Source organism: Fusobacterium perfoetens (genome assembly GCF_021531475.1).
In the GTDB taxonomy this organism is placed as follows: domain Bacteria; phylum Fusobacteriota; class Fusobacteriia; order Fusobacteriales; family Fusobacteriaceae; genus Fusobacterium_B.
The window spans coordinates 1-57,671 of record NZ_JADYTX010000007.1 but is presented as its reverse complement, the minus strand read 5'-3'; the positions used below and the strand labels follow the sequence as shown (position 1 = coordinate 57,671).

Genomic DNA, 57,671 nt, shown 5'->3' with positions numbered 1-57,671 from the left:
GAAAATGCTTTAAGATTAACAATCGCTTTTGGAATTAGTAATGAAAAAATTGATTACGATTCTATGGACGGAGAAGGAGTAAAAATATTTTTTGTTTTTGCATCACCTATGAAAGATACTCAGATTTATTTAAAAGTTTTGGCAAGAATTTCAAGACTTATAAGAAGCGAAGGATTTAGAAATAAACTTCTTAATGCCAAAACTCCTAAAGACATTATTGATTGTATAGCCCAAGAAGAAAGCTGTTAAAAAAAGGAGTAGGATAGTATGAGATGTCCGTTTTGTAATAGTAGTGATACAAAAGTTGTTGATAGTAGAGAGTTTGTAAATGGAAATTCTATCAAAAGAAGAAGAGAATGTTTAGAGTGTAAAAAAAGATTTACTACTTATGAAAAGATTGAAGAAAGAGCTCTTTACGTAATCAAAAAAGATAAAAGTAGAGAAAAATTTGATAGAAATAAAATAATCAGAGGTCTTACTATTGCAACTAGTAAAAGAAATATCAGTAGAGATACAATAGAAGAGTTTGTTTTAAAAATCGAAAGAAAACTACAAAATTCTTTAGAAAGTGAAATAAGTACAAAATATGTAGGGGAGCTTGTTATGGAGGAATTAAAAAATCTTGATGAAGTAGCCTATGTTAGATTTGTATCTGTTTACAAAGAGTTTAACAATATAAAAGATTTTATAGAGATTGTTGAAAATATAAAAGGAAAAAAGTAAGGGAGAATTTTAGATGAGAATACTATTTATGGGTACTCCAGATTTTGCTGTACCATGTTTAGAAATTTTAGATAAAAAACATGAAATTATCGGTGTTTTTACTAAAGTAGATAAGATAAATAAAAGAGGTAAAAAAATAGAATATTTGCCAGTAAAACAATATGCTATTGATAAAAATATTCCTATTTATCAACCTAATTCATTAAAAGATGAAGAAACAAAAAATATAATAAAAGAATTAAATCCAGATTTAATCGTTGTAGTAGCTTATGGAAAAATAATTCCAAAAGATATTATCGACATGCCAAAATTTGGAATTATAAATGTTCACTCATCTCTTTTACCAAGATTTAGAGGAGCTGCTCCAATAAATGCTGCTCTTATGGCTGGAGATGAAAAATCTGGAGTTACTATAATGTATGTGGCTGAAGGGTTAGATACTGGAAATATAATTTTAGCAAAAGAAACTCCTATCACTGAAGAGGATAACTTTGAAACTCTTCACGATAGACTTAAATTTTTAGGAGCAGAAGCTCTTGATGAAGCAGTTACCTTAATTGAAAAAGGAGAAAATGAAAGTATTCCTCAAGATGAAACTCTTGCTACCTTCGTAAAACCATTCAAAAAAGAAGATTTAAAAATAGATTGGAATAAATCTAAAGAGGAAATTTTTAACTTTGTAAGAGGTATTTCTCCAGTGCCTTGTGCTTGGACAATAGACGAAGATAAGCTTTTAAAAGTTTATGAAGTTAAAAAATATGATAAAGTTTATGAAAATGGAGTAAACGGAGAGATTGTTGATAAGATTAAAGGAAAAGGTCCTGTTGTAAAAGTTATTGGTGGTTCTTTAATCATAACAAGTGCTAAGCCCGAAAGTAAAAAAATTCTTTCTGGAGCAGATCTACTTAATGGAAACTTCATAAAAGTTGGAAATATTTTAAAATAAAGGGGTAACTAATGAATATACTAGACGGAAAAAAATGCTCCCAAGAGATTTTAGATAAAATAAAAGAAAAAGTTGATAACTTAAAAAACTCTAATAAAAGAGTTCCAGGATTAGCAGTTATCATTGTAGGAAATAATCCTGCATCAAAAATCTATGTTAATTCAAAAGTAAAAGCTTGTGAAAAAGTTGGATTTTACAGCAAGGCAATTTTTCTTGATGAAAATATCTCTCAAGCTGAACTTTTAGAAAATATACAAGCTTTAAATAATGATAAAAATATAGATGGAATTTTAGTCCAACTACCACTTCCAAAACATCTAAATGAAGATGAAATCTGTAATACAATAGACACTTCAAAAGATGTTGATGGATTTAAAGCTGAAAATCTTGGAAAAGTTATGCTTGGAAAAGAAGATGGAATGGTGCCTTGTACTCCACAAGGGATAATGTATCTTTTAGATTCTATAAAAGATTTAGATTTGTATGGAATGAACGGTGTGGTTATAGGTAGAAGTAATATTGTTGGAAAACCAATCTCTTCACTTTTAATAAATAGAGGAGTTACTACTACAGTTTGTAACAGTAGAACAAAAAATATAGAAGATATTTTAAAAAATGCTGATATAATTATCGCTGCCCTTGGAAAACCAAAATTTTTAAAAGAAAGTATGGTTAAAGAGGGAGCTATAATTATAGATGTAGGGATAAACAGAGTTGATGGAAAATTATGTGGAGATGTAGATTTTGAAAATGTTTCAAAACTAGCATCTTTCATAACACCTGTTCCGGGAGGAGTAGGACCAATGACAATAGCTATGCTTTTAAATAATACTTTAAGAGCTTATGAAAAAAGGGGGGAGTAATAGAAAATGGCTAGACCAGGAAGACCTAAAAAAAATTCTGACAATATAGAAAATTCTTTAGAAACTAAAGTTACAAAAAAATCAAAAGTAAAAAAAGATGACAAAAGTATAGATGCAAAGATAAAAGAAGCTCAAAATTCTGAAAAAAAAGAGTATTTTATCGTTGATAAAAGAATACTTCCAAGTTCTATAAAAAATGTTCTTTTGGTAAATGATTTAGTACAAAATGAAAAATTATCAAAATATGAAGCTATCAAAAAAGTTGGACTTAGTAGAAGTACATATTACAAATATAAAGATTATATAAAACCATTCTTTGAAGGAGGACAAGAAAAAGTATTTAGTATTCATTTGGCTTTAAAAGATGAACCAGGAATACTTGCAAGAATTTTAGATGTTATAGCTAGCCACGATATGAATATTTTAACTATTATTCAAAATATTTCAATTGATGGTATTGGTAGAGCAACTATTTCTGTCCAAACAACTCAAAATACTCTAAGAAAAGTTGAAGGAGTACTAGAGCTTATAAGTGAAATAGAAGGCGTAAAAGAATTAAGAATAATAGGAAGTAATTAACAAGGAGTAATAATGGAAAATATAAGTTTAGAATTAATAGAAGAACTAGCAAAAAAAATTAATGAAAACTCATTAAATGAAATTACCTTAGAAAAAGGTGATGAAAAAATAACTCTAAAAAAAGAAGTAAAAAGAGAAGTTATAAATACAGCTACTTACATTCCACAAGCTGTTAATAGTGTAGCTCCAAAAACTGCTCCTACTTCTAAAAAAGAGGATAAAATAAAAGGAAATATAATTATAGCTCCTATGGCAGGAACTTTCTACAGATCACCAGCTCCAGGAGAACCTCACTTTGTTCAAGAGGGAGATTCGATAAATAAAGGAGATACTGTTTGTATCATCGAAGCTATGAAGATGATGAACGATGTTGTTTCAAATTTTTCTGGAACTGTTACAAAAATTTTAGTTGAAAATGGAGAAATTGTGCAAAAGGGAGATAGACTTTTTATAGTTGAATAATTAGGGGGAAGGTGTATTATTAATTGGACACGTATCGGGATTTGATTTTACTAGTAATTTTAATTTTGTTATCTGGATTTTTTTCAGCAGCAGAAACAGCCCTTACAGCTTTTAGCAGTATTCATTTAGAAGAAATAGCAGAGAAAAGTCCTAAAAAGGGAGAGCTATTAAAACAGTGGCTTAAAAAACCAACAGAGATATTAACAGGACTTTTACTTGGAAATAATATTGTTAATATTTTCTCTACATCACTTGCTACTGCTCTTATTACAAAATTTTTATCTCAAAGAGGAATAGAATCACAAAATCAATCTGTTTTAATATCAACACTTATTATGACTGTTATCATTTTAATTTTTGGTGAAATTACTCCAAAAATAATAGCTAAAAGTCATTCTACTGAGATATCTAAAAAAGTTATTTTACCAATATATCTACTGACAAAATTAACTAAACCATTTATATTTGTTCTTACTATGATTTCAAAATTAATAAGTAGAATAATTGGAATAGATATAAGTGATAATGTTATGAAAATAACAGAGCAAGATATTATCTCCTATGTAAATGTTGGAAAAGCAGAGGGAGTAATAGAAGCTGAAGAAAAAAATATGATTGAATCAATCGTTACTTTTGGAGATACTCTAGCTAGAGAAGTAATGACTCCTAGAACTTCTGTTTATGCAGTAAATGGTGATGAAAAAGTTGGAGAGATTATCGACCAAGTTATCTCTTATGGATTTTCAAGAATACCAGTTTATAACGAAGGGATTGATGATATTATAGGTATACTATATGTAAAAGATTTATTAGTAGCTGTAAAAGAGGGAAAAATAAATTCTCCTGTAAAGGATTTTATTAGAAAAGCTTTCTTTATACCAGAAACTAAATCTGTACTTAGTATATTAGAAGATTTTAAAAAAGAACATATTCATATGGCAATAGCTGTTGATGAATATGGTGGAACTGTTGGAGTTGTTACTATTGAAGATGTCATCGAAGAAATTTTTGGAGATATTAGAGATGAATATGACTCTGACGAAAAAGATAATATAAAACAAATATCTGAAAATGTTTATGAAGTTGATTGTATGATAGATGTAGAAGAACTTAACAAAACTCTTAATATTCATCTACCAGAATCAGATGATTATGATAGTCTAGGTGGACTTATTTTAAATGAGTTAAATGAGATGGCAGAGATAGGAGACGTCATCAATATTGAAAATGTAGAATTAAAAGTTTTGGAGATTGATAAAATTAGAGTGTCAAAAGTTCTTTTAACTAAAAAGGAAAGTGAAGAGGACATATGCCAAGAGGAATAAGAAATCATTTTTATGCAGGAATGATAGTAGTTCTACCAATTTTTTTAACAATTTTTATACTGAATTGGATTATAAATCTTGTTATTTCATTGACTACAAATTCATTTTTAGTTAAAATTATAAATAAATTTATATATTATTTTGGATTTCAAGAAAATGAAAAAGTTGTATATATAGTATATGGAGTATATTTACTTATTATTTTGCTTTCAATTGTTTTTGTAGGAGTGATAACAAAAAATATTGTTGGTAAAAAGATAAGAAAAGGTATAGATAACCTTATATGTAAACTACCAATCATCAAACAAATCTATACCACTATGAAACAAATAGTAAAACTTATTTCTTCTCAAAAAAATCCTGGATATAAAAAGGTTATCGTTGTTGAATATCCAAGAAAAGGAATTTATAGTATCGGTTTTTTAACTGCAGAAGACAATTTTATTTTAAAAGATGCTTATGGTAAAGAGTTTCATAATATCTTTATACCTACTTCTCCAAATCCAACTTCTGGTATGTTTATCTGTGTACCAAAAGAAGATGTCAAAGAGTTGGATATGAGTATCGAAGAAGCTATCAAACTTATTGTTTCTGGTGGAGTTATTACTCCGGGAGTAAATTATGATGAAGATGATGAACTTGAAGAAAATAACTCTACTGAAGAAAAAGAACTTATTGAAGCCAATAAAAAATAGTTTTATTTTTATATTTTCACTTTTCATTTTAGGGTGTTCTAGTGTAGAGAAAAATAGTTATGAAACTATAAAACCAGAATACCTTATTATAAAGGGAATAAATTTAAAAAAGATTGGAGAATATTCCAAAGCTTTGGCTCTTTATAAGGAAGCTCTAAAAAAAGATAAAAAATCCGCTATCCTTTATGAAGAAATTGGAGAAACCTACACAAAACTTGGAGATTACTCCAATGGGATTAAATATTATAAAAAAGCCCTTAAAGAAACAGAATATTCAACAGATATAAATAGAAATATAAGTTATATCTATTATCTAAAAGGGGATTATAAAAATTCACTTAAATACTTAAATAAACTTTATGATAATGAATTAGATTTAGAATCTAAAAAATTAAAAGTTTTTCTTTTGATAAAAACTAACAAAAAAGAAGAAGCTAGAAATTATTTAAAAAATTTAGAAAACAATATTCAATCTTTTGATAAAACTTACTACGAAACATATCTGAATTTTCTTTTAAAAGAAAAAGATTATCAAGAGTTATCAAAAGTTTTATATAACATTTCAAATAAATATTATAGTGATTCCAATGCTATGACATTATATTTTACTTTTAAAGAAAAAATATCTAAAGATTTAGAGAGTCTTGAAAAAGAATTAAAAAGATATATTGTCACACAAAATGGAAACGATGAACTTTATATTCTTTTAGCAACCCTTGAGCAAAAACTAAAAAAATATAAAGAGAGAGATTCAGTTTTAAGATTTGTTTCTCCACAGGGGAAACTAGATAAAAAATATATTAAATTATTAGGAGAAAAAGATGAATAAAATAGATTATAAAAAATATATAACTTCAATAAAAGATTTTCCAATCGAAGGTGTAACTTTTAGAGACATCACTTCATTTATTCAAAATGGAGAGGCTTTTAAAAGTGCCATTGATGAATTTTCTAATTTTGCAAAAGAAAAAGGAGCTGATGTTATAGTTGGACCTGAATCAAGAGGATTTATATTTGGAAGTCCTGTGGCATATAACTTAGGAATTGGATTTGTTCCAGTTAGAAAACCTGGAAAATTACCAAGAGAAGTTATATCTTTTGACTACGATTTAGAATATGGAAAAAATACTTTAGAAATACATAAAGATTCTATAAAAGCTGGACAAAAAGTTGTTATCATTGATGACCTTTTAGCTACTGGAGGAACTACTCAAGCTGTTATAAAACTTATAGAAGAACTTGGTGGTGAAGTTGTAGGAATCTGTTTCTTAATAGATTTAAAAGAGGAATTTGATAGCACTAAAAAATTCGAAGGATATGATATCTTTACACTGATGGAGTATTAGAGAGCTTTTAGAAAGAGGGGAAATATGGATTATTTAAACGGAATTTTAGAGGAAATTAAAAAGAAAAATCTTGATGTTGATATAGAAAAAATAAAACTAGCTTTTTCTTTTGCTGAAGAAGCTCATGTTGGTCAGTTTAGACAATCAGGAGATAATTATATTTTACATCCAGTCCAAGTTGCAAAAATAATAATTGATATGGGAATGGATACTGATTCTATAATAGCTGGGATTTTACATGATATTGTTGAAGATACTTTTATAACTATTGCTGATATAAAATATAATTTTGGAGAATCTGTTGCTAACTTAGTAGATGGGGTTACAAAATTAAAAAAATTACCTAATGGTACTAAACAACAAGATGAAAGCATTAGAAAAATGATGCTTGCTATGTCAAAAGATATAAGAGTTATCATAATAAAATTAGCTGATAGACTTCACAATATGAAAACTCTAAATTTTGTACCAGAAGAAAAACAACTTAGAGTTTCAAAAGAAACTTTAGCTATATACGCTCCTCTTGCTCATAGACTTGGAATGGCAAAAATCAAATCTGAATTGGAAGATTTATGTTTTATGTATATCTATCCAGAAAAATATGTTGAAGTAAGAGATTTTGTCAATTCCAAAAAAGAAGAAAGAGATGAATATATAAAAGATGTAGAAAATATTATATCTGGGCTTTTGAAAAAAGCTGAAATCGAAGGAAATATAAAAGGAAGATTTAAGCATTATTATAGTATTTATAAAAAAGTTTATGAAAAACATAGAAGTTATGATGACCTTTATGACCTTATGGGAATTAGAATTATTGTTAAAGATGTGACAACTTGTTATCACACTCTTGGAGTTATCCACGAACAATTTAGTCCTGTTCCTGGAAGATTTAAAGACTATATCGCTGTGCCAAAATCTAATAACTATCAATCTATCCACACTACAATAGTTGGACCTGAAGGAAAATTTGTAGAAATTCAAATAAGAACTGAAGAGATGGATAGGATAGCTGAAGAAGGGGTTGCAGCTCACTGGAGTTATAAAGAAAAAGTAAAAGTTGGTAAAAAAGATAAAGTTTATTCTTGGCTTAGAGATATTATAGAGCTTAATAAAGAAGCTGACAGTGCAAAAGATTTTGTTACCTCTATAACTGGAGATATAATCGAGGAAACAATATTTGCCTTTTCTCCAAGAGGAGATATCTTAGAATTAAAAACTGGAGCCACTCCTATTGACTTTGCTTTTGCTATCCACTCTGAAGTAGGTTGCAAATGTATCGGAGCTAAGGTAAATGGAGATATTGTTCCACTTGATTATAAATTAAAAAGTGGTGACAGAGTTGAAATTATAACTTCTAAAAGTGCCAAAGGACCTGGTAATGACTGGCTTGATATAGTTGTTACTCAAGGGGCAAAAAGTAAAATTAGAAAATGGTTGAAAGAAAAGAAATGGGAAGAAAATATAAGACTTGGTAAAGATTCTCTTGAAAAAGAGATAGAAAAATTAACTATCCCAATGACTTTAAAAGATTTAGAAGAATCTCCTGTAATAAAAAAACATATGGAAAAACATCATATTCCTACTTTAGATGAATTTTATTTTATTATGGGTGAAAAAAGAAGTAAAGTTGAAATTATTGTTGATAAACTAAGAGATTATCAAGAAAGTATCAGAGAAAAAGATATTCCTCAAAAAACTGTTATAGCTCCTACTCAAAAAAGTTCAAGAAAGAAAAATGATTATGGAATAATAGTTGAAGGAATAGACAATACTTTAATAAGATTTGCAAAATGTTGTACCCCTCTTCCAGGTGATGAAATCGGTGGATATATTACAAAACTTACAGGGATTGCAATCCACAGAAAAGATTGTAAAAACTTCCAAAATATGATAGAACACGAACCTGAAAGACAAATAAATGTTAAATGGGATTTAGATGTTGTTAATAAAAAACTTAATAAATATCAATTTAAATTCTCTATCATCGCTGAAGATAATAAAAGTCTTGTTATGGAGATTGTAGCTTTAATTGCAAATCATAAAATTTTCTTAACAGATATCAACTCAAATACAATTACAAAAAATGGTAAAAAATATCTAAAAATAAAAGTGGCTGTTGAAATTTCTAATAAGAGAGATTACAGTTTACTTATTGAAAATATCAAAAAAATTAAATATGTAATAGAGATAGAAAGGTAAGAGGTTGGAAATAAAATAATGAAAAAATTACCAGTAACATATGAATTAATAAAAAAACAGGGTAATGCTAGAGCTGGAGTTATAACAACTCCTCACGGAAAAATAGAAACTCCTGTATTTATGCCTGTCGGAACTCAAGGTTCTGTAAAAGGAATGACTAAAGAAGAACTTTTAGAACTTGGAACAGAGATTATCCTTGGAAATACTTATCACTTACATTTAAGACCATCTGATGAGCTTATTGCAAGATTTGGTGGACTTCATGAGTTTAGTAATTGGGACAGACCAATTCTTACAGATAGTGGTGGTTTCCAAGTATTTAGCTTAGGACATCTTAGAAAAATAACTGAAGAGGGAGTTGCTTTTTCATCTCATCTTGATGGATCAAAAAGATTTTTATCTCCTGAAAAATCAATAGAAATTCAAAATAATCTTGGATCTGATATAGTTATGCTTTTTGATGAATGCCCACCAGGAGCATCTTCAAGAGAATATCTTATCCCATCTATTGAAAGAACTACAAGATGGGCAAAAAGATGTGTAACTTATCATAAAAGACCTACTGAACAAGGACTTTTTGCAATTGTTCAAGGGGGAATTTATGAAGATCTAAGAGAGAAAAGTTTAAATGAATTAAAAGTTCTTGATGAAGATATATCTGGTTATGCAATGGGAGGACTTGCTGTTGGAGAGAAAAAAGAGGACATGTATAGAATCCTTAAAAATGTAACTCCACTTTTCCCTGAAGAAAAACCGAGATATTTAATGGGAGTTGGAGAACCTCTTGATATGTTAGAGGCTGTAGAACATGGAATTGATATGATGGACTGTGTTCACCCAACAAGAATCGGAAGACATGGAACTGTGTTTACTAAATATGGAAGACTTGTTATAAAAAATGCTATCTACGCTGAAGATGATAGACCACTAGATGAAGACTGCGACTGTTATGTTTGTAGAAATTATAAAAGAGGTTATATAAGACATCTTTTAAAAGCTGGAGAGATTTTAGGACAAAGACTTACTACTTATCATAATTTATATTTCTTAGTAAATCTTATGAAAAAAGCAAGAACTGCTATTTTAGAAGATAGATACTTAGAATTTAAAGAGGAATTTATTAAAAATTATTCTATGGGAAATTCTTCCCCTTGGATTCAAGAAAAGAAAAAATAATTTTATAAATGGCTGTTAAAAATAACAGCCATTTACTTATTTTTAATTTTAATAAGGAGCATCTATGAAAAAATTAATACTTGGAATTTTTCTTATATTTTCTATTTTTTCTTTTGCAAAAGAGGAATATGTCACTGGAAAAATAATAAAAAAAGTTGGAAGTTATGTTGAAAATTCTATAAAAACAGAGATTAAACCAGATGGTGAGGAGATAAAAGACGTTGAAGTATTTTATATAGAAATCCAAAATAAAATACATAGAATAGAATTTCCTATCTACACTGTCGACGCCTTTAATCTTACTCTAAAAAAAGGAGATAAAGTCGTTCTTTGTAGAGAAGATGAAAATAGTAACTATTATATAACTGATGTAGATAGAAGAGATGATTATATTTTAATGGGAGTAATCTTTTCTCTACTTACTTTAGCTCTTGCTAAGAAAAAAGGAGCTAAATCATTGATTGCTCTTTTAATAACAGTATGGCTTATTTTTTATTTCTTTATTCCTTGCACTATGAAAGGATATTCTCCAATACTTATCTCCGTTATAACTGCTCTTTTATCATCAATTATAACTATTTTATTTGTAGCTGGATTTACTCATAAAGGAGTCGTTGCAATAATTGGAAGTGTTGGTGGAACTATTTTTTCAGGAGTTTTATCCTATTTACTGATAAAAAAAATGAATTTTAGTGGTTATCCAACTCTTGATTCTATAACTTATATAGATATGTTACAAGGAATAAAAATAAAAGAACTTGTACCTGCTGGGATAATTTTAGGAAGTATGGGAGCTATTATGGACGTTTCCATGTCTATCTCCTCTGCTCTTACTGAGATAAGAGAAAAAAATCCAAGTCTTGGTTCAAAAGATATATATAATTCTGGTTTAAATATTGGAAAAGATATGGTTGGAACTATGATAAATACTCTTATTTTGGCCTATATTGGAAGTTCTCTTTTTGATATGATAGTTATAAATAAAAATTTAGAAAGTCTTCCATTTATAAGACTTTTAAATTATGAATTTATTGGTGTTGAGATTTTAAAATCTTTTGCTGGAAGTATTGGAATTTTAGTCTCTATTCCACTTACAGCTTATTTTGGAGCTCATCTTCATAGAAGATATAGAGATTTAAAAAATCTAAAATCTAAATTTTTTAAATAAATAGAATGGAACTATTTTGCTATTTAATTGACAGATTGGAAAAAAAATAGTATAATATTGTTCTAGAAAAATTTAATACTGGGGATGCAAAGGTTTCGACAGGGCCATAAGGTCATAGGTAGCAGGTCAGGATGATCGCTGTGAGAGATCAACTCATCGTTTAGATGGAAACAACGAATACGCTTTAGCTGCTTAATTAGTCAGCTCACCTCCGTTTTTTCATTCTGTGGGAGAAAACTTACGAGGTGTTACCAATTACACAGATTACCTTTTGCGATTTCTCTAAGCAATTAGGGACACTTTAGAGGATAGCTTTAATCAGCCCTGTCTGTGGGAGTGGTTATTGTGAAATCTAATAACAGACTAAACTTGTAGAAGCTTATGGTGCTTATTGTTTTGGACACGGGTTCAATTCCCGTCATCTCCACCAAAAAATAAATATTATAGAACTGTTTAATCTAGCAGTTCTATTTTTTTACAAAAAAAGAAAAAAGCTACCTAAACTTGGTAGCCTTCTTCCAGTTTGATACTAGGAATATATTTTATTAGATTTTATTTGCTGATTATTTTTTATTTTTATATAATTTTCATAGATTTTTTTCTCTAACTTTTTATCTTGTAGTCCTGTTATTTCATAAAAAGCATTTTCAAAATTATTTTCATTTAATTTTCTATCTAATTCAACTGCTTGAGTGTCGTTACTATTTTTATAATTTAGAGCAGCGTCTATTCCTAAAATTAAATTTTCATTATTAGTATTATATTCAATAGTTCCTCTTAATGGTTTTATCAATCTATCATTATAACTTAATTTTCTAAGTGGTTCTCTTCCAACTCTTACAACTTCATCTACTAAATAAGGATTTTTAAATCTTCCTAAAATCTTTTCGATATATTTATAGTGACTTTCTCTATCAAAGTTATATCTATTGATTAAAACTTCTCCACTTTCTTTCATAGCACCTAAAACTATGTTTTTTATTTCTGGATCTTCAATACTTTCTTTTATTGTTTTATATCCTTTTAAAACTCCTAAGTAAGCTGTTATTGCATGACCAGTATTTAAAGTAAATAGTTTTCTTTCTATGAAAGCCATTAGATTTTTTGTTAAAGTCATTCCTTCAATTTTAGGAACTTCTCCTTTAAATAAAGTTTCATCTACTATCCATTCTTTAAATTCTTCAACTCTAACTCTTAAAATATCTTCTGTTTTTTCCATTGGTGGTACTATTCTATCAACAGCTGAATCTGGGAAACCAACATATTGATTTACATATTCTTTCGCATCTTCTGATAGGTATTTAAAAGTTTCTTCTTTTAGTGTTGATGAACCTTTTATCATATTTTCACAAGCTATTATATTTAAGTTTTCTTTTATACCACTGTTCATTCTTTCTTCTATACCTTTTGCTATTGTTTTAGCTATTATTTTAAGAACTCCAGGTCCAACAGCAGTTGTTATTATCTCAGCCTCTTTTATTTTTTCAAAAATTTCTTCTCCATTAGATAATACACCACAAACATTTTTTATAATTATTTCTTCACATTTTTGTCCTACAACTTCAACCACATACTCTTTTTTATTGTTTAATTCTGATATTACATTTTCATTTATATCAGCAAAACAAACTTCATAACCATTTTCAGATAAAATAGCTCCTATAAATCCTCTTCCAATATTTCCAGCTCCAAATTGTATCGCTTTTTTCATTTTTTCTCCTCCTTAAAAAGAAAATATTTCATATAATTTTTCAGAATTTTTTTCATCTTTTAGTTTTAAAACTTCATCTTCATCTTCTATAACATCTGAAAGATGAGAGATAATATCTATATGTTCATTATTTCTTGCTGCTATTCCTATCAAGAAATAAGCTATATTTCCATTTCCAAAATCAATACCATTTGGATATTGGAAGATAACTATTCCTGTTTTTAAAATTTCTTTTTTTCCTTCAACAGTTCCGTGAGGTATAGCTACATAATTTCCTATATAAGTTGTTGATTCTTTTTCACGTTGTAAAATGTAGTCTTTATATCCAGATTTCACATAACCTAACTCTGCCATATAATCTCCAACTTCTTTTAAAGCATCTTCTTTTTGAATAGTTTCTTTATTTAAAACTATTGCCCTTTTCTCCAGAGTAAATAATTTTTCACTATCTTTCTCAATTTCTCCTTCAAATGTTTTGCTTTCCCCATAAGAACTATCCCCCTCTTTTAATTTTTTTACCAATTCATCATAAAATTCCCCGTCCATAAAATTATTTATTGATAGATGTAAAGGTTGCTTAACTGTTTTTTTAGCTCTTGGTGTTAAATCTTTGTGAGTTATAACAATATCTATATCCTCTGTTAAGTTTGATATTGAACGATTTGTAACTTCTATATTTAATCCAGCCTCTTTAACTTTTTTTCTAAGTACACTTGCCCCCATTGCACTTGAACCCATTCCAGCATCACAAGCTACTACTATTTTTGAAACTCCAGATTTTACATTAGCCATCTCATTTTTAGATGCTGCCTTCATATCTTTTACTTTATTTTGAGCATCTTTTAAATCTAAATCGCTTTTTGAATTTTTTATAATGACAGATGAAACTACAAATGAAACTACTGTTGCAACTAATATACTGATTAAAACTTTTGTTAATCCCCCTTTTGGTGCAAGAGCCATTATCGCAAATACACTTCCTGGAGATGGTGGAGCAATAAGTCCTGAACCTAAAACTACATTTGTAAATACTCCTGATATTCCACCTAAAATAACGGCTACTATTAAAAATGGTTTCATTAGTATGTAAGGAAAATATATTTCATGGATTCCACCAAAGAAATGTATAAGTGCTGCCCCTGATGCTGATTGCTTTGAACTTCCCTTACCAAAGAATACATAAGCTAATAAAACTCCTAAACCTGGTCCTGGATTAGCTTCTATTAAGAAGAAGATTGATTTTCCTACTTCTGAAACTTGTTGTATTCCCAATGGTGAAAATACTCCATGATTTATTGCATTATTTAAGAATAATATTTTTGCTGGCTCAACAAGTAGAGAAGTTATTGGTAATAATCCAAGTTGAACTAATTTATTAACTCCATTTCCTAAAACTCCATTTGCTGTTTCTACTAAAGGTCCAACAGCCTCATAAAATATTATTGCTAAAATTATTCCTAAAATCCCTATTGAAAAGTTATTGATAAGCATTTCAAATCCAGATTTTACTTTTCCATTTATTGTCTTATCAAATTTTTTAATTATAATTCCACCTATTGGTCCAGCTATCATCGCCCCTATAAACATTGGAATTGTTGTTCCTGCTATAACTCCTGCTGTAGTGATAGCTCCCATAACTCCTCCACGCTCTCCTGCGATTAATTTTCCTCCACTATATCCAATCAATAATGGTAGAAGATAATTTAGCATCGGAGAAATTAATTTCGCTAGCTCCTCATTAGGTATCCATCCTGTTGGAATAAATAATGCTGTTGCTATCCCCCAAGCAATGAATGCTCCTATATTTGGCATTACCATTCCACTTAAAAATCTTCCAAAATTTTGAACAAAAATTTTAACATCATTTTTATTTTCCATTTTCAAAACCTCCTTGTTTTTATATTTTAATTATACTTTTTTAAAACGAATTATTCAAAGTCTAACCATTTCAATAAAAAGTGATAAGTTTTATTTCTCTAAAAATGGAAATATTTTTTTTCTTATATTTTGGAAAAAAATTATCAAAAAAAGACCAGTAAATTTACTGGTCTTTGGTAAATTCCTGGTCTTTGATTAATATTCAATTTTTATTCATTATCTATAATTCTTTTTATTTCTACATCACCTAATTTTTTTATTTTATTTATAAAATCTCCCTCTTCCAAAATAGTTACAAATTTACTTAAAGCGTCAATATGCTCTTTTTGATCATAACTTGAAAAAGTTAAAAGAATTTTCACTCTTTTTTCTCCTGGAAAAGTAACTTCATCTTTTAAAACTAAGAGGCTCATTCCAGTTTTATTTACAAGTCCATTTGTTCTTGCATGAGGAAGGGCAACTACATCATTTACAACCATGTAACTTCCATTTTGTTCTACATTTTTTATCATCTCATCTATATATTCATCTTTTATATAATTTCCAATTTGTAAAGGCATACTAGAAACTTTTATCGCTTCTTTCCAATCCTTTACTTTATCAATTACTTTTATATTTTCTAACGGTAGTAATTCTGAAAGAGAGTATATTTTTTGTTTTTCAATATCATCTATATATTTATATTTTAGAATATTTTTTAATTTTTTTATTAGTTCTTTTTCGTTTAATATATTTGTTTCTTCTTTTATTATATTCATCAACTGATTTAGAGAGATTTTTCTTTGGTTTTCACTCAAACCATAACTTTCTAATAAAATTTTATCCTCTTTTGTTAAAATTGGATGAACTTTTATTATCGGAAAAGTATATTCAAGTTTATCTTCTATTTCCAAAGTGGTGATTATAAAATCTATATCTTCATAATCTTCTATTTCTAAAAACTTATGATATGGAAGAGTAGCAATAATATTTACATCATACTTCTCCAAAAGTTTTTGAGCTATAAGTTTTGAACTACCATATCCCAATCCACAAACTATTATTATATTTTTAGTTTTTCTTTGGGAATTGACTTTTCTATCTATAGCTGTCTTAAAATGAATTGTTAAAAAAGCTATTTCCTCTTCAGGTATATCTTTTCCTATATATTTCTCTAAATATTTTTTACTTACTATTTTTACTTTTTCATAAAGTTCTTCATATAAAAGTTTTACATCTTCATAAATTTTATTTTCAAATTTAATATTATTTCTAATTCTATAGTAAGCTGGTTTTAAATGATTTAAAAGTCCGTCTATCAAAGCTTTATCCTGAGTAAGATTTATATTTAAAATATCACTAACATCTTTTATAAGTTTATTGACTAAAATCTCCAACTCTATCCAGTTTTCAAAGAACGATGAGTTAAAATTATACGAATGAGACCCCAAAAATAACTCTGTTAATAAAAGAACTTCATTTTCTTCTATCTTAATTTTGGATTGTTCTTCCAAAAATTCTTTTTCTTTATTAATTATTTCAAATTCTTTTGTTTCCATTAAAAATTTTTTATTCATTTCTCTTTGAAGAATTATTTTATTATTTTTTATTCTATTTAACATAATAACTATATAAAATCTTAAAATCGTAAAAGCTTCATCAGATATAGTTGCATCTAATTTTTTCTCTATTCTTTTTACAAAACGATAAATATTTTTTAAGTTTATTTTTTCAAATATTTCTTTTAAATCTTCATATATAATATCGTCCAAATAGGTTTTTGTTTCTTTCTTTTTCAGGGATAATATATTTTCACTATTTATTTCTAAATATTTATTCAAAAACCTAAGTTGTAACATTCTTATTTTTTCCTCATTCCCCTCTAATAAAATTCCCTGTTTCGAATAAAAATTTAAGTTTAATCCATTTTCTATAAAAAATATTTTTACCTCTTTCAGATCTATTTTTATTGTACTCATACTTATATCTAAAGTTTCAGCTAAATCTATAAGTCTATTTTCTTCAAAAAATAAAAACTTCTCCTCTATAAATTCTTTTCTTTCGTAACTGGTAAAAACATAAAATCTTTGAGACATATTTTTCAATAGTTCTTCTATTTTCTTATCCTCTTCTTCTAATGTATAAATCCCTTTTGATTGTTTTTCTATTTCATTTAAGTTAAATTTGCTAAAATAATAATTTATATTTTCTATATCGTATCTGATACTTCTCTCTGTTACACCGAATTTTTCTGCCATTTCCTTAATAAAAATAGTATAATTATTTTTTCTTAACTCTTCAATAATTTCAATACATCTTTTATTTAACACTCTTTCTTCACCTCCAAAATTTTTTCTAATTCAAGTAACTCTACTATCTCTTTTTCATCATCTATAATTTCGAGATTTTCTATCTCTTTATTTGTTAAAGAATTTATTTTTTCCGCTATCTCACTACTTTCTTTAAAATTTTTAGGTAGATATACAACCATAAATAGTTCATTCTCTTGAATATTCACTCCATATGGATAGTGTTTTATTAAAATTTTATCATTTTCTTTCTCTACTATTCCTATTTTCTCATTTATTATTAAAAGTTTTTCCTCATCTTCCTTTGACAATGAAATGTCTTTCTGATTTACCTCTATTATAATATCCTGTCTTTTCTGATTTTTATTTTCTCTCAAATAATTTTTTATAAACTCTTTATAAAACTCTTTATCCAAATAGTTTTCCAAAACTATTATATCTTTATCTTTATATATTTTCTCAACACTATTTTTCAAGTTTTTATGGGTTATTATAATATCAACATCATTTTCAACCTCTTCTGAACTATAATTTTCTATTCTTATATCTCCATACCCATTTTTTTCTAACTCATTAGCTAAAAAATTCCTTCCGATTGTACTTGTTCCAGCACCACTAATACACACAATTCCTATTTTTTTTATATCTTTTTTCAAATAAATTTTGTTTATTTTCTTTATATTTTCTTTAAAATCTGTATTTTCATTTTTTAATATTAAGTATGCTCCAAAAAAAGTAACAACTATTGATAAAAATATCCCTAATATTAAAAATATAAATTTTGAATTTGAAAAAAGTGAGATTAGAATAATACTTCCAGGAGAAGGCAGCCCATAAAGAGCTACTCCAAAAATATAAAAAAATAAATTTCCTACGATTCCACCAATTACCAATGGAAATAATAATTTTAAATTTTTTATAACATATGAAAAATAAAATTCATGAATTCCACCAAAAAACTCTAAAGTTACAGTATTTAACATCTGTTTTTTATTTTTTTCAAAACAATAATATGAAAGTAAAATTCCGAGACCAGGACCTGGATTTGTTTCAAGTAAAAAAAATAAAGAACTCCCCTTTTGTAACATCTCTTCATACCCCAAGAAAAACAATACTCCACGATTTACTATATTATTTAAAAAAAATACTTTTGAAACCTCTATTATTGGCGTAATAAAAAAAATAAACCAAGCATTTTCACCCATTTCTAATATCAAGTTTATTATTTTTCCAAACTCCTCTCCTATATTTTTATTAATGATACTCATAGAAACTCCACTTATAATTGCTATTATTGGAATAAAAATATTAACTCCTAACATCTCCAAGCTGGGAAAATATTTTAAGATTAATCTACTTTTTATTTTTTTTATCATCAAGCTTGAAAAAGTCGAAAGTAAAATTATAGTTAAGATATTATTATTTTGAAAACTAACCAAATATATAACACTAGCTAATACACTTGTAATTGACCCATATTTTTTTTCTATTAGATTTCCCGTTGTATAAGCAATGGTTATAGGAATAATATATTTTACTAAAAGTTCCACTATCTCAAAAGATTTCTCCCATTTTAAATTTAATATTCTAAAAATTCCTAAAGCTATAAAAAAACTCATATTTTTTGTTATTATTATTTGAAGAAAATTAGTTAATTTATAAAGTTTTTCTTTCATTACATCACCGCTATTTTTATTTTTTGTTTTTTTCACTATATAAATATATTTAGTATTATTTTACTACACTTTTATCAATTAGTTCAAATTATTTTTTTCAAAAAAAAGGGAAAAAGATTAACTTTGAAGTTTCAACAGAAAAAATGTAACATATATCCATACAATTAATAAAATAATTTTTAGGAGGATTTTATGAGAGTTATTATTCCTGAGGGAAAAATTGGAGATTGGGCTGCTTACTATGTGGCAAAAAAAATATTAGAATTTAAACCAACTAAAGAAAGACCTTTTGTTCTTGGTCTACCTACTGGAAGTACACCTACTGATATGTATAAAAGACTTATTAAATTATACCAAGATAAAGTAATCTCATTTGAAAATGTTATCACTTTTAATATGGACGAGTATGTTGGATTAGGAGAAAACGATCCTCAAAGTTATCATACTTATATGTACGAAACTTTCTTCAAGCACGTTGACATAAAAAAAGAAAATGTAAATATATTAAATGGTTTAGCTGAAAATTTAGAAGAAGAATGTGCTAACTATGAAAAAAGAATTAAAGCTCTAGGAGGAATTAAACTTTTTGTTGGAGGAATTGGTTCTGATGGACATCTTGCTTTTAACGAACCAGGTTCATCTTTAAGTTCTAGAACTAGAGTAAAAAGTCTTACAACAGAAACTATAATTGCTAACTCAAGATTTTTCGATAACGATATAAATAAAGTACCAAAAAATGCTCTTACTGTTGGAGTTCAAACTGTTCTTGAAGCAGAAGAAGTTTTAGTTATGGTAGATTCTAGTAGCAAAGCTTTAGCTCTTCACAAAGCTATTGAAGAAGGAGTTAACCATATGTGTACTGTTTCAGCTTTACAACTACACAGAAAAGGAATTATTGTTGCTGATGAAAGTGCTTGTGGGGAAATTAAAGTTTCTACTTACAGATACTTCAAAGATATTGAAAAAGATAATTTAAATTCTTTAGACTTAATAAATAAATTTTATAAGTAAAAAACTTTTAGCTCACTTTAACAAATACAAGTCATTTTAAATTATACAAAATCACATACAATTATTCTTTTGTTATCTTCAAACAATATCTTTTATTTGTTACTTTTTTTATAATTTATTTTCCCACCAAGTAGAATCGTCAAATGACGGTTCTACTTTTTTATATAAATTTTTACAATAGAAAAAGGGATTATAAACTAATAGTTTTAAAGCTCTAGTTCATAATACCCTTTTTATTTTTCTATTTAACTTTATTTCTTAAAGTTCCTATCTTCTCAATTTTACATTCGATTATATCTCCAGATTTCATATATCTAGGTGGATCAAATCCTACACCTACACCAGAACAAGTTCCTGTGGCAATAATATCTCCTGGTTCTAATGTAATTCCTTGAGAGATTTCAGAAATTAATTCTTTGATACCTCTTATCATAAGTTTTGTATTTGATTTTTGTCTTGTTTCACCATTTAAAATACTTTCAATATCTAAATTAAGTGGAAGAGGTAACTCATCTTTTGTAACTATAACTGGTCCTAAAGATGTAAAAGTATCTAAACTTTTTCCTTTATACCATTGACGATGTTTACCTTGAATTCCTCTAGCTGATATATCATTCATAATTGTATAACCAAAAATATATTTTTCAACATCTTCTGGATCTATATTTGTTCCCTCTTTACCGATTATAACAGCAAGCTCTACTTCATAATCAAGAGCTGGATCTAAATCTAAATGTCCATCTATCTCTCCATCTTGTCCTATCATCTTAGTAGATCTTTTAGAAAAATATACACTGTTTACAACCTTATTAGAACTATCTTTTTTTATCTCTTTTAAATGATCAGCATAGTTAAAACCAGCACAGATAATATCATGAATTGTTCTTTTTAATGGAGGTAAAATCTTTACATCTTCTATATCATATTTTCCAAGACCGTCTAATTCACCAGCTAATAAATTTTTTATCTCTTTTAATTCAACATCATTAAAATGCTCTATTATCTCTTGAATAGATGAATACATCTTACCTAATTCAAAGAAATTTAAATCAAAAACCTTTTTTTCATCTTTTGAAAGAATACCAATTAACTCTTCTGTTGTACCTTTAGGAGTAAATCTTAAAAATCTCATTGCATCACTTCCTTTTTGAATAAAAAAATCTCTATTTATATTATAATACAACTTTTGCGAAATATCAAAAAAATTATCTTATTTTAATAATATTTTTATGACTAAAACCGAAAAAAATATTTCAAAAATCAATCCTACCCTTTTAAATAAAGGCTTTTCTCTAAAATTACTATTCTTAATAAAATAATTATTATTTTTATTTTTGTTATTCGTTTTTTTGTTTTTGTTTTCTTAATCCTTTATTTTAAAGGAATTATATCTCATTTCTATTTTTTATAGCAAAAAAAATAGAATTTTTTTTAAATTTTTATTTAATATTATATAAAAATATGATATATTACTGTTAAGAGTTTTATATATATCAAGGAGGGAATAAATATGCTAAAAAAAGACTTTGTTGAAAAATATTATGTTAAAGGTGAATTTGCATCAAAAGCTGAAGCTGAAAGAAAAATCGCTGCTTTCTTAGAATGTATCGAAGAAGTGGTTCTAGCTGGAGATGAAATTTCTTTCTTAGGTTTTGGTAAATTCTGTGTTGGAGAAAGATCAGCAAGAACTGGAAGAAACCCTCAAACTGGTGAAGAAATGGAAATACCTGCAAAAAAAGTTGTTAAATTCAAAGCTGGAAAATCTTTAAACGACAAATTAAATAAATAGTATTTTTAAATAGCTATCATAATTTGATAGCTATTTTTAAAAATCATATCCGTTATTTTGGAGGTATTATTTTGAAAAAAAGAATTGCTCTTATCGCCCACGATAAGAAAAAAGATGAATTAGTTGATTTTGTAAAAAAGCATAAAGATTTTTTTGCTAACTATGATTTAGTGGGAACTGGTACTACTGGAGGTAGAATTGTTCAAGCTACTGATTTAGATGTTACTAGATACCTTTCTGGTCCTCTTGGTGGAGACCAACAAATAGGTGCTGATATTGCTTCTGATAAAATACTAGCTGTATTTTTCTTTAGAGATCCACTTTCTGCTATGCCACATGAACCAGATGTTCAAGCTCTTATTCGTCTTTGTGACGTTCATAAAGTTCCTGTTGCCACTAACGCAAGAACAGCCGAACTTCTAATCGTTGGTTTAAAAGAAGAAGCCAATACTTTATAGAAAAATAGGAGTTATTGCATTTTGCAACAGCTCCATTTTTTATTTTAAATCCTCTCTATTAATTCTTTTATTTTTAAATCTATCTCTTTTATTACTTTTATAAATTCCTCATCAGATTTCCCACTTGGGTCTTCTAATCCCCAATCCTCACGCCATTCACAAGGAAGATTTGGACAATTTACATTACATCCCATAGTTATAACTATATCTACAGTTGGAATATTCTCTAAAAGTTTTGACTTTTGACTTTCTTCCATATTTATTCCATAGATTTTTTTCATAAGTCTCACTGCATCTTGATTAATTTGTGGTTTTGTTTCTGTACCAGCACTGTAACTTTCAAAAATATCCTTTCCATAATATTTTCCTAAAGCCTCTGCTATCTGACTTCTACAAGAGTTATGTACACATATAAAAGCAACTTTTTTCAATTTTCTCTCCTTTTTATACTATAATATGTTGAAAAATATTAAATATATATCCCACGATTATTATACCAATAATACAGATAAATACAAATATTTTTAATAATTTTGGTTTTATTGCTTTTCTAAGCATTATTAAAGAAGGCAAAGATAAAGTTGTAACAGCCATCATAAAAGCTAAAATACTTCCCAAATTTGCTCCTTTAAAAAGTAACGCTTCAGCTATAGGGATTGTACCAAATATATCAGCATAAATAGGAACTCCTAATAAAGTAGCAAGTACAACACCAAATGGATTTTTACCTCCTAATATATTTATTATCCAGTTTTCAGGAATCCAGTTATGAATAAATGCTCCTATTCCAACACCGATTAATATATAGGGGAAAACTTTTCTAAAAGTTTCAAATGTCTGACTTTTAGCATATAAAATTCTGTCTTTTACCTTTAATTGTGGAATATCTAAATCTATATTTTCAGATACTTTAGCTTTTAGTATAAAATCTTCTATTTCATTTTCTAAATTTAATTTTTCTATTACAGTTCCACCAATTACAGCTATTATTAATCCTAATGCAACATATAAAAGAGCCACTTTGCTTCCAAATATCCCTATCAATAATAAAAGAGAACCTAAATCTACCATAGGAGAGGATATTAGAAAAGAAAAAGTCACTCCTAAAGGAAGTCCTGCTGAAGTAAATCCTATGAATAATGGAATTGACGAACAAGAACAAAATGGAGTAACTGTTCCAAGAAGTGCCCCTATTATGTTAGCATTTATTCCATGAAATTTTCCCAAGATTTTTTTACTTTTTTCAGGTGGAAAGTAACTTTGAATATAGCTAATAAAAAATATTAAAGTACAAAGTAATATAGTTATTTTTATAGTATCATAAAAGAAAAATTGCACTCCACTAAATAAATTGCTCGTTCTATGTAGTCCTAATTTTTCTAATATATTTCCCACCAATAAATTTAACCATTTCATCCCCAAGATTTGATTTTGTATAAATTCCAATATTGAAAATAAAAAATTCATATTTCTTCTCCCTCACATTGATAATTATCTATGTATTATTTTTAATAAAAACTCCTTTTTGGAGCATTCTTACTTTTCTGTTATTTTTTTTAAAATTATTTTTATTTCATCTTTTGATAAAACTTTACCATATGAAACTACTTTTCCATCTATCCATAGTCCTGGAGTAGACATTATTCCATATTTAGCAATTTCTGAAAAATCTGTAATATGTTTTACTTTAGTTTTTATTCCTAGTTCTTTGGTAGCTTCCAATGTATTTTTCTCCAAGTTTTGACAACATTTACAACCTGAATCTAAAACTCTAATCTCTAACTCGTCTTTTTCTAAAATATTTTCCTCTACTAATTTTTCTGTTTTTTTCTCGCAAGAACAGCTACATTTTTTCTCTCCAAATATTTTATCAAATATTCCCATTCTCTTTTCCTCCTAATTTTCTTATTCTTATATATTTTTAATTATTAATTAAAATTTCTCATTTTTACCACTCCCTTTCTCATTGATATATTTATATATATCAATGTATTGTCTAAAAAAATTACATCATATCTCCTATGATTTTTTTTATCTCCTCTAATTTTTCTTTATTTAATGAATAATGAATCCATTTTCCATATTTTCTACCTTTAACAATCTCTGAATCACAAAGTATTCTCATATGATGAGATAATGTTGATTGTTCTATATCTAATTGTTCAAGAAGTTTGCAAGCACACTCTTCTCCATTTTTCAAAAACTCTATTATTCTAAGTCTATTAGAATCACAAAAAGCTTTAAAAATTTTAGCATTTCTCATATTTTTATCCATAACTTATCCTCCGTTTATAAAATAATTATATCTTACACTTCGATACTTGTCAATATGTTTTTTAAAAAAAACTGCCAAATAATATTGACAGTTTAAATTTTAATTATTTATTAAAAATTCCTTTAAAATTTTCAAAAATTTGATGAACTGATAAAATCTCCTTTATTTTCCAAACATCTCTTCCTGCGAAAAATAATCCATTTTCTAAATCCCCACTATGCCCAGAGATTAATCTTTGACTTACACAGAAATTTCTCTTACAATGTTTTAAACAACCTGAACAAGTTTTTGGTCTTTCTATTGTATCTTCTAATATTTTTTCAGAGCATTTAGATTTTATAGCATTAGCTGGCAATCCAACTGAACTCATTATTTTTATAACATCACCTTTTTGAGTGTCCACGTACATCTTTTTAAAAGATTCATCAACATCACACTCATTAGTGGCCACAAAACGAGTTCCCATTTGAACTCCTACAGTCCCAAGTGATAACATTCTAGCTCCATCTTCTGGAGTTATTACTCCACCTGCTCCAAAAACTGGCAATGAAACATTTTTAGTTATCTCTTCCATAATATCCCATGAATCTAGTTCAGTTCCTAAATGCCCCCCAGCATTTCCTCCCTCAACTATTATAGCATCTGCTCCAAGTTTTTCAGAAATTTTAGCAAGTTTTAAAGATGAAACTATAGGAAATAATTTTATTCCTGTTCCTTTTACCATTGAAAATACATCTCTCGAAAATCCTGCACCACAGATTATAACATCTACTTTTTCTTCTATACAAGTTTTTACTGCCTCAGCAAAAGATGATACAGCAAACATTATATTTACTCCTAAGGCTCCTTTTTTATTTGTTATCATTTTTCTAGCTTTTCTTATTTCTTCTCTTAATTCTTCAAGAGGAAGAGCTGAACCTGCTATTACTCCGATTCCCCCCTCATTAGCAACTGCAGAAGCTAGCTTTGACATAGAACATCTAATTGCCATTCCACCTTGTATAATAGGTACTTCTATCTCTAAACCATTTATATTTATCAAAATAATTCCTCCCTCATTTTTTAATAACAGAAGTATTATAACATATGTTACTTTATTTTAAAAGATAAAACAAAATTTCTAAAATAATAAAACAATAGATTTTTAAATAGCTATTATCCTTATTAATTCTAAGTTCTATAAAAAATCTTTAAAAAAATTATTAAATAACATAAGTTTTATTTTAAGGAGTTTTTCTTAAATATTAAATATTGCTCATTTTTTTACCTAAAAAAAGTAAAGATTTATATTTTTTAAAATTTTTAAAGAAAAAATTTGAAAAAAAAATAAAAAGTGATATAATACAGCATATAGTTTTTTTGGAAAACTTAAAAGATATAGAAAAATGTGATTTTCCAAAGGTTTTATTTAAGATTCGCCACTAATTTTATATTAAATATATGGAGGAAAAAATGGAAAAAGTTTATCAAGGAAAAACAAAGAATGTTTACAAATTAGAAAATGGAAACTTCTTATTAGAATTCAAAGATGATTGTACTGGTAAAGATGGAGTATTCGATCCAGGTGAAAATGCTGTTGGTTTAACAATTGAAGGTATTGGAAAAGCTAACTTAAAAATGTCTGAATATTTCTTTGAAATTCTTAACAACGCTGGAGTAAAAACTCACTATATTTCAGCTGACTTAGATAAAGGAACTATGGAAGTAGTACCAGCTAAACCATTTGGAAAAGGATTAGAAGTAATTTGCCGTTTCAAAGCTGTTGGAAGCTTTTACCGTCGTTATAACGAATATGCTAAAGAAGCTCAAGATCTTCCTGCATATGTAGAAACTACATTTAAAAATGACGCCCTTGGTGATCCATTAGTAACTAAAGATGGTTTAGTAGTATTAGGTGTTATGACTGCTGAGCAATATGATTCTATGAAAGATAGAACTCAAAAAATATCTACAATAGTTAAAGATGAATTAGCTAAAAAAGGTTTAGATCTTTACGACATAAAATTTGAATTTGGAATTGATAACAACGGAGAAGTTATCTTAATAGATGAAATCGCATCTGGAAATATGCGTGTTTACAAAGACGGTGTAATAGTTAATCCTATGGATTTAACTGAAATGTTCTTTGCATAATATTAAAAGTTTTAGCTGTACAAATTAATTTTTGTACAGCTTTTTTTATTTTAAATAAAACTATTTCTTTTTTTGAGATTTTATAATATACTATAATTGATAAACAAAATACAAGAGGTAGGATAATATGCACAAAAAAATTATGTTACAAGGTACTGGCTCTTCTGTGGGAAAATCTGTTTTAACCGCTGGGCTTTGTAGAGTTTTTTCTCAAGATGGATATAAAGTTGCACCTTTTAAATCTCAAAATATGGCTCTAAACTCATTTGTAGACGAAGATGGAAAAGAGATGAGTAGAGCTCAAGTGATACAAGCAGAAGGGGCTAATACAACCCCTAAAGCCTTTATGAACCCTATTCTTCTTAAGCCTACAGGAGATGATAATTCCTCTCAAGTAATTTTAGAAGGAATCCCTTTTAAAAATATGCAGGCTAAAGAATATTATGAAAATTTTGAGCTTTTTAAAAAAATTGTAACTAGAAATTATAATATATTAAAAGAAAATTTTGAAATTGGTGTCATTGAGGGAGCTGGAAGTCCAGCTGAAATTAATTTTAGAAAAAATGATATTGTTAATATGGGAATGGCTGAGATTGCTGATTCAAATGTAATTTTAATCGCCGATATTGAAAGAGGTGGAGTTTTTGCCTCTATCTATGGAACTCTTATGATCTTAGATAAACCTGATAGAGATCGTATCAAAGGTTATATTATAAATAAATTTAGAGGAGATAGAGCTTTACTTGATGAGGGTATAAAACTTTTAGAGGAAAAACTTGCAAAGCAAAATTTGAAAGTTCCTTGTCTTGGAGTTTTACCGTATATTGATCTAAAATTAGAAAATGAAGATAGCTATAATTTTTCTCCAAAAGATGAAAAATCTAAAAAAGATCTAAATATCGCTGTTATAAATTTTGAAAAATTATCAAACTCAACAGATTTTACATCACTACTTGTTTATGAAGATGTTAATCTGGTATATATTTCTTCAAAAGAACAACTTACTGGAGATTTTGATCTTATAATTCTTCCTGGAAGTAAAAATGCAATATATGACTATACTCTTATTGAGGCTAGAAAAATCACTCAAGGAGTTTTGGAATATATCAAGAAAGGTACTCTTGTACTTGGTATTCACAGTGGATTCCAGATGCTTGGAAAATCTATAAAAGATTTAAAACAAGTGGAAAGTAGTTTCTTGAAAGCTGAAACTTTAGGTGTTCTTAATATGTCAACAAATATGAAAGAAAAAAAATACACTAAACAAGTTACTAAAACTCTTACTAACTGTACAGGATTTTTGGAGGGATTTGATGGAATAACTGTCAGTGGTTGTGAAATTCACCAAGGACTTACAACTGGAGAGGACTCTAAATATTCTGTAACTGGAGAAGATGATTTTGCTCTTATCTGTAAAGATAATATTATTGGAACTTATATCCACGGACTTTTTAATTCCTCTAAATTTACAAGAAAATTTCTTAATAAATTAAGAGAAAGAAAAGGACTTCCACCAATTTTGGATTATGTGAATATGGACACCTATCAAGAAACAGAGTTAAAAAAACTAGCTAAACTTATGAAAACTAATCTTGATATGAAAAAAATCTATAAAATTTTAAAATAATTTAAAAGGGTTATTGCTAATCTTTACAATAACCCTTTCAGCCTATTTCTATATTAAAAACTATTTTCATTTTATCTTTATCCTGCGATTTTCTTTCTAAGAGATTTTTTAACTTCTAATTCTACAAACATATCTTCTAAATTCTTTAAAGTATTATCTATATTTTTACTTTTTATATTAACTATTTTATTCCCGTATTCAAATTTTATAAAAAATACTCCCTCTTTTTGATTAACATCACACACTAATAATGTATCTCCTAAAAAAATATTCCATTTTTTATTTTTTATAAGTATTTTCATAAAAACTCCCCCTTTTTTATGTTAAATATATATCTATAATCATCTATAACATAATTATATATTAACTAACTATTTTTGTCAATAGTTTTTTTATTTTGTTGCAATCTATTTTAAAATATAGTATAATTATTTATAAGAAAATATATATTAAAAAGGAGGTACTTGCCTTGACTTTTACACAATATTTAAAAGAAAAAAGAGAAGCTTTGGGAATAAGTCAAAATAAATTTGCTAAGATGATAAATATAACTCAATCTTATTTTAACTCTATTGAGAGAGGTGAAGTAAAAAATCCACCTAGTGAAGAGGTTCTTTATAGAATAGCTGATTCTCTTAACCTTACACCAGAAGAAAAAGAGCATATGTTATATCTGGCAGCTATTGAGAGAACACCAAAGATAATTGTTGATAGAATAGAAAAATTAAAATCTGATTTAAAAGAAAATATTAAAAATAGTGCTAAATATATTTCAGAAGCCTCTGATAATACTATTCCTCTTTTTGAAAGAATTTCTGCAGGACTTGGAGCTTTTACAGATAATGATATAGAAGATTATATTATGCTACCTGGACTTGATAATTCCAATGAAAATATTTTTGCCGTGAACGTAGTTGGAGATTCTATGGAGCCAACTATAAAAGATGGTTCTATAATAATTTGTAAAAAAACTCTAGATGTTAAAAGTGGAGAAATTGGAGCATTTTTTGTTGATGAACAAGCCTATGTAAAAAGACTTAAGATAACTAAAAATTATGTGGCTCTTGTAAGTGATAACCCTAACTATTCTCCTATCTATATTGGACCTGGAGAAAATCTAAGTGTAGTTGGAAAAGTTATAAAAGTTTTATCTGATATTTAACAACTTATCTATATTTATAAATACATATAATTTTGTAAGGAGATTTTAAATAATGAATATTTTTATAAGAACTGTTTCTTTAGAAGATTTAGATGTTGTTACTTCTATTGAAGAAATTTGTTTTCCAAAAGCTGAAGCTGCTACAAAAGAATCATTAGAATATAGAATAAAAACTTTTCCTGAAAGTTTTTTAGTGGCAGTCGATAGTGATAATAATAAAATAATCGGATTTATAAATGGTTGTATTACTGATTCTAATGTTATATTAGATTCTCTTTATGAACCAGAGGGTGGACATAATCCTAATGGAAAAAATCAAACTGTTTTTGGACTTGATGTTTTACCAGAGTATCAAAGAAAAGGGGTTGCCTCTCTTCTTATGAGATCCCTTATGGAAAAATCTAAAAAATCTGGAAAAGAAAAAATGGTCTTAACTTGTAAAGAAAATCTTATAGGTTTTTATGAAAGTTTTGGATATAAAAATTACGGCGTATCAGAATCAACTCATGGTGGAGTTGTTTGGTATGATATGATAGCCGAACTTTAATTATTAATTATTGATAGAGGTTTTTTATAACCTCTATTTTTATGCAAAAAAATAAGCCCCTAAGGGCTTATTTTACATAAATCTTTTGTTAAATAATATTTTATCTTCTCCAATAGGTTGGTCATACACTACTGTTATATTGATATCTTTTACTTCGGGAGCATTTTCTTTTGCACTAGAAAGAACAGCATCAGTTATTTTGTTATAATCTAATTTTGGTTCCTTCAGACCTTCAACCTCTATCTCCACATTCATTTTATCATCAAAAATGTCTACATCATAATCTACATTATAATCTATTATTTTTGATAAGCTAACTTTTAATTGATTCTCCATTCTGTCTTCTACTATATCTTCTCCACCTCTTGCAAGAGCTAAAGATGATAATAATAGAAACATTACTCCTATTTTTTTCATTTCACTTCACCTCTATTCAATCGACATAAGTTTACAGTTAATTACATTTGCAAGTTTATTTATCTCATCTATTGCCTCTTCAATAGAAATTGCCATATGAAGAATCTCCATAAATATAATAACAGTAGCAGAGTTATTCATCGGAATATTTTGGTTAATTGTCAAAATATTTCCATTGATAGAACTTATATAATTTAAAACATTAGAAAGGCTACCTTGAGTATGTTCTAATACAACAGAAATCAAGGCTCTTTTTCCGTGAGATTCTGCTGATGGAGAAAATACAAAATCTTTGTATTTGTAATAAGTACTTCTACTAATTCCAACTTTTTTTACAGCCTCACTTATATTTTTAACTTTTCCTTGCTCTAAAAGTTCTCTGGCTTCTATAACTTTATCAAAATAATCTGGTAAAATTTCCTTGCTAACTATTAAATATTTATTACTCATTTTTTTCCATCTCCAAATTCTCTATTTTTGTGCTGGTTTTGGAGCTTCAACTAGTTTAAACTCTAATTTTTCTCCTGCTTCTGTTGTAATTATTAATCCAGTTTCTGTTACTTCATATGTTTTTGCTTTTCCTAATTGTGATAAAAAGTTTTGTTCAGCTGTCATAGCTTCTTGAGGTCCTGCCATCATTGTAGAACCAGCACTACCTACTACAAGTTTATTTCCATCTAATTGATATTTACCAAAGTAATGATTTACTCCAGCAAATCCAAATAAATTATCCTCTGCAAAGTTTAAAGTTATTTGATAGTCTTTTCCTTGTTGAACTAAAACATATTGTTTTCCAGCTAAAGATTCTGTTTTTCCTACCTTTGAACTAGTACATCCAATCATTCCTAATACCAACATTAATCCTACAAATATTTTTTTCATTCTTCCTCCTTGTAAAAAATCTAGTTTTATTTTTCTTCTTGATACAGTGTTTGACTTAATTTTTTGCCATTTTGTCTTTTTTATTTAAAAAAATTATAAAAATTCCTGATATTATTATCATAATAAGGCTTATAAGGTGAGGAGCTCTAAGACCCATAAACATTAAATCCTCAGCTCTAAAAAAACTTACAAAAATTCTTATAAGACTATAAATTATTATATATGAACACCAAACCACTCCCACTGGATAATCTTTTTTTCTTAAGAAAAACCAAATAAAAATAAATCCAATAAAATTTAAAACAAGTTCATAAAGCATAGCTGGGTGAAGTGGAAGATTTGGAAATTCTTCCCCTGCTGGTGAAGAAAGTGGAAAAACTAATCCCCAAGGCACTTTCTCTGTATATTTCATTTTTTCTTCTAGTGGTAAATTTTGATAAAAATTAAACCACTGATAAAAATTTGGTTTTAATGAAAAAATATATTTATATGGTGTAAAAGTAGGAACTCCATAAATCTCTCCATTCATAAGATTTCCTATTCTTCCTATCCCTTGACCTAAAATAAGTGGACCTGCTGCAAAATCTCCAAGTTGCAATGGATTTATTTTTTTTATATACCCATAGATACAAGTTCCGATTATCCCTCCGATTATTCCTCCGTGAATAGCCATTCCACCTTTCCAAACAGCTATAATATCAGCAGGATATCTTAAATAATAATCTAAATTAAATAAAACATAATAAAGTCTTCCACCTAAAAGTCCTGAAATCATTGCCACAAAAGCATAATTTTCCACCAACTCTGGAGAAAAACCTTTATCTTTAGCAGCTTTTTTTCCAAGCTCTATTCCAAGTAAAAAAGATATTGCATACATCATTCCATAATAGGTAATTTTTATTTTTCCTATAGCAAAAAATATTGGATTCATCTTTCTATCTCCTATAATTTTGTTGTTTATCTATAAGTAAGTTTATCACGTAAAAAAAATTTTTGCAATAAATAAAAATAAAACAGAGAGGGGCTAACAATCTGCTTTATTTTTAACATATATAAGTTTAAGGAAACAAGACGGTAAAATCTTATAGGAATGTTTTAGAAATACCTATCTTTGTATGGATAGATTATAACAATAAATTTGCTTTTTTTGAAATATTAATTTATAATACTACTATAAGAAAAACTTATAAAGGGCGTGGAAGATTTATGACATTAAAAGATATGGAATATGTTTGCTGTATAGCTGAATTCAATAATTTTTCAAAGGCAGCAGAAAAATTATTTGTCAGTCAATCAGCACTTAGTCAATCCATAACAAAATTGGAAGAAGAACTTGGATTACAACTTTTTAGAAGAACTAGCAAAGGGGTTTTTTTGACATATGCTGGAGAGATTTTTTTGGAAGAGAGTGAAAAAATAATATCTCAAACTAAAATCTTTAAAGAAAAATTAGAAAATCTTTCCTCTTGTAAAAAAAGAACTCTTGGTATAGGAGCTTATCAATTCTATGGAAGATATTTTTTCCCAAAAATTATTCCAGAATTTAATAAACTTTTTCCAGATGTTCAGATAAAAATAATCGAAGATTCTCAATATAACTTAGAAAAAATACTTTTAGAAGATGAAGTAGATTTAGTTATATCGGCATTTTTAGATTTTAACCCAAAAATTGTATATAAAAAACTTTTCACAGAGGATATTCTTCTAGCTGTACCAAAATCAAATCCTCTTAATCAAAAAATAAAAGATGAGATTGTTGACCTTTCTATCTTTAAAAATGAAAGTTTTATACTGCTTATGAAAGGTATAAAAGCTAGAAAAAATATTGATAAAATCTGTGAATCACTAAGTTTTAATTTACATTGTATCTTAGAAACAAAAGATTTTGAAACTGTTAACTCTCTTGTTGATCAAAATATGGGGGTTGGTTTTGTTCCAAGCTCTGTTGAAAAATTAGAGGGAATAAAATATTATAAAATTAAAAATGCTTATAGCAGTAGAGAATTTTTTATAGCCTATAAAAAATCAACTCAAAAGCCATATATAATATCTGAGTTTACTAAAATTGCTTTAACATCTATTGAAAAAAAATAATTTTTTTATTAAAAAGGTAGGAAAAATATGTATAAAATTTTAAAGAAAAAATGGCTTAGTAAAAATATTTGTCTTATGGAAGTAGAGACAAAAGACCTTTCCCTTTCTGCAAAACCGGGACAATTTCTGATTGTAAAAAAAGATGAATTCGGAGAGAGAATACCACTTACTATATGTGACTACGATGTGGAAAAAGGAACTGTTACAATAGTTTTCTTCGTTCTTGGAAAAAGTACAAAGGATATTGGAACTTTGGAAGAGGGGGAATATTTCCAAGATGTAGTTGGACCTTTAGGAGTAGAAAGTGAATTTTTACATGAGGATTTAGAAAGTTTAAAAAATAAAAAAGTTTTATTTGTTGGTGGGGGAGTTGGGACAGCTCCAATCTATCCTCAAGTAAAATGGTTTGCAAAAAATGGTTTAAAAGCTGATGTTATTGTTGGAGCAAAAACTAAAGAGCTTTTAATCTTAGAAGATGAATTAAAAAATGTAGCTGATAACTTATATATTGCCACTGATGACGGTTCATATGGTTTTCACGGACTTGTAACTGATGTGATAGATGATTTGATAAAAAATCAAAATAAACATTATGACCATGTTGTTGCAATTGGTCCTATGATAATGATGAAATTTGTCTGTCTAAAAACAAAAGAATATGGAATAAAAACTACTGTAAGTTTAAATCCATTGATGGTTGATGGTACTGGAATGTGTGGAGCTTGTCGTGTAAGAATTGGAGATAAGATAAAATTTGCTTGTGTTGATGGACCAGAATTTGACGGACACTTAGTAGATTTTGACGAGGCTATGAGAAGACAAAATATGTATAAAACTGAAGAGGGAAGAGCAATGTTAAGAGAATCTGACGGAGCTACTCACTCTGCAAAAGATTGTCCAATAGATTCTCATGAGGAGCAAGATTTAGAAAATTTACCAAAAAATAAAAGAGTTCCTGTAAGAGAACAAGACCCAAAAGTTAGAGCAACTAATTTTAAAGAGGTTACTTTTGGATATACTTTAGAAGAGGCTAAACGTGAAGCCTCAAGATGTTTAAATTGTAAAAATCCTCTTTGTATGCAAGGTTGTCCTGTTTCAATAAATATTCCTGCATTTATCCAAGAGATAAAAAATGGAAATATTGAAGAGGCTGGAAAAATTCTGATGACTTATACATCTTTACCAGCAGTTTGTGGAAGAGTTTGTCCACAAGAAACTCAATGCGAAGGAAAATGTATATTAGGAATTAAAGGAGAGGCTGTTGCTATTGGAAAATTAGAAAAATTTGTAGGAGATTATCTTTTAAAAAATCCTATTGAAATAAAAGTTCCTGAAAAAAATGGACATAAAGTTGGAGTTATAGGAAGTGGACCTGCTGGACTTACTGTGGCAGGAGATTTAGCAAAAATGGGATATGAAGTTACTATTTTTGAGGCACTTCACAAAACTGGTGGTGTTTTAACTTATGGAATCCCAGAGTTTAGACTTCCAAAAGATGAAGTTGTACAAAAAGAGATAGAAAATATTAAAAAACTTGGAGTAAAATTCAAGACAAATGAGATAATCGGAAAAACAAAACTTATTGATAAACTTTTAGATGAAGAGGGATTTGATGCAGTATTTATTGGAAGTGGTGCTGGACTTCCAAAATTTATGAATATTCCGGGAGAAAATCTAAATGGAGTTTTATCAGCTAATGAATTTTTAACAAGAGTAAATCTTATGAAAGGTTACTTAGATAATTATGAAACTCCTGTAAAAGTTGGAAAAAAAGTTGCTGTTATCGGTGGTGGAAATGTTGCTATGGACGCTGTAAGAACTGCAAAAAGATTAGGAGCTGAGGCTCACATTGTTTACAGAAGAAGTGAAAAAGATTTCCCTGCTAGACTTGAAGAAGTACATCACGCAAAAGAAGAGGGAGTTATAATCGACCCACTTACACTACCAAAAGAAATCTTAGGAAATGAAAAAGGTGAGGTTATCGGTATGAGATGTATCCATACAAAACTTGGAGAACCTGACGCATCTGGTAGAGCATCTTTTATAGAAATTCCTGAATCAGAATTTATAATGGAAGTGGATACAGTTATAATGGCACTTGGTACTTCTCCAAATCCATTAATCTCATCTACTACAAAAAATCTTGAAACAAATAGATGGAAATGTATTGTAGCTGATGACTTTGGACAAACTTCAAGAGAGGGAGTTTTTGCAGGGGGAGACGCAGTTTCTGGAGCTGCCACTGTAATTCTAGCTATGGGAGCTGGTAAAAAATCAGCAAAAGCTATTGACGAATATATAAAATCTAAAAAATAATAATTTATTAAAATGAGAGTGTTACAAAAATATAACACTCTCATCTTTTATTTGATATTTATTTTTTTATCTTCTTTAAAATATTTTCTAAAACAATGGAAAAAATAAGTGATAAAATAAATACTAAAATTATAGCAAAAGGTATATACCAAATTGGATTTGGTTCATAATTTAATATTTCATCTAAAAATAAAGAAATTACACTTATTATTCCTGCATGAACTAAATAAATATTAAAAGTATGTTTCTCTAATTTTGAAAAATCATAATTTACTTTTAAATTATTAAAAAACAAGTATAAACTTACAGCTCCAATAATTACAAAAATAAAGTTATTATCGTAGTTAAATTCACTTATTCTTGTTTTCTCTACCATTAAAAAAAGAGAACTTAAAGAAAATAAATATATTAATAATGATTTTTTTGTATCTATTTTTTTATTTCTTAAAGAATAACCAAGAATAAAATATCCTATAAAATTTATAAATTTAAACTGCGAAAAATACCAATAATATTTTAAATATCTAAAAATATCATCTCTCTCATAAAAATTGATTTTTCCTAAATATTTTTCTAAAAGAATTATTCCAAATCCTATAAACATAAAAATTATTCCTAATTTAAAAAATTTATTCTCTCCGTATTTTTTCTTAAATTTTATCAAAAATGGAGCTAATAGATAAACTCCAATCATCATATAAAGGTACCACATATGATAAAAAGGTCTTCCTAAAATAAAATCCTTTATAGGAGATAATAAATCTATCTCTTTTCCTTTAATAAAAATTACTAATATTTTTAGGGAAAAATTATAACTTACATATAATATACTCCAAATTATCGTAGGAATATAAATTCTTTTAAAAATCTTTTTATAATAATTTTTAAAATTTTCATTTCTATCATCAGAAAGAGCATATCTTCCAGCTATCATTACAAAAATTGGTACTGCTACTCTTGACAAAGTATCCCAAAAATTTCCAACTGAAAATTTATAACTATCAACCTCCAAATATTTTCCTACCCAATAAGCTGAAATATGGGTCATAATTACCATAATAGATGATACAACTTTTAAAAAATCAATATTATTCTCTCTTTTCATTAATTACCCCTCCATTCTTGGAAAGGTAATATATTTATTAATATATTTTTTCTCTTTAAGCGATTATTTTTTAAGGATTTATACGACCCCCCCCCCCCATTATTTTTTGAGTTTTTTCATTCATATTATTTCCTCCTGATTTTTATTTATTCATAAGCTTTAATATATCATATTTTTCAATAAAAATCCACAAAAAAGATGTTGACCAAAATCAACATCTTTGTTTATTTTTTGAGTGGCGATTCTGACGCGAATTGAACGCGTGACCTACGCCTTAGGAGGGCGTCGCTCTATCCAACTGAGCTACAGAATCGTACCAATTACTCTTTATTATAACTATATTTTGTGAAAAATGCAAGCCTATTTTTCCAATATTCCCTTTAATCCATATGAAAAATGTTTCTTTCCAAGCCAACTAATGAGTTTCAATTTTGTAGAATAATCTTCAAAAAGATTTGATTTTTCTAAATGATTTACAACCTTAGAAAATTTTATTAACTCCTCCATAAAATGTGCATCACTACCAAAAGTTACCTCTTTATCATACCTCTCTTGTACATCTTTTGCAATTTTATTTCTAAAATTTGGAAGAGCATGATTATGAATCTCTATTGCATCAACTCTAGCAATAACATTATAAATATAATCTTTATTTTTCAAAAAATTCTTTTGAGCAAGTCCTGCTATATGAGGGATCGATTTATAACATTTAAAATTTTCCAAAGCTCTCAAATAATAATGAATATCTTGATGAGTTTTAGACATTCTATATTTGTTTTTATTTGGTTCTATAAAAGATTTATAAAAATAAATCAAATCATCTTCAGTTTTAAAATAAACTAACATTTCAAATCCATCTACACACCCAAGCTCAATCCCCGGAACTACATTCACTCCCATTTTTCTAAGTAAAATATTTCCAGCTATGGCATTGTGGTCTGTGACAGCTATCAAATAACTTTTATCTTTCAAATATTTTTCTAAAGCTCGACAGTTTATAAAACCATCAGAGTAGTTTGTATGAATATGTAAATCTATAACTTTTTCTTCGCTATTTTTTTCAACATAAAATTCTTGAAAAAATTCATTTAATTTTTGATCTTTCATAGTACTCCTCCTAACTTTTTCAATAGATTAAATAATAGGAGACATCAATCTTGAAACAGACTCTTTTACTTTTTCTACTATACCTCTCTCTTTTACCATCATTTTTGTTATAGCTTCACTATTTGATAAATCTTCAAAAAATAGTTGTCTTAGATATCCAATAAGTTCTATATCATAAATCATATAATTTATTTCAAAATTTTGATAAAGACTTCTATAATCAAAGTTTGAACTTCCAAAAGATGCTATCTCATTATCTATAATAAGCATTTTACTATGTAAAAATCCACCATTATATTTATAGATCTCTGCTCCTCTTTCAAAAAGTTCTATAGAAAAGTTTTGGTTTGCCCAATAAACAAAAGGGTGGTCTGGTTTATCAGGTATTATTATTTTTACTTCAATTCCAGATGCAAGAGCTATCCTTAAACAATCTAGCAATAAATCATCTGGGACAAAATATGGACTTTCTATATATATACTTCTTTTGGCTTCCATTATCATTTTTATATAAGAATCTCTTATGGTTCTGTTTTCATAGTTTGGTCCACTACTAATAAGTTGAACTGCATTAACATCATACTTTTTAAAATTTTCATAGATAATATCAACTTTTTTTCTAAGAACTCTATCAGTTTCAGTATAATCCAAATGTTTTTTCTGTAAAAAACTCCACATTATATAAAATTCTCTTTCTATATCAACAGATGCTTCTCCCTCAATTCTCGCTCCAGTATCTCTCCATTTACCAAAATCACTATTTCCTATATATTCATCTCCAATGTTAAATCCACCTGTATATACTATTAGACTATCAATTACGCAAATTTTTCTATGATCACGATAATTTGCTCTAATATTTCCTATTTTTATTAAAGGAAAATTTGATGGGAAAAATACTTTAAGTTCTACTCCACTTTCTTTTAAAGATTTTTTTCTAGCTCTTTTTAATTTTCTAGTTCCTATACCATCAACTATAATTTTTATTTTTACTCCCTCTTTAGATTTTTTCTCTAAAAGGTCATAAAATTTTCCACCAAGTTCATCATCACTAAAAATATAATATTCCATATTGATAGTTTCTTTGGCATTTTCAATATCTTTTAACATTCCCTCAAAAAATGAGTTTCCCTCTTTAAAAAAGCAAACTGTATTATAATATGTAACTTTATTTCCAATGGTTGTACTTATATAATTTGTAAGTTGGTTTCTCTTTTCAACAAGTTTTACCTTGTAATTATCACTTTTATAAAGTTCTTTGAAAAAAGTTCTTGAATAAAACTTTTTAACCTTTCTTCTTTTGTAAAATTTAAGTCCAAAAAAAAGATAAGCTAAAAATCCTAAATAAGAGGTAAGAAGAAGTAACGTTATCCAAAATAAAGTATACATCGGTCTTTTTCTTTCTAGGAAAAGTACAATCAAAGCAAAAACAATATTTATAAAAAAAACTGAGTCTTTTAAGATAGCTAACATTTTTTCCCTCCCTCATTTTATTTAATATATTATACCACCTTTTTTCCTCAAATAATATAAATATTGTTGACTTTAAAAGGATAAAATACAAAAAAGTAATTGAGAAATTTACAAATTTGGTATATACTTATTATATAAAGAACAATTTTGGAGGAGAGATTAGAATATGAACTTTTTTGATGATATTAAACTAGAAAAGAAATTTAACTTGATTACGGCAAACTTTTACAAAGAATTGGATTCTTGCCCAAGTAGGGTTAAATTATCTGATTTTATTCTAAAATCTTTTAATTACTCAAATGTAAATAATTTAAAAATAGATTCTCTTTTTGAAGTGAGTCAGACTTTTATAGACCAAGTAGTTTGCACAAAATCTGGGCTTTTCAAAAAGATTCAATTTTTGTATGAGAATAAAAAATTTGATTTAGGATATATTAACTCTTTAATTGATGACAATAGAATTTCATCTATTGTTAATATTAACTATGATAACTCTTTTTGTGAAAATCCTAAAGCAATAAAAATCTCTCCATTTGATAAAACTTCTTTTACAGTAGGAAAATCTAAAATTTACAAACCTTTAGGAGATTTAGTTACTGCTGATACTTGTGTTATCACTAAACAAGATTTTAGAAAATTAAAAGTTTTACCTTTCTATAAAAATTATTTTGATGGAATTAGATATGAATTAAAACTTAGAAAAAATATTATTTTAGCTTTTGATATAGAGGATTCTGATTTCTTTGAAATTCTTGATTTTATCTTTGGAGATTATCCAGAATCTTTAAACGATATATATATGGTATTTAAAAATACTATCACTGACAATAAAATTTTAAACTTTATAAAAAAATATAATATCCAAATTTTAAAATATGATTCTTTAGAGTTTTTAGAAAAACTTGAGACTTCTCTAAATATTGATCCTGAAATTCTAGAGGAAAATAAAAAAGAAGTTATGGAAGAACTTAGAGAAGAAGTTCAATTCTCTCTTTTTGAACAACCAATAAATGAAAATGTTGTTGCTGAAGAAAAGAACGAAGATGAAAAAGTTGAAGAAGTTAGTCAAAATATTGCAGATGAAAAAACTACTGAAGAAGAAATCCAAGAGATAAAAGAGGATAGTTCTTTAGAAAATATAGAAATAAATAATAATGAAAACACTATTGAAGAAACTTCTAATGAAACAGAAATAGAAACAGTTAATACTTTTAAATCAACAGAGGATAGATTTGCTGAGTTAAAAGAAAAATTAAATAAGATAGCTAAATCTATTGAAGGATTTAAAGAAGTTTCTGAGTTTGTTGAAACTGTTAAATCTGAAGATACTCCTTGTGAAGAAGAAAAAAATAAGGAAGTAACTGAAGAAATAGAAAATAATTCTAATGATATTGAAACTTTAGAAGTTGTTAAAAATATTGAAGATCCTAAACTAGAGGAAGTTGAAAATATCTCTAATATAACTGAAAATATAGAGGAAAATAAAATTGAAGAAGTAGAAAATATCGAAGATACTTCTAATGAAAAAATAGTTGAAGAAATTATTGAAACTGAAACTTCTATAGAAAATAAAGATGAAGAAATTGTTGAGAATATAGAAAACACTTCTTGTGAAGAAACTTTATCTATTGAACCAATAGAAGAAATAAAAGAAAATATTTCTGAAGTTGAGGATAAATCTAATAAAGAAATAATTGAAGAAGTAAAAGAGGAAGTAATTGAAACTACTCCTATTGAAATATTAGAAGATAAAAAAGAAGAAAATATTTGTGAAACTGTTGAAGAAATTATTCCAAAAGAATTAACTCTTGAAAAAAATGAATTTAAGTTAGAAACAGCTCTTGAACAAAAATATTCTTCAAGTGGGCTTAACTCTTTCCCAATCTTTGCTAGCAATATTCCAGAAGATATTGACCTTTCTGAAGTAGAGATTATTGGAAGTGCTGAAATGAAAATTGGAGAGCATACAAACAGCAGTTTTATGAGAATTTTATCTACAAAAGATAAATCAACTTCTCTTCTTGAAATAAAATCAAGAGAATTAAGATTAAGATTTAGCATTATTTATGATACACCTGGAATGTTTAAAGTTACTAGTGATTATCTACACTATGAAATCTCTACTAGCACAACTCACGGAAGAGCAATCGTAGTTTTAGAGATGTTAGAATCACTATTTGGTGGAACTCCTATGGAATTTTCATTTAAAAATCTTTCAGGACAAATATCTTTAAATAATCCTACTGAATTAATAAAAATAAAATCTGCTTTAAATTTATTTAGACTTGCAAAAACAGCTGGGATAAAAATCCAAATGAATAAATTAGAAAATATTCAAGAAATTTTCTATAAATTAAATCTTGAAGTTTTATTACAAGATAAAAATTATTCAACTTGGTGTAACTATGAAACAGATAGAAAAGATATAAATATTGGAGATAAACTTACTTTTAGAAGAGTTTTCTCAATAGATAAGAAAAATATTGAAGAAGTTATAGTTCTTAAAAAACCTGTATCTGAAAAAGATATAGTAGATAATAAAATCATTGGAAAAAGCAAAGTATGTACAGTTTACTTAAGAAAAATAAGAGGTGAATTTTAATGCTTGAAAAAGATAAGTTTCTTAGGGAATTTTCTATCAGTGAAAAAACTTTTGAAGCCACTGGTATAAAATGGAAAACCCTTGAAGAAATTTATGATGATTATGTAAAATTAGTTCCTCTTTTAGAAAAAAAAGCTGACGAGTTTACTTTTAAATTGATAGACTCAAAGGCTGTTCACTCTGTAAGAAGAAGAGTAAAAAAACCTACTCATCTAATAGAAAAAATTATTAGAAAAGGGAAAAAATATCAAAAAAGAAATATTAATGTAGATAATTATAAAGAGATTATTACTGACCTTATTGGAGTTAGAGTTTTACATCTTTTTAAAGAGGACTGGGTAGAAGTTCATAAAGAAATTTTAAAAACTTGGGCTATTGCTGAAACTCCTCAAATAAATGTTAGACCTGGAGATTATTCGGAAGAGTTTTTAGAAAAAGCAAAAGAGTTTATGAACTGTGATATTATAATAAGGGAACACGGTTATCGTTCTGTCCATTATCTTATAGAAGTTTCCCTTGAAGAAACTAATGAAAAAGTTTACACTGAAATGCAGGTGAGAACTGTTTTTGAAGAAGCTTGGAGTGAGATAGACCATATTATCAGATACCCTTATGATGTCAATAATCCAATTCTTAATGAATATTTAAGTATTTTCAATAGAATTGTGGGAAGTGCTGATGAAATGGGTACATTTATAAAAAATCTTAAACCAACTGTCAGTGAAAATTTTGGACCTGAATCAGATAGGGAACTTGATAATAAATTCAAATAATAAGGATACACTTATGAAAATTTTAATTTCTGAAGAAAATTTTATTCATAATATAAATTTTTTGAAAAAAAAATATGACAGAGATATTTTACCTGTTATCAAAGCAAATGGTTATGGACACGATTTGAAACTTATCGTGTCTTTACTTTTAAAATATAAAATAAACCAATGTGTGGTGGCTCGTCTTTCTGAGGCTTTGGAGATTTTAAACTCTCAATCTATTCCAAAAGATTTTAAAATTTTGGTTTTGGAGTCTATCCCTGAAGAAAATTTTGGATATATTTTAAATTATCCTCAAATTTTAGCCACAGCAAATTCTATTGATGATATTTTAAAACTTTTAGAAAATAAAATCCCTACAAACCAAATTCAAATAAAAATAGATTTAGGATTTGGAAGAAATGGGATAACGACTGATGAAATCCCTCTGCTAAAAGAAATTATTTCTAAAGAAAATACTAAATTTTCTGGAATATTTTCTCATCTTTTCTCTGTTCCTTATAAAAAAGGTATTGAGCTTATAAATATTTTTGAAAATATTTTAAATACTCTTGGAAAAAATAGATTTTCTATGATACATCTTCAAAATAGTCTTGGAATTAGTAATTATGGAACTATCCCTTTTACAACTCATCTAAGACCGGGAATGTTTATCTATGGATTTTATGAAGACGGAGCTTACGAAAAAAATTTAAAGAAAGTTTTTTCTTTAAAAGGAAATTTCACTGCTATTAAAAATATAAAAAATATAGATTATTTAGCTTATACTCCAAAAGAAAAACTAAAAACTACTTCTGAAAATATCGGTTTTGTAAAGATTGGTTATGGAGATGGATTTTTAAAATTAAATGAGGGGTCTTTTGTTAAAATAAAAGATAAATTTTATAAAATACTTCTTATTACTATGGATAATACTTTTATAGAAGTTGATGAAAATATAAATGTTGACAATGAAGTAGAAATTTATTTTGATTTTAATTCCACAAAAAAACATCTAAAAATAAATATCTGTGAATTTTTACCAATCCTCTCTTCAAGAATACCGAGAATATTAAAATAAAATCCCTGCTAATTAGCAAGGATTTTTTTCTTTTATATAGTTTTTATTAAATTTTCCAACTCCTCAACAGTTTCAGCAAAAACTTTTCCACCTTTTTCCTCTAAGAAATCTCTATCTCTGAATCCCCAAAGAACAAGAATAGTTTTTAAATCTCCATTATTTCCAGTTTGTAAGTCCACTTCAGAATCTCCCACATAAACCGCCTCATCTTTTGGAATTTTAAAATATTCCAAAGCTTTCTCTATTCCAGCTGGATTTGGTTTAAGTGGCATTTTTTTATCATCACCAATCACTAAATCAACTGATTTTCCAAAAAATTTCTCAGCTATTACATCAGCAGAGTTTTGAGCTTTATTAGTAATAATAGCAATTTTATACCCTTCTTTATGAAGTTTTTCTACAAGTTCCCTTGTTCCAACATATGGTGCTGTTTTTATAAGAGAATATTCTTTATAATAAGTTAACATCTCTTCGTAACATTCATTTATTATTTTCTCATCTGTATTTTGAGGAACAGCTCTTTCCATAAGTTTTTTTATTCCGTTCCCTACGAAACTTCTTATCTCTTTTATTGTTCTTTTTGGAAAATTATGCTTTTCTAAAATATAATTTGTGCTGTCTGTTAAATCTTCCAAAGTATTCATTAATGTTCCATCTAAATCAAATAAAACTGCTTTTATTTTCATACTTTCTCCTTATTTTGTAAACTCCTCATAAATATTATCGGGAAGTTTATTTTCTAATTTTATTTTACATTTTATAGGTTTCTCACCTGTATATTCTACCACATCTCCCTGACCAACATAAACAAAAGATTGAGTAATTCCATCAATTTTATTAAATTTTCTAATAAAGAAATGAAGTTTCACACCTCTTTCTCTATTTTTTATAAAGTTTTGTCCAACCTCTGAATCTTGGCTTGTACTAGATTTTGTAAACCAAGTGAAATGTTTTTTATCAAAAATAATATTATTAAACTTAAATTTTTTCTCATCATCTTTTTCAAGATTTATAAAAAGATAAAAAGATTTTTTATCCTCACTTGGATTTACTCCATTTCTATAAGAGCTATGAAGTTTTCCATAATTACTTAAAAGAGCCACCTCTCTCATTGAATAAGCCTCATAAAGTTTTAAAAATGGTACTCCATAATTTTTATTCCCAAATTTATTTATATACTCTCTTATTCCAAACATTATCACTTCTTCTAAATATGATTTTATTTTATTATTTTCTAGGGCTTTTTCAAAAACTTTTGTTTTTTCCAAAATAAAATCACTACTTTCTATAAGTTTTGTCCTACGTCTTTTATCACTAGCGTCTAAAAATTCCCAAGATACATTTCTAAAAGAGTGCTCCAAAGTTTTTTTATCAAAACTTTCTTGATATTTTTGTATCTCTTTTTCTAAATCCATTAAGTTTATTTTATTTTTTTCTAAGATAAGTTTTAAAATTAAAATCTCGTGGATTCTCTTAAGAGGCAGATAACTTTCTACCTCTTCCAAAACTTTTACTTCTTCATCTGTAAAAGAAATCTCATTTTCTCCAATAGCTTTTAAAAATCCATAATAACTTTTATATTTTAAAATAAATTTATAAATATTTGGAGCTCCCTCAAAATTAATATAGTCCATATATGTTGGAACTCTTTTTAAAAGACTTTTAAAATTATTATACTCCTCTTTTAGATATTTCAAAGTATTAAAGTTTTCATTTTCTATCTGTTCCAAAATTCTCTCTTTTAAAATCTCATCCATATTTATATAAACTGATTTTGAAAGATTGGAAAAATCTGATTTTATCTGTTGTTTTATATGGTCTTTATCATAGGTTGCGTTTCCTGTAAGAGCCAGTGCCACCAAAAATATTTTTTTGTGATTTCCTATAAAATCCAAAACTGTAACAAACTCTTTTTCAGCTGTTTTACGAAGTCCTCTTCCAAGTTGCTGGATAAAAACCACTGGAGAATTTGTAGGTCTAAGCATCAGCACCATATTTATACTTGGAATATCTACTCCCTCATTAAAAATATCCACAGTAAAAATTACTTTTAATTCATCACTTTCATTCTCTAAACTTTCTATTATTTTTTTTCTTTTTTCTGGAGTGTCTTCCCCTGTTAAAACTTCACTTTTTATTCCCCTTTTTGTAAATTCATCAGCCATAAATTTAGCGTGATTTCTATTTGCACAAAATCCCAAAGCTTTCATTTTTTTACCTGAAAATCCATAAAGTTTTATTTTCTCCAAAATAAAATCAGTTCTTTTATTTATCATTAGTTTTTTTGCAACTTCATCTATTTTATTTAGGTCAACATCAGACAAATCTACCTCTTTTATATCTGTTATCCCAAAATAATGAAAAGGGGATACCAAATTATTATCCAAAGCCTCACGAAGTCTTATCTCCATTGAGATATTTCCACCAAAAACTTCATATATATTATATCCATCACATCTTTCTGGAGTGGCTGTAAGCCCTAAAAGAAATTTTGGTTTAAAATATTCTATAACTTTATTATAAGTTTCACTTCCAATGTGATGTGCCTCATCAATAACTATATAATCAAAATATTCTCTCGAAAAATTCTCCAAATTTTTATGAAGAGTTTGGATACTTGAAAATATAAAATCTCTGTCTAGTTCTTTTTTAGTTCCAGTAAATTTTCCAAAAGTTTTATTTTTAAAAATTTTCTCAAAACTTCTTTGAGCAGAATTTAAAATCTCCTCTCTATGAGCCACGAATAAAACTTTCTTTGCTCTAAAATTCTTTATATCAAAACAAGCAAGATATGTTTTTCCAGTTCCTGTGGCAGAAATTCCAAGGGATTTATCTCCCCCATTCTCTCTTATTTTTTGAAGATTTTCAAGAGCTAGACTTTGCATATAGTTTGGTTTAATCTCATCTTGATTTCTATAAAAATATTTTTTTGAATTTATATTATCAAAAAATTTATTCGGGTCATATTCAAAAGATTTTTCCCACAAATAATCATATTCATTTAAAACCTCTTTCAAACTTTCATCATCTTTATCAAAGGTAATCTCATTATTCCACTCTATACTGCTTTTTAAACCTCCGAAAGATATATTTGAAGAGCCTAAAATTATTTTTGTATTATCTTTATTTTTAAAAATATAAGTTTTAGGGTGAAATCCTTGAGTTTCTCCATCAAAATATTTAAGTTCTATATTTTTAAACTCCAATATTTTTTCTAAAGCTTTTTTCTCAGTGACATTCATATAATTAGAGGTTAAAATTTTACCTTTTATTCCTCTCTCTTCTAATTTTTTTAAGACATCTACTAAGATTTGAACTCCAGAAAATCTTATAAAAGAAACTACAAATAAAAACTCCTCACATTCTAACAAACACCTTTTTATAGTTTCTAACATCAATTTTGAATTGTTATTTATTAAATTAAAATTCATCTTTTCTCCTGCCTATATTTTTTATACACCATAATTATACAAAAAAAATTGAAAAATGTTAATTTAAAAATCTTTGTTATATTTTATTTATAAAATCACAAATTTAGTTTAATTCTTTCTCTTTACTCATTAATCTTTTTATGATACAATTTATATGTTAAATTCGATAAAAAAATTTCATATAAATATTATAATTTAGGAGGAAATATGTTTATTTTTAACAATGGAAATATTATTAATCCAGAAACTGAGCAAGTAATAAATGAAGACAATATATTTATCAGTGCTTCTCAAATAGCTTTTAACTCTATTGATGATATAGTTGAAAATGTTATTAACAAAATAGCTCTTTATGTTCAAGCTGAAAATCAAAAATTAGCTTCTAAATACTCTGCTGAATTTGGAATAAAAAAAGAAGAACTTCAAAGAATCGAAACTGAGCTTAACAATGCTCCATCTATCTCTGACGAAAATATGGATAAAATCTCTCAAATAAAACAAAGATTAAAATTAGCTTCTTATGAAACTTCAATAAAAAAATTAACTATTGAAATTGAAGAATTACAAAAAAAAGAAGAAGAGGAGTTAAGAGAAAAAACTCTTGAACTTAAAGATAAGCTTGAAAAATATAGAAACTCTCTTCTTTCCCTTGTAGAGTCTAGTGAAACTTTAATAGAAAACAACTTAAAAGGAGAAAAACAAGACTACCTTAAAACTGCAGGAATCCCTGTATCTAATGTTGCACATATGTCACTTAGAAGTCTAGCATCAATCTCTGTTGAGCTTTCTTTAGAAAAAAATTATGACAAAAAAATAAAAATATTAACTGAGGATAAATATGCTTTCTCAAGAAGTTTTGACGCTGTAAAAAATAAAGTTTCTTCTGTTGAAGGTCAATGGCTAGAGATAAAAAATTATTCTAATATTTATATGGACGAATATTCTATCTTCTCAAAATTAACTGATAGTATAATCGAAGTTCTTATGGAAAGAAAAGAACACGCTGATGTTACAAGAAGAAAAAATGAAGAAGATGCTCTTTATGTAGAAAGAGAAGAATCAAAAAGAAGACTTGTTGAGATTGACCAAATGTTAAATGAGTTAATCAGAGAAACTATAAAAATAAAATTAGATGAAAAAGAAATAAAAATTCCTGAATTTTTAGCAGGTTCTAAATTTTTTAAATAATCTATAATTAAATTTTTCGTTAGCTGTTGCGTTTTACAACAGCTAATTTTTTATTTCTCAGTCTATAACTTGAACAAATGTTTAATTATAAAATTTTTTTCAAAAAATAGAACTTTCTTTGATTAAAAAGGGTTGACTTTTTTTTACAATTCGTGTATAATCATAAGGTAATTTAACCTTTCCCACAAAGGACCGTTGCGTTATATATATTATATAACTGAATTTTTTAGGAGGAAAAAAGTGAAAAAATACACTGTAATGCAAAGAACTGAAGATGTAGTTAGAGATTGGTATCACTACGACGCAGAAGGAGTAGTTTTAGGAAGATTAGCAGTAGAAATAGCTAAAAAATTAATGGGAAAAGAAAAAGTTTCTTTCACTCCTCACGTAGATGGTGGAGATTATGTTGTAGTAACTAACATAGAAAAATTAGTAGTTACTGGAAATAAAATGAAAGACAAACTATACTATAGACACTCTGGATTCCCAGGAGGAATTAGCAAAAGAACATTTGAAGAAGTTATCACAAGAAAACCAGAAGATGCTTTAATGCTAGCTGTAAAAAGAATGCTTCCAAAAAATAGATTAGGAAGAGAACAATTAACAAGATTAAGATTATTTGTTGGTGCTGAACACGGACACGTTGCTCAAAAACCTACAAAGGTAGAAATGTAAGGGGGTATTAACAGTGGCAGAAATGAATCAATTTAGAGGAACTGGAAGAAGAAAAACTTCTGTAGCAAGAGTAAGATTAATTCCTGGAGAAAAAGGAATCGTTATAAACGGAAAAGCAATGCAAGAATATTTTGGAGGAAGAGAAATCCTTTCTAAAATAGTTGAACAACCTTTAGTTTTAACTGAAACTTTAGACAAATACCAAGTAATCGTTAACGTATACGGTGGAGGAAACTCTGGACAAGCTGGAGCTATCAGACACGGTGTTGCAAGAGCTTTAATACTTGCTGACGAAACTTTAAGAGGAGCTTTAAAAGAAGCTGGATTCTTAACTAGAGACTCAAGAATGGTTGAAAGAAAGAAATTCGGAAGAAGAAAAGCAAGAAGAAGCCCTCAATTCTCAAAACGTTAGTCAAAAATCACGTTTTACAGACCACACAAATTATTTTGTGTGGTTTTTTTTTATTCAAATATTTAAAAAAATTATTATTTCAATATAAAAATAATTTTAAAATTTTAGAACTATTTTTTATGTTATTTTTCTATATAGATAAAAAATTATTCATTACAAAATCTTTATATTGACTTTAAAAATATAAAACCAATTCAAGATATTTACTATAACTTTATATTTATGATATAATATACCTAGTAAAGAAAGAGAGGTGTAAATATGCAAAAAATAATAAATCCATATACTCCTGGTGCAGGTGTTATGCCTGGATATCTTGCAGGAAGAGATGATATTATTCAAGATGGAAAAGACAGTATCTATTCTTTAATGAATGGTTATCCAAGACAACCAATAATATATTATGGATTGAGAGGAGTAGGAAAAACTGTATTACTTACTGCTCTAAAAGAATATGCAATTAAAGAAGGAGTATTAGCATTTCATTTTGAAATCCAAGAAAAAGTCTCTCTTATAAACGATATTATTTTATCAGCAAATCAAACCTTAACTAAGATTAGCAAAGTTGAAAAAATTAAGAATATATTTGAAGTGGCTAAAAATAGTTTGCAAAGTTTTACCTTAACTTATACAACAGGAGAAAACTCTATAAGTGTTGAAATGAATAAAAAATTAAGTGAAATGATGCTTCAAAGCAATCTTGTAGAGCTATTATTAAATTTAGGAAGATTAGCAAAAGAAAGTAAAAATACTATTATATATTTTATAGACGAAATTCAATATGCAAAACAAAATGAATTGGAAGCATTAATAACAGCTCAACATAGAATAAATCAAGAAAGATTGCCTATTACTATTATAGCGGCAGGACTACCTAAAATATTAGTTAATATGACAGAATCTAAAACATATGCAGAAAGAATGTTTGCATTTATAGAAATATCATCTTTAGAATACAAAGATGCTAAAAATGCGATTGTTAATCCAGGAAAACCTTTTGATATTACATATACAGAAGAAGCATTAAAAGAAATATATCAAATAACAGAAGGATATCCTTATTTTATACAACAGTTTTGCTATCTTATAAGCAAAAAATATAAAGATATTGACTTGAATATTGTAAATGAAATGAAATCTATCTTTTTCAAAGAATTAGACAAAAGTTTCTTTAAGGTTAGATTTGATAAATGTACACCTAGAGAAAAAGAATTTATGTTTGCTATGGCAAATTGTGGTGAATTACCTTGTACTGTTGCAAGTGTAGCACATATTCTAAATAAAGATTTAAAGAGTATATCTCCAATAAGAGCAAGATTAATAAATAAAGGATTAATATATGCAACAAGATATGGAGAAATAGATTTTACAGTACCTAAATTTGATGAGTTTTTGAAAAGAATGAAGCTTGTTTAAAAGCTAATAAAATTAAGTTGACTTTTGATAATAAAAACTCTATAACTTATTGAAAAAATCCTTAAAAATATGCTTGTAGAACCCACGTAGCACCCAAAATGGTGATTTCTCTCAATAAAATCAACGATTTCAAATTCTCTAAAAGATAATTTTTTACAAATTATTTTATCAAGAATACAAAACAAAATCCCACAGGTATTTTACTTGTGGGAATTTTTTATATTTTCCAAAATAAAAAAGTACAGACAAAATTTATTTAAAAAAATTGTCTGTACTTTTTCTTAATTTATGCTGATTTTTTTATTTTTATCTCTACAACTTTAGATTTTATTTTCTTAATTCCAAAAGTTAAGAAAATCATTACAGAAAATACAAGAGTTATAACTTCATTCGCTGGAGCTGATAACCATATTCCCTTGCTATCAAGTACCAATGGTAGTATATAAAGAAGTATATTTATAAAAATTACTCCTCTTAAAATACTTAGAAGTGCAGAAGTCAGAGCATCTTCAATAGCTGTAAAATAAGCACTTATAATTATATTTATTCCCATTAACACATAAGTAAAACTATAAAGTCTTACAGCCTCTTTTGTAATTATAAATAAATTTTCATCATTTTTGACAAACATAGCTATAATATCGTGAGAAAAGAAATTTATTGTAAGGTAAAATAAAATTCCAAGACCTGTAACAGTTGCCACTCCTATTTTTAAAATCTCTTTTATTCTCTCATATTTTTCAGCACCAAAATTATAGCTTATAACTGGTTGAAGACCTTGTGAAAATCCTATCATCGTCATTGTAACAAGAGTAGAGATATATCCAATAATTCCAAAAGCCGATACACCTTTTTCACCAATCATCCTCATAATATTTATATTAAATGCCATAATAACAATTCCAGTGGCTATCTCTGTTAAAAATTCTGATGAACCATTAAAACACAACGCTCCAATAGCTTTAAAATCAAATTTTGTAAATTTAAACTTTAATTTTTTTGCTTTAAAAGCTAAGTACCAACCAAGTGAAAAAGCTGTTCCAAGTTGTGCCATTCCAGTGGCTAGAGCCGCTCCACTAATTCCCCAATGAAAATGAACTATAAATATATAATCAAGAACAATGTTTAAAACAGCTCCTGTCAAATTACATATCATTGAGTAAGCTGGATTTCCATCTATTCTAATAAATACTTCAAATCCATAAGCTAAAAGATAAAAGATTGTAAAAAATGAAATGGTAAAAAGATAAGTTTGTGCAGATTCAATTACAACTTCATTAGCTCCCAATATTTTAACCATTTGCTTTGAAAAAAATATTCCAAGAAAACTAAGTATTCCACCAAGAACTAAAAATAATTGTGCAGAAAGACTGTATATTCTATTTGCCTCTTTTGAATCTCCTTCTCCAAGACGTATAGCAATAAGAGTTCCTCCACCTACAGCTATCATTATTCCAAGGGCAAAAGAGATATTTACATAAGGCATTACAATATTTACTGCTGCTATCTCCTTTGCTCCTAGATATTTTCCTATAAAAATACCATCAACTATTGTGTAAAGTGAGTATATCCACATCGTACATATAGACGGGATACCATATTTTAATATAATTTTCGTAAGACTGTCTTTACCTAAATCTAATTTTGCCATATATATCATTCTCCTTTTTTTATTTTTATTTTAAGAATGATATTTTGCTAAGTTTCTCTGTCTCTGAAAAGGAGTGTCCATAGTGATATTTTTTGCGAACTCTCTAGTTTCATAATATCGACCTCCTTATGTAGATATTATAAACCTTAGAATAGTTCTAGAGTCAATAGAGAAATTTAAAAATACTGCTGTAAATTTGTAAAAATACAACAGTATTATTTTAAGTTTTATTTTTTTATACTTTTTATAAGTCTTGCAATATTTTCAGATGTTTTTTCTAAATTTTCCTTTCCTCGAGAAAGAGACTCTTGTAAAGTTTCAACTCTTGGAAGTATTGAAAAGATAGCATCAAATCCATAATCATATAAAATATCAACATCTTTTCCAATATTTCCAGCTAGTGCAATTACAGGAATATTATATTTTTTAGCAACTTTTGCCACACCATAAGGAGTTTTTCCAAATCTAGTTTGACTGTCTATACTTCCCTCTCCAGTTATTACCAAATCTGCCCCTTGGATTTTTTCTTCAAGTTTGCTATATTCTATTACAATATCTATTCCTTTTTTTAGTTCTGCTGATAAAAATCCCATTAATCCTCCACCAAGACCACCAGCAGCACCAGAGCCAGAAATATTTTCTATATCAACTCCCAAATCTTTTTTTATAATTTTAGCAAAATGCTTTAAATTATCATCAAGAATTTTTAATATTTCAGGATTTCCTCCCTTTTGTTTTCCGAAAATATATGAAGCTCCTCTTTCTCCAGTTAACGGATTATCAACATCACAAGCCACTATAATTTTTACTTTTTTTAATCTCTCATCTAAATTTGACAAATCAATTTTATGAAGTTTTGATAGCTCTCCACCACCAAAACCAATCTCTTTTCCATCTTTATCCAACAACTTTCCACCAAGAGCTTGAATCATACCAGCACCACCATCATTAGTGGCACTTCCACCAATTCCTATTAAAATAGTTTCAATATTTTTATCTAATGCTGATTTTATAAGTTCTCCAGTTCCATAAGTTGTAGTTACCATTGGATTTCTTTTTTCTTTTGATATTAATTCTAATCCACTAGCTTGAGCCATCTCTATAATAGCAGTTTTTCCATCTCCAAGTATTCCAAATTTTGAAATTATTTTCTCTCCAATAGGGTTAGTCGTATCACAAAAATATATTTTCCCATCAGTGGCGTCAACTAAAGCTTCTGTTGTTCCCTCTCCTCCATCTGCCATAGGAACTAAAATATATTCGCCCTCTTTAAATATTTTCTCAAAACCCTTTTGTATTGCAATACAAGCCTCTTTTGCACTGATACATTCTTTAAAAGAGTCAGGTGCTATAACTATTTTCATTCTTCCAACTCCTTTTAAATTTCTAACTTCCCTAGTTTTTTTCTCTCTTTCCAATCAGGCATAAATCTTGCCACATAATTATAAAAATTTTTACTATGATTTGGGTGTTCTAAATGAGCTATCTCGTGCAAGATAACATACTCTACAAATCTTCTATCTTGTTTTAAAAGTTCACTATTTAGATTTATATTTTTCTTTCCTACCTCACAAGAACCCCAATTTCTCTTTAAAGTTTTTATTGTAAATTTATTTATAGATTTATCGGTTATTAAAAGCCATTTTTCCAACATCTCTTTTAGAATAATTTTTCCTTGCTCCCTATACCAATAATCTATTATTTTCTTTTTATAATCTCTATCATCTATCCTAGAAGTAAAAAGATATAATCTATCATCTTTAAATAAAACGTTGTCTTTTTGACTTTCTACCACTTCTAATAAAAAATTTTTATCAAAAATATTTAAAATATCTCCAGTGATATACTTTATTTTTTTATCAGATATATTTTCTAATTTTTTTATATTTTCTAGTATCCAATCTTTTCTTATTACTAAAAGTTTTTCAACATACTCATAAGATACATTCCAAGGGATAGAAATTGCAAGAATTCCATCATCTTTTATTTTAAATATGATATTTTTTATTCTTTTTCTTTTAACTTCTATAGATATATTTTCTAATTCTTTAGGCAGTTTTAACATTATCTATTTTTTAAATTTAGAAGTTCATAGATTTTTACTAGATAGAAAGTTTTGAAATCATTTGATTTTTCCAAAACTTCATCAAAATCTAGCCATCTTCCTTCTAATTCTTCTCCCTCATCTAAATGTAAAGATTTTTGCTTAGCTCCATCTTTTAATTTTAATATATAAAGGCTTAATTTCTCCTCAGTATATCCTGGAGAGATTGCAAGAGGTTTTTTCTCTGTGTAAATTATATCGTAATCCTCTTTATTATATCCCCCTTCCTCTGATACTTCTCTATAAAGGGCATCCATATCTATTTCTCCCTCATCTATAAGCCCTGCTATAACTTCTATTGAGTTTCCATTTATTCCCGGTCTAAATTGCTCTACAAAGTATCCCTTTTTCCCATCAGCAGAAACTAAAAGAGCTGCAATCGCACTTTGTTTTTCTAAATATTCTAATGTCATTCCATTTTGTGGATGTTTCATTTTTCTTGGTTTTAAAAATACGAATTCTTCCATATCCTATCTACTCCTTTAATACAAATTTTCAACATCTAAGTTAACTTTATAAATAACATCTTTTCTTTCAATAATAATTTGAACTTTTTTAGAAATCTCTTGATTTTCTCTCAGTTTTTCCAAAAATTCTTTAGATGGATTAATAGCTATTGGATTTCCAACAGATTTTAACATTGAATAATCTCCACTTGTATCTCCATAAGCATAACTTTTTTCTAAATCCAAATTATATTTTTCACAAAATCTATTAAGAGATTTTATCTTATTTCTTGAATCCCACATTGGCGAGATTTCTCCAGAAAATTTTCCATCTTTTGTATGGTAAATAGATCCTTGATAATCATCAGCACCACATTTATTTGCCATTCTTTTTACCAAGAAATCTGGACTTCCAGAGATAAATATCACTTTATGTCCTTGTTCTTTGTGCCATTTTATTCTCTCTCTAGTGTATCTATATACTCTATTCCCACTTAGATTTAAAACTTGGTCTGAAACAAAATCATTATCTTTTTCAGATATTCCTATCATTGCATTTACATAACTTTCAGTCAAAGAAAGAAGATATTTATCATAATCACCCTTTCTCTCATTCCAAAGTTTAAATGTTTCTTTTACTTTTTCTTCATAAGCTAATGGATCTATCAATTCATATTTTATCATTTTCTTAAAATGTTCTGTCAGAAGAGAATTTCTATAAATTGTTCCGTCAATATCAAAAAATGCTCCAATCATATTTCACTCTCCTTTTTACTAATTTTTTCTCTATTTCATCTATCATTCTACCATATCCCCCTATAATAATAAAGTTTTTTTGCCTTTTTATAATTTTTTTGATAAATTTTATTTTTTACTCTTCTATTTTTGTTAAAAATATGGTATTATTTAATAAAAAAAGAACTTTTTGAAATGTTCTAAAATTATATTTTAACAGGGGGAAATTATATATGATGAAAAAAAAGGATTTCGTAGCACTTTATCAGGAGTTAGGTAACATTGAAAGCTTTACAGCAGCTTCTCAACAAGTTGAACTATTTATGGAAGCCGTTAGAGTTGCTATGGAAAAAGATGATTTAGTAATCTTAAGAAAATTTGGAAATTTTGAAAAAAGAATATTAAAAGGAAGAGTTGGAAGAAATCCAAAAACTGGGGACACTTTAATGACTGAAACAAAATATAGAGTAAACTTTAAGCCAGCATCTACTTTTAATAAAAGAATTGATGACTATACAAAAGCTTTAGAAGCTACTCCTAAAAAAAGAAAATCTTGTAAAAAAGCAAAATAATTAATTTTTTAAGAGATTATTAAAAATTTTTTAATAGTCTCTTTTTTATTTTTTGATAATTCCTTACTTTACTTGACACTTTCGGTTGTTTAGAGTAATATATTATTATAATATTTATTTTTATTGTAATTAAAGAGGAGGACTAATGAGTTCAGAATATTTATATAAAAATATAGAATTTAATATTAATATTGCCAAAGATATTATCCCTGTTATTTTACTTAAAAACTCTACTTTAAAAAGAGAAAAAATAATTGAAAGTGTTTATCTTTATCATATTTTAAATGGTGGATTAAAAAGTGAAGGGAATGAAAAATATAGTATCATAAATGCTCTTACTGAGTTAAAGGAAAAAGGTGTCGTTGAACAACCTAATCTTGGATATTATAAGTTAACAGAAACTTACCAAAATAAAATAAAACTTGGAGAAGATAATCTGATCAAACTTCCATTTGATAAAAAAGTATCTAAAGATATTGAAGTAAATGTTGAAGATTTAGAGACAGAACTTAAAAATCTTTCTTTTGAGCTTTTAAAAACTTTACCTTTAGATGATAGAAAAATTCTTTATAAAAATATTTTAGAAAAATTTGAGCTAAAAGCTTATCAAGAAAACAGCTATGAAAATAAAAAACATATTATTGAAAAAGTTAAATTACTTTTAGAAACTCTTTAAAAAAATTATTAGTAACTATTTAGAAACTAGGTAACACATGTGTTACTTAGTTTTTTATTTTAAAATATATAAAAAAATTTTACATATTTTTCTCTTAAAACTTTTCATTTTATTCCTATAAATGTATCTAAAATTCCTATATTTACAAAAAATTAAAAAATTGACTTGAAAATTAATCTCTCAAATCAACTCCACTCATATAATATTTAATATCCTTGTCAGCTTTTTTCTAAAAAATATTTCATCTTTTTAAAGATGATCGATATTTTAAATTTTGAGATAAAATTTAAAGAAAAAAATAAAATCAACTTGAAATACTAGGGAAAATATTCCAGCTTTTAAATAACTTTATTTTTACATTCCTAACTCACAAAAATTATTTTATATAATTCTCATAACTCTAGAACTTATTCCTATAAATTTCCAACTTTTACAAAAAATTAAAAAGTTGGCAAGTTCCTATCCTCCCAGAGGGCTGCCCCCCAAGTACTTTCAGCGT

General features: G+C 27.2%; 56 protein-coding genes, 1 tRNA gene and 1 other RNA gene (1 of these 58 running past the window's edge). 32 read left to right on the top strand and 26 right to left on the bottom strand.

Features of this window, described 5'->3' with window-relative positions; translation table 11 throughout:
- The 14 genes from I6E15_RS02980 to ssrA all read left to right on the top strand — a co-directional run.
- Positions 1–249, top strand: partial view of a PTS sugar transporter subunit IIA gene (locus I6E15_RS02980; protein WP_177160351.1) — the 3' portion only. It extends 222 nt beyond the left edge of the window; only the last 249 of its 471 coding nucleotides appear in the window; its start codon lies beyond the left edge, outside the window; the stop codon is at positions 247–249.
- Positions 250–267: 18 nt separating this feature from the next.
- Positions 268–723, top strand: coding sequence for a transcriptional regulator NrdR (nrdR, locus tag I6E15_RS02975; RefSeq protein ID WP_177160352.1), 456 nt, complete (start codon positions 268–270; stop codon positions 721–723).
- A 13-nt stretch (positions 724–736) separates the two neighbouring features.
- The gene (gene fmt, locus I6E15_RS02970; protein ID WP_235244132.1) at positions 737–1,669 is read left to right on the top strand and encodes a methionyl-tRNA formyltransferase; all 933 of its coding nucleotides are present in this window, start codon (positions 737–739) and stop codon (positions 1,667–1,669) included.
- A gap of 11 nt (positions 1,670–1,680) precedes the next feature.
- Positions 1,681–2,532: a bifunctional methylenetetrahydrofolate dehydrogenase/methenyltetrahydrofolate cyclohydrolase FolD gene (gene folD / locus I6E15_RS02965; protein ID WP_235244130.1), complete on the top strand. Its 852-nt coding sequence runs from the start codon at positions 1,681–1,683 to the stop codon at positions 2,530–2,532.
- Positions 2,533–2,640: 108 nt separating this feature from the next.
- Positions 2,641–3,111, top strand: a complete 471-nt coding sequence (locus tag I6E15_RS02960) for an ACT domain-containing protein (RefSeq protein ID WP_235244158.1) — start codon at positions 2,641–2,643, stop codon at positions 3,109–3,111.
- 12 nt (positions 3,112–3,123) lie between these two features.
- Positions 3,124–3,573, top strand: coding sequence for an acetyl-CoA carboxylase biotin carboxyl carrier protein (accB, locus tag I6E15_RS02955; protein WP_235244128.1), 450 nt, complete (start codon positions 3,124–3,126; stop codon positions 3,571–3,573).
- Positions 3,574–3,596: 23 nt separating this feature from the next.
- Complete coding sequence (locus tag I6E15_RS02950; protein WP_235244126.1) at positions 3,597–4,898, top strand: hemolysin family protein; 1,302 nt, start codon at positions 3,597–3,599, stop codon at positions 4,896–4,898.
- A complete protein-coding gene (locus tag I6E15_RS02945; protein WP_235244124.1) occupies positions 4,883–5,593 on the top strand; it encodes a DUF502 domain-containing protein in 711 nt (236 codons plus the stop codon). Before I6E15_RS02950 ends, I6E15_RS02945 begins: the two co-directional genes overlap by 16 nt.
- Positions 5,520–6,422 (top strand): tetratricopeptide repeat protein, encoded by a 903-nt coding sequence (locus I6E15_RS02940; RefSeq protein ID WP_235244122.1) that lies wholly within the window; start codon positions 5,520–5,522, stop codon positions 6,420–6,422. The genes I6E15_RS02945 and I6E15_RS02940 overlap by 74 nt, the downstream gene beginning before the upstream one ends.
- A 1-nt stretch (position 6,423) precedes the next feature.
- Positions 6,424–6,939 carry an adenine phosphoribosyltransferase gene (locus I6E15_RS02935; RefSeq protein ID WP_235244157.1) on the top strand — a complete coding sequence of 172 codons (516 nt, stop codon included), beginning with the start codon at positions 6,424–6,426 and terminating at the stop codon, positions 6,937–6,939.
- Positions 6,940–6,963: 24 nt separating this feature from the next.
- Positions 6,964–9,138 (top strand): RelA/SpoT family protein, encoded by a 2,175-nt coding sequence (locus I6E15_RS02930; RefSeq protein WP_235244120.1) that lies wholly within the window; start codon positions 6,964–6,966, stop codon positions 9,136–9,138.
- Between the two features lie 18 nt (positions 9,139–9,156).
- Positions 9,157–10,314, top strand: a complete 1,158-nt coding sequence (gene tgt, locus I6E15_RS02925; protein WP_177160361.1) for a tRNA guanosine(34) transglycosylase Tgt — start codon at positions 9,157–9,159, stop codon at positions 10,312–10,314.
- Positions 10,315–10,378: 64 nt separating this feature from the next.
- Positions 10,379–11,482 (top strand): YibE/F family protein, encoded by a 1,104-nt coding sequence (locus tag I6E15_RS02920; RefSeq protein ID WP_235244118.1) that lies wholly within the window; start codon positions 10,379–10,381, stop codon positions 11,480–11,482.
- A gap of 80 nt (positions 11,483–11,562) precedes the next feature.
- Positions 11,563–11,912: a transfer-messenger RNA gene (gene ssrA / locus I6E15_RS02915) on the top strand.
- Positions 11,913–12,011: 99 nt separating this feature from the next.
- On the opposite strand, the gene I6E15_RS02910 is transcribed toward ssrA, so the two are convergent.
- From I6E15_RS02910 to I6E15_RS02895, 4 genes are all read right to left on the bottom strand, one after another.
- Complete coding sequence (locus tag I6E15_RS02910) at positions 12,012–13,193, bottom strand: mannitol-1-phosphate 5-dehydrogenase (protein WP_235244116.1); 1,182 nt, start codon at positions 13,191–13,193, stop codon at positions 12,012–12,014.
- A 12-nt stretch (positions 13,194–13,205) separates the two neighbouring features.
- The gene (locus tag I6E15_RS02905) at positions 13,206–15,071 is read right to left on the bottom strand and encodes a PTS mannitol transporter subunit IICBA (RefSeq protein ID WP_235244114.1); all 1,866 of its coding nucleotides are present in this window, start codon (positions 15,069–15,071) and stop codon (positions 13,206–13,208) included.
- A 209-nt stretch (positions 15,072–15,280) separates the two neighbouring features.
- Positions 15,281–17,380: a BglG family transcription antiterminator gene (locus I6E15_RS10250; RefSeq protein WP_235244112.1), complete on the bottom strand. Its 2,100-nt coding sequence runs from the start codon at positions 17,378–17,380 to the stop codon at positions 15,281–15,283.
- Positions 17,374–19,035 carry a hypothetical protein gene (locus I6E15_RS02895; RefSeq protein ID WP_235244111.1) on the bottom strand — a complete coding sequence of 554 codons (1,662 nt, stop codon included), beginning with the start codon at positions 19,033–19,035 and terminating at the stop codon, positions 17,374–17,376. The genes I6E15_RS10250 and I6E15_RS02895 overlap by 7 nt, the downstream gene beginning before the upstream one ends.
- 192 nt (positions 19,036–19,227) lie before the next feature.
- On the opposite strand from I6E15_RS02895, the gene nagB reads away from it, so the two are divergent.
- On the top strand, positions 19,228–20,046 hold the full coding sequence (gene nagB, locus I6E15_RS02890; RefSeq protein WP_235244108.1) for a glucosamine-6-phosphate deaminase: 819 nt from the start codon (positions 19,228–19,230) through the stop codon (positions 20,044–20,046).
- A gap of 241 nt (positions 20,047–20,287) precedes the next feature.
- Here the strand turns inward: nagB and I6E15_RS02885 are convergent, their stop codons facing one another.
- A complete protein-coding gene (locus I6E15_RS02885) occupies positions 20,288–21,178 on the bottom strand; it encodes a fumarylacetoacetate hydrolase family protein (RefSeq protein ID WP_235244106.1) in 891 nt (296 codons plus the stop codon).
- A 378-nt stretch (positions 21,179–21,556) separates the two neighbouring features.
- Between I6E15_RS02885 and I6E15_RS02880 the strand changes: the two genes are divergently transcribed.
- The gene (locus I6E15_RS02880) at positions 21,557–21,835 is read left to right on the top strand and encodes an HU family DNA-binding protein (protein WP_177162256.1); all 279 of its coding nucleotides are present in this window, start codon (positions 21,557–21,559) and stop codon (positions 21,833–21,835) included.
- 71 nt (positions 21,836–21,906) lie between these two features.
- The gene (mgsA, locus tag I6E15_RS02875; RefSeq protein WP_235244104.1) at positions 21,907–22,293 is read left to right on the top strand and encodes a methylglyoxal synthase; all 387 of its coding nucleotides are present in this window, start codon (positions 21,907–21,909) and stop codon (positions 22,291–22,293) included.
- 44 nt (positions 22,294–22,337) lie between these two features.
- Here the strand turns inward: mgsA and I6E15_RS02870 are convergent, their stop codons facing one another.
- From I6E15_RS02870 to I6E15_RS02850, 5 genes are all read right to left on the bottom strand, one after another.
- Positions 22,338–22,724 (bottom strand): arsenate reductase ArsC, encoded by a 387-nt coding sequence (locus tag I6E15_RS02870; protein WP_235244102.1) that lies wholly within the window; start codon positions 22,722–22,724, stop codon positions 22,338–22,340.
- 13 nt (positions 22,725–22,737) lie between these two features.
- Complete coding sequence (locus tag I6E15_RS02865; protein ID WP_235244100.1) at positions 22,738–23,760, bottom strand: permease; 1,023 nt, start codon at positions 23,758–23,760, stop codon at positions 22,738–22,740.
- 69 nt (positions 23,761–23,829) lie between these two features.
- Entirely contained in the window at positions 23,830–24,177 is a 348-nt protein-coding gene (locus tag I6E15_RS02860) for a thioredoxin family protein (protein ID WP_235244098.1), read from the bottom strand.
- A 121-nt stretch (positions 24,178–24,298) separates the two neighbouring features.
- A complete protein-coding gene (locus I6E15_RS02855) occupies positions 24,299–24,568 on the bottom strand; it encodes an ArsR/SmtB family transcription factor (RefSeq protein WP_235244096.1) in 270 nt (89 codons plus the stop codon).
- Between the two features lie 103 nt (positions 24,569–24,671).
- Positions 24,672–25,610 (bottom strand): NAD(P)H-dependent flavin oxidoreductase, encoded by a 939-nt coding sequence (locus I6E15_RS02850; protein ID WP_177162259.1) that lies wholly within the window; start codon positions 25,608–25,610, stop codon positions 24,672–24,674.
- A gap of 410 nt (positions 25,611–26,020) precedes the next feature.
- On the opposite strand from I6E15_RS02850, the gene I6E15_RS02845 reads away from it, so the two are divergent.
- Positions 26,021–26,701: a phosphoribosylaminoimidazolesuccinocarboxamide synthase gene (locus tag I6E15_RS02845; RefSeq protein ID WP_235244093.1), complete on the top strand. Its 681-nt coding sequence runs from the start codon at positions 26,021–26,023 to the stop codon at positions 26,699–26,701.
- Positions 26,702–26,828: 127 nt separating this feature from the next.
- Positions 26,829–28,328 (top strand): cobyric acid synthase, encoded by a 1,500-nt coding sequence (locus I6E15_RS02840; protein ID WP_235244091.1) that lies wholly within the window; start codon positions 26,829–26,831, stop codon positions 28,326–28,328.
- Between the two features lie 77 nt (positions 28,329–28,405).
- Here I6E15_RS02840 and I6E15_RS02835 read toward each other — a convergent pair whose 3' ends face one another.
- Positions 28,406–28,630 carry a hypothetical protein gene (locus I6E15_RS02835; protein WP_235244089.1) on the bottom strand — a complete coding sequence of 75 codons (225 nt, stop codon included), beginning with the start codon at positions 28,628–28,630 and terminating at the stop codon, positions 28,406–28,408.
- A gap of 167 nt (positions 28,631–28,797) precedes the next feature.
- On the opposite strand from I6E15_RS02835, the gene I6E15_RS02830 reads away from it, so the two are divergent.
- Entirely contained in the window at positions 28,798–29,490 is a 693-nt protein-coding gene (locus tag I6E15_RS02830; protein ID WP_235244087.1) for a helix-turn-helix domain-containing protein, read from the top strand.
- Positions 29,491–29,542: 52 nt separating this feature from the next.
- Positions 29,543–30,037 carry a GNAT family N-acetyltransferase gene (locus tag I6E15_RS02825; protein ID WP_235244085.1) on the top strand — a complete coding sequence of 165 codons (495 nt, stop codon included), beginning with the start codon at positions 29,543–29,545 and terminating at the stop codon, positions 30,035–30,037.
- Between the two features lie 72 nt (positions 30,038–30,109).
- Here I6E15_RS02825 and I6E15_RS02820 read toward each other — a convergent pair whose 3' ends face one another.
- Genes I6E15_RS02820 through lgt form a run of 4 tightly spaced genes read right to left on the bottom strand, consistent with a single transcriptional unit; the run spans position 30,110 to position 32,267 of the window.
- Positions 30,110–30,454, bottom strand: a complete 345-nt coding sequence (locus I6E15_RS02820) for a hypothetical protein (protein ID WP_177161338.1) — start codon at positions 30,452–30,454, stop codon at positions 30,110–30,112.
- Positions 30,455–30,466: 12 nt separating this feature from the next.
- Positions 30,467–30,904, bottom strand: coding sequence for an ACT domain-containing protein (locus I6E15_RS02815; RefSeq protein ID WP_177161337.1), 438 nt, complete (start codon positions 30,902–30,904; stop codon positions 30,467–30,469).
- 21 nt (positions 30,905–30,925) lie between these two features.
- On the bottom strand, positions 30,926–31,336 hold the full coding sequence (locus I6E15_RS02810) for an META domain-containing protein (protein ID WP_235244083.1): 411 nt from the start codon (positions 31,334–31,336) through the stop codon (positions 30,926–30,928).
- 55 nt (positions 31,337–31,391) lie between these two features.
- Positions 31,392–32,267, bottom strand: coding sequence for a prolipoprotein diacylglyceryl transferase (gene lgt / locus I6E15_RS02805; protein ID WP_235244082.1), 876 nt, complete (start codon positions 32,265–32,267; stop codon positions 31,392–31,394).
- A gap of 275 nt (positions 32,268–32,542) precedes the next feature.
- On the opposite strand from lgt, the gene I6E15_RS02800 reads away from it, so the two are divergent.
- Entirely contained in the window at positions 32,543–33,430 is an 888-nt protein-coding gene (locus I6E15_RS02800) for a LysR family transcriptional regulator (RefSeq protein WP_235244081.1), read from the top strand.
- Between the two features lie 27 nt (positions 33,431–33,457).
- A complete protein-coding gene (locus tag I6E15_RS02795) occupies positions 33,458–35,746 on the top strand; it encodes a bifunctional dihydroorotate dehydrogenase B NAD binding subunit/NADPH-dependent glutamate synthase (RefSeq protein WP_235244080.1) in 2,289 nt (762 codons plus the stop codon).
- Between the two features lie 58 nt (positions 35,747–35,804).
- On the opposite strand, the gene I6E15_RS02790 is transcribed toward I6E15_RS02795, so the two are convergent.
- From I6E15_RS02790 to cls, 4 genes are all read right to left on the bottom strand, one after another.
- Positions 35,805–36,851, bottom strand: coding sequence for an acyltransferase (locus tag I6E15_RS02790; protein ID WP_235244079.1), 1,047 nt, complete (start codon positions 36,849–36,851; stop codon positions 35,805–35,807).
- Between the two features lie 236 nt (positions 36,852–37,087).
- A tRNA-Arg gene (locus I6E15_RS02785) sits at positions 37,088–37,164 on the bottom strand.
- A gap of 47 nt (positions 37,165–37,211) precedes the next feature.
- Positions 37,212–37,958 (bottom strand): PHP domain-containing protein, encoded by a 747-nt coding sequence (locus I6E15_RS02780; protein WP_235244077.1) that lies wholly within the window; start codon positions 37,956–37,958, stop codon positions 37,212–37,214.
- 27 nt (positions 37,959–37,985) lie between these two features.
- Positions 37,986–39,431 (bottom strand): cardiolipin synthase, encoded by a 1,446-nt coding sequence (cls, locus tag I6E15_RS02775; protein ID WP_235244075.1) that lies wholly within the window; start codon positions 39,429–39,431, stop codon positions 37,986–37,988.
- 166 nt (positions 39,432–39,597) lie between these two features.
- Here cls and I6E15_RS02770 point away from each other — a divergent pair, with 166 nt between their 5' ends.
- From I6E15_RS02770 to I6E15_RS02760, 3 genes are read left to right on the top strand one after another with little or no spacing between them, the layout of a single operon-like run.
- On the top strand, positions 39,598–42,033 hold the full coding sequence (locus I6E15_RS02770; RefSeq protein ID WP_235244073.1) for an SIR2 family protein: 2,436 nt from the start codon (positions 39,598–39,600) through the stop codon (positions 42,031–42,033).
- On the top strand, positions 42,033–42,806 hold the full coding sequence (locus I6E15_RS02765; RefSeq protein WP_268827913.1) for a GTP pyrophosphokinase: 774 nt from the start codon (positions 42,033–42,035) through the stop codon (positions 42,804–42,806). Before I6E15_RS02770 ends, I6E15_RS02765 begins: the two co-directional genes overlap by 1 nt.
- 13 nt (positions 42,807–42,819) lie before the next feature.
- The gene (locus I6E15_RS02760; RefSeq protein WP_235244071.1) at positions 42,820–43,866 is read left to right on the top strand and encodes an alanine racemase; all 1,047 of its coding nucleotides are present in this window, start codon (positions 42,820–42,822) and stop codon (positions 43,864–43,866) included.
- Between the two features lie 32 nt (positions 43,867–43,898).
- Here I6E15_RS02760 and I6E15_RS02755 read toward each other — a convergent pair whose 3' ends face one another.
- Together I6E15_RS02755 and I6E15_RS02750 are read right to left on the bottom strand one after the other, a co-directional pair.
- Complete coding sequence (locus I6E15_RS02755) at positions 43,899–44,552, bottom strand: HAD family hydrolase (RefSeq protein ID WP_235244063.1); 654 nt, start codon at positions 44,550–44,552, stop codon at positions 43,899–43,901.
- Positions 44,553–44,561: 9 nt separating this feature from the next.
- Positions 44,562–47,297 carry a DUF3427 domain-containing protein gene (locus I6E15_RS02750; RefSeq protein WP_235244061.1) on the bottom strand — a complete coding sequence of 912 codons (2,736 nt, stop codon included), beginning with the start codon at positions 47,295–47,297 and terminating at the stop codon, positions 44,562–44,564.
- Positions 47,298–47,504: 207 nt separating this feature from the next.
- Here I6E15_RS02750 and I6E15_RS02745 point away from each other — a divergent pair, with 207 nt between their 5' ends.
- The 4 genes from I6E15_RS02745 (at position 47,505) to I6E15_RS02730 (ending at position 50,988) form a co-directional block, all read left to right on the top strand.
- A complete protein-coding gene (locus I6E15_RS02745; RefSeq protein WP_177161325.1) occupies positions 47,505–48,485 on the top strand; it encodes a hypothetical protein in 981 nt (326 codons plus the stop codon).
- Positions 48,486–48,725: 240 nt separating this feature from the next.
- A complete protein-coding gene (gene rplM, locus I6E15_RS02740) occupies positions 48,726–49,160 on the top strand; it encodes a 50S ribosomal protein L13 (protein WP_235244059.1) in 435 nt (144 codons plus the stop codon).
- A 22-nt stretch (positions 49,161–49,182) separates the two neighbouring features.
- The gene (gene rpsI, locus I6E15_RS02735) at positions 49,183–49,572 is read left to right on the top strand and encodes a 30S ribosomal protein S9 (protein ID WP_268827915.1); all 390 of its coding nucleotides are present in this window, start codon (positions 49,183–49,185) and stop codon (positions 49,570–49,572) included.
- A 261-nt stretch (positions 49,573–49,833) separates the two neighbouring features.
- Positions 49,834–50,988 (top strand): AAA family ATPase, encoded by a 1,155-nt coding sequence (locus tag I6E15_RS02730; RefSeq protein WP_235244057.1) that lies wholly within the window; start codon positions 49,834–49,836, stop codon positions 50,986–50,988.
- A gap of 286 nt (positions 50,989–51,274) precedes the next feature.
- Here I6E15_RS02730 and I6E15_RS02725 read toward each other — a convergent pair whose 3' ends face one another.
- The 5 genes from I6E15_RS02725 to I6E15_RS02705 form a co-directional block, all read right to left on the bottom strand.
- The gene (locus I6E15_RS02725; protein ID WP_235244055.1) at positions 51,275–52,639 is read right to left on the bottom strand and encodes an MATE family efflux transporter; all 1,365 of its coding nucleotides are present in this window, start codon (positions 52,637–52,639) and stop codon (positions 51,275–51,277) included.
- Positions 52,640–52,866: 227 nt separating this feature from the next.
- Entirely contained in the window at positions 52,867–54,003 is a 1,137-nt protein-coding gene (locus I6E15_RS02720) for a glycerate kinase (protein WP_235244054.1), read from the bottom strand.
- 14 nt (positions 54,004–54,017) lie between these two features.
- Positions 54,018–54,704 carry a M48 family metallopeptidase gene (locus I6E15_RS02715; protein WP_235244052.1) on the bottom strand — a complete coding sequence of 229 codons (687 nt, stop codon included), beginning with the start codon at positions 54,702–54,704 and terminating at the stop codon, positions 54,018–54,020.
- Positions 54,704–55,210: an NUDIX domain-containing protein gene (locus I6E15_RS02710; protein ID WP_235244050.1), complete on the bottom strand. Its 507-nt coding sequence runs from the start codon at positions 55,208–55,210 to the stop codon at positions 54,704–54,706. Before I6E15_RS02710 ends, I6E15_RS02715 begins: the two co-directional genes overlap by 1 nt.
- Positions 55,211–55,225: 15 nt before the next feature.
- Entirely contained in the window at positions 55,226–55,945 is a 720-nt protein-coding gene (locus I6E15_RS02705; RefSeq protein ID WP_235244048.1) for an HAD family hydrolase, read from the bottom strand.
- 212 nt (positions 55,946–56,157) lie between these two features.
- Between I6E15_RS02705 and I6E15_RS02700 the strand changes: the two genes are divergently transcribed.
- Together I6E15_RS02700 and I6E15_RS02695 are read left to right on the top strand one after the other, a co-directional pair.
- Positions 56,158–56,496, top strand: a complete 339-nt coding sequence (locus I6E15_RS02700; RefSeq protein ID WP_235244046.1) for an HU family DNA-binding protein — start codon at positions 56,158–56,160, stop codon at positions 56,494–56,496.
- 145 nt (positions 56,497–56,641) lie between these two features.
- Positions 56,642–57,172, top strand: a complete 531-nt coding sequence (locus I6E15_RS02695; RefSeq protein WP_177161862.1) for a hypothetical protein — start codon at positions 56,642–56,644, stop codon at positions 57,170–57,172.
- Positions 57,173–57,671 lie beyond the last annotated feature (499 nt).

Bases quoted from the DNA above. Each gene is read 5' to 3' on its own strand.
- nrdR (WP_177160352.1), top strand. From the start codon at position 268: ATGAGATGTCCGTTTTGTAATAGTAGTGATACAAAAGTTGTTGATAGT.
- fmt (WP_235244132.1), top strand. From the start codon at position 737: ATGAGAATACTATTTATGGGTACTCCAGATTTTGCTGTACCATGTTTA.
- folD (WP_235244130.1), top strand. From the start codon at position 1,681: ATGAATATACTAGACGGAAAAAAATGCTCCCAAGAGATTTTAGATAAA.
- accB (WP_235244128.1), top strand. From the start codon at position 3,124: ATGGAAAATATAAGTTTAGAATTAATAGAAGAACTAGCAAAAAAAATT.
- I6E15_RS02945 (WP_235244124.1), top strand. From the start codon at position 4,883: ATGCCAAGAGGAATAAGAAATCATTTTTATGCAGGAATGATAGTAGTT.
- I6E15_RS02940 (WP_235244122.1), top strand. From the start codon at position 5,520: ATGATGAAGATGATGAACTTGAAGAAAATAACTCTACTGAAGAAAAAG.
- I6E15_RS02930 (WP_235244120.1), top strand. From the start codon at position 6,964: ATGGATTATTTAAACGGAATTTTAGAGGAAATTAAAAAGAAAAATCTT.
- tgt (WP_177160361.1), top strand. From the start codon at position 9,157: ATGAAAAAATTACCAGTAACATATGAATTAATAAAAAAACAGGGTAAT.
- I6E15_RS02920 (WP_235244118.1), top strand. From the start codon at position 10,379: ATGAAAAAATTAATACTTGGAATTTTTCTTATATTTTCTATTTTTTCT.
- I6E15_RS02910 (WP_235244116.1), bottom strand. From the start codon at position 13,193: ATGAAAAAAGCGATACAATTTGGAGCTGGAAATATTGGAAGAGGATTT.
- I6E15_RS02905 (WP_235244114.1), bottom strand. From the start codon at position 15,071: ATGGAAAATAAAAATGATGTTAAAATTTTTGTTCAAAATTTTGGAAGA.
- I6E15_RS02895 (WP_235244111.1), bottom strand. From the start codon at position 19,035: ATGAAAGAAAAACTTTATAAATTAACTAATTTTCTTCAAATAATAATA.
- nagB (WP_235244108.1), top strand. From the start codon at position 19,228: ATGAGAGTTATTATTCCTGAGGGAAAAATTGGAGATTGGGCTGCTTAC.
- I6E15_RS02885 (WP_235244106.1), bottom strand. From the start codon at position 21,178: ATGAGATTTTTAAGATTTACTCCTAAAGGTACAACAGAAGAGTTAATT.
- I6E15_RS02880 (WP_177162256.1), top strand. From the start codon at position 21,557: ATGCTAAAAAAAGACTTTGTTGAAAAATATTATGTTAAAGGTGAATTT.
- I6E15_RS02865 (WP_235244100.1), bottom strand. From the start codon at position 23,760: ATGAATTTTTTATTTTCAATATTGGAATTTATACAAAATCAAATCTTG.
- I6E15_RS02860 (WP_235244098.1), bottom strand. From the start codon at position 24,177: ATGGGAATATTTGATAAAATATTTGGAGAGAAAAAATGTAGCTGTTCT.
- I6E15_RS02855 (WP_235244096.1), bottom strand. From the start codon at position 24,568: ATGGATAAAAATATGAGAAATGCTAAAATTTTTAAAGCTTTTTGTGAT.
- I6E15_RS02845 (WP_235244093.1), top strand. From the start codon at position 26,021: ATGGAAAAAGTTTATCAAGGAAAAACAAAGAATGTTTACAAATTAGAA.
- I6E15_RS02840 (WP_235244091.1), top strand. From the start codon at position 26,829: ATGCACAAAAAAATTATGTTACAAGGTACTGGCTCTTCTGTGGGAAAA.
- I6E15_RS02835 (WP_235244089.1), bottom strand. From the start codon at position 28,630: ATGAAAATACTTATAAAAAATAAAAAATGGAATATTTTTTTAGGAGAT.
- I6E15_RS02825 (WP_235244085.1), top strand. From the start codon at position 29,543: ATGAATATTTTTATAAGAACTGTTTCTTTAGAAGATTTAGATGTTGTT.
- I6E15_RS02820 (WP_177161338.1), bottom strand. From the start codon at position 30,454: ATGAAAAAAATAGGAGTAATGTTTCTATTATTATCATCTTTAGCTCTT.
- I6E15_RS02815 (WP_177161337.1), bottom strand. From the start codon at position 30,904: ATGAGTAATAAATATTTAATAGTTAGCAAGGAAATTTTACCAGATTAT.
- I6E15_RS02810 (WP_235244083.1), bottom strand. From the start codon at position 31,336: ATGAAAAAAATATTTGTAGGATTAATGTTGGTATTAGGAATGATTGGA.
- lgt (WP_235244082.1), bottom strand. From the start codon at position 32,267: ATGAATCCAATATTTTTTGCTATAGGAAAAATAAAAATTACCTATTAT.
- I6E15_RS02800 (WP_235244081.1), top strand. From the start codon at position 32,543: ATGACATTAAAAGATATGGAATATGTTTGCTGTATAGCTGAATTCAAT.
- I6E15_RS02795 (WP_235244080.1), top strand. From the start codon at position 33,458: ATGTATAAAATTTTAAAGAAAAAATGGCTTAGTAAAAATATTTGTCTT.
- I6E15_RS02790 (WP_235244079.1), bottom strand. From the start codon at position 36,851: ATGAAAAGAGAGAATAATATTGATTTTTTAAAAGTTGTATCATCTATT.
- I6E15_RS02780 (WP_235244077.1), bottom strand. From the start codon at position 37,958: ATGAAAGATCAAAAATTAAATGAATTTTTTCAAGAATTTTATGTTGAA.
- cls (WP_235244075.1), bottom strand. From the start codon at position 39,431: ATGTTAGCTATCTTAAAAGACTCAGTTTTTTTTATAAATATTGTTTTT.
- I6E15_RS02770 (WP_235244073.1), top strand. From the start codon at position 39,598: ATGAACTTTTTTGATGATATTAAACTAGAAAAGAAATTTAACTTGATT.
- I6E15_RS02765 (WP_268827913.1), top strand. From the start codon at position 42,033: ATGCTTGAAAAAGATAAGTTTCTTAGGGAATTTTCTATCAGTGAAAAA.
- I6E15_RS02760 (WP_235244071.1), top strand. From the start codon at position 42,820: ATGAAAATTTTAATTTCTGAAGAAAATTTTATTCATAATATAAATTTT.
- I6E15_RS02755 (WP_235244063.1), bottom strand. From the start codon at position 44,552: ATGAAAATAAAAGCAGTTTTATTTGATTTAGATGGAACATTAATGAAT.
- I6E15_RS02750 (WP_235244061.1), bottom strand. From the start codon at position 47,297: ATGAATTTTAATTTAATAAATAACAATTCAAAATTGATGTTAGAAACT.
- I6E15_RS02745 (WP_177161325.1), top strand. From the start codon at position 47,505: ATGTTTATTTTTAACAATGGAAATATTATTAATCCAGAAACTGAGCAA.
- rpsI (WP_268827915.1), top strand. From the start codon at position 49,183: ATGAATCAATTTAGAGGAACTGGAAGAAGAAAAACTTCTGTAGCAAGA.
- I6E15_RS02730 (WP_235244057.1), top strand. From the start codon at position 49,834: ATGCAAAAAATAATAAATCCATATACTCCTGGTGCAGGTGTTATGCCT.
- I6E15_RS02725 (WP_235244055.1), bottom strand. From the start codon at position 52,639: ATGGCAAAATTAGATTTAGGTAAAGACAGTCTTACGAAAATTATATTA.
- I6E15_RS02720 (WP_235244054.1), bottom strand. From the start codon at position 54,003: ATGAAAATAGTTATAGCACCTGACTCTTTTAAAGAATGTATCAGTGCA.
- I6E15_RS02715 (WP_235244052.1), bottom strand. From the start codon at position 54,704: ATGTTAAAACTGCCTAAAGAATTAGAAAATATATCTATAGAAGTTAAA.
- I6E15_RS02710 (WP_235244050.1), bottom strand. From the start codon at position 55,210: ATGGAAGAATTCGTATTTTTAAAACCAAGAAAAATGAAACATCCACAA.
- I6E15_RS02705 (WP_235244048.1), bottom strand. From the start codon at position 55,945: ATGATTGGAGCATTTTTTGATATTGACGGAACAATTTATAGAAATTCT.
- I6E15_RS02700 (WP_235244046.1), top strand. From the start codon at position 56,158: ATGATGAAAAAAAAGGATTTCGTAGCACTTTATCAGGAGTTAGGTAAC.
- I6E15_RS02695 (WP_177161862.1), top strand. From the start codon at position 56,642: ATGAGTTCAGAATATTTATATAAAAATATAGAATTTAATATTAATATT.